Origin of the sequence: Rugamonas violacea (genome assembly GCF_016461825.1) — a bacterium.
Taxonomy (GTDB): domain Bacteria; phylum Pseudomonadota; class Gammaproteobacteria; order Burkholderiales; family Burkholderiaceae_D; genus Rugamonas.
Window position 1 is genome coordinate 1 of record NZ_JAEMNU010000036.1, and the last position, 41,371, is coordinate 41,371.

Here is a 41,371-nt window from a genome sequence, read left to right on the forward strand (position 1 = left end):
CGTTCGCGACCAATTCATGGAAATAAGTTGGCGAAATCCAGCTAGACGCGGCAGAGCAGCCCTCATCTAGCTTCAAGTCCGACAGACTGCTAGGCCCAGCGTCATCAGGGCCGTGCCGCCGTAGCTGATAAAGGGCAGCGGCACGCCGACCACCGGGACGATGCCGCTGACCATGCCGATGTTGACGAAGGCGTAGGTGAAGAAAATCATCGTGACCGCCCCGGCCAGCAGGCGCGAGAAGGCGGTGCCAGCGTTGGCGGTGATCTGCAGGCCGCGCAGGACCAGCAGGAAGTACATCACCAGCAAGACCAGGTTGCCGGCCAGGCCGAACTCTTCCGCGTAGACCGAGAAAATGAAATCGGTCGAGCGCTCCGGTAGAAAGCCTAGGCGGCCCTGGGTGCCCTCCATCCAACCCTTGCCACCCATGCCGCCCGAGCCGATGGCGATGCCGGCCTGCAGAACCTGGAAGCCCTTGCCCAGCGGGTCGGCCGTGGGATCGATCAAGGTCATCACGCGATGGCGCTGGTAGTCGTGCAGCAGCGGCCAGGCCAGCGGCAGGCTCAGCGCCGCTGTCGCCGCCAGCCCCGCCAGCGCCTTCCACGACAGGCCGGCCAGGATGATCACATAGCCGCCGGCCGCCAACACCAGCAAGGCGGTACCGAGATCGGGCTGCTTCATGATCAGCGCCACCGGCAGCAACAGCAGCAAGCTCGCCACCAGGAAAGCCTTCCAACGCCGCATGCCGGCGTATTGATGGAAGAACCAGGCCAGCATCAAGGGCATGGCGATCTTCATGATTTCGGACGGCTGGATATCAATGCCGATATGTAACCAGCGCTTCGCCCCCTTCTTGCTGACGCCGATCAGGAACACCGCCAGCAGCAAGGCCACGCCGACGCCGTAGATCGCTGCGGCATGGCGCATCAGCACCTGCGGCGGCACGTTCGCCACCACCCACATGACGCCCAGCGCCACCAGCATGTGGCGCAATTGCAAGGCGAAGCGGCCGGGGAAGTCGATGCTGGCCGAGTACAGCGTCAGCAATCCGGTCGACATCAACAACACGATGCACAGCGCCAGTGGCGCGTCCACCGCCAGATAGGGCCGCAGGCGGCCCCACAGCGCGGCCGGCCCGCCGGCGTCGGCGGCGCCGATGCTCATCATCGCCCGCCTCATTGCAGCGCCTGCAACCAGACCAGGCGCGCGCTCAGCGCGGCCAGTCCGAGCACCGCGATCACCGCCAGGACAAACAGACGGCGGCGGAAGCGTTGTGCCTCCTCGTCGGGGTGTGGGGTCTTGCTCATGCGGTCCTCGTTGCGTTGGATGGTGGCGTGGCGATCGCGCGCCTTGGCGGAGCGAAATTATCTCAGGCAACAGAGCTCTTGCGTTGGCCTTCGGATATCTTTTTTTATCAATAGTGCGCGCAAACCACAGTCGCCGCTCGGGCAATAAAAAAGCCGCTCGAAAGCGGCTTCTTCTCTGTTGGGCCCTCGAAAAACCGTCATTCCCGCGCAGGCGGGAATCTATACCCCGCATGTCCATTGGCTCAGCATGGGTTCCCGCCTACGCGGGAACGACAATTTGGTGGTTTTTCGAAGTGCCCTGTTGCGGCGGGGCTTACTTGGCGTCGCCCTCGGTCTTGGCTTCGCTGCTCGCCACGGCGATCGGCTTGACGATCTTGACCTTGGCCTTGTGCTTGAGCACTTCGACATAGTCGTGCATCTCTTGCTGGGCCAGGATGTTGGCGATCTGCTCCTGCTCCGACTTGCGGCGGGCCTCGTCCTGCTCGACCGGCTGCTGCACCTTGGCGATGCGGTAGATGCCATAACCCAGGCCAGGCACGTCGACACCGATGTAGGCCGGCAGCTTGCTGGTGTCCGCCTTCATCACTTGCAGCACGGCGGCGCCGTTGATGCCGTCGGCCTTGGCGCGCGACACGGTCTTGCTGGCGCCGAAGCCGGTGGCTTCGCCCGATTTACGCAACGCGGCCAACTTGTCCTCGCCGGCCTTCTTGGCCAGCTTGACCGCTTCTTCCATCGTCACGCGCTGACGGATCAGGGCGTCGACTTCGGCCAGCGGACGCTTGCTCGCCGCTTTGTACTCCAGCACGCGGCCGGCGATCAGGGTGCTCGGCGCGACTTCGACGGCTTCGGTGTTGCGCTTGTTCTTCAAGGTGTCGTCGGCGAACAGGGCGCTCAGGAACTTGGCGTGGTTGAACGGCGCGGCGCCCAGTTGCGGCGACGGCTGACGGCTCAGGCCGGCAACGGTTTCCACTTTCAGTTTCAGCTTGTCGGCCACCGGCTTCAGGCTGTCGGCCTGCTCGTAGACGGTGTTGGTGAAGGCTTCGGCCAGCTCGGAATACTTCTTGGCGGCCTTCTGCTTCTTCAGCTCGGCGGCGATTTCGCCCTTCACCTCATCCAGCGGCTTGACGGCCGAGGCTTTCAGCGAGGTCACGGTGATGATGTGGAAACCGAATTCCGAGGCCACCAGGTCGCTGATCTCGCCCTGCTTGAGCTTGAAAATGGCGTCCTCCACCGGCTTGACCAGCGAGCCCTTGGCGATGACGTCGAGGTCGCCGCCCAGTTCGGCCGAGCCCGGATCTTCCGATTTTGCCTTGGCGATCTTGGCGAAGTCGGCCGGCGCCTTGCGCACCTCGGCCAGGATGGCTTCGGCCTTGGCCTTGGCGGCGGCCTTGTCGGCGGCGCTGGCGTCCTTCTTCAGGGTAACCAGGATGTGGCTGGCGCGACGCGTTTCTTCGCTGGCGTAGCGCTTCTGGTTCTGCTCGTAGTAGGCGGCCACGTCGGCGTCGGTGACGGCGACCTGGTCCTGCACGGCGGCGCTGTTGAACAGCACGTATTCGATCTTGGCCTGCTCGGGCACCTCGAAGAACTTGCTGTTCTTGTCGTAGAAGGCCTTGACCATCTCGTCGGTGACTTTGACCTGGGGCAGGAATTCGGCCACCGGCAACACCAGCTCCTGCACCTCGCGCTCCTGCGCGCCGATGTCGGAGACGACCTTGGCCACGGTGCGCGGCACGAAGGCGGTGCCCTCGATGGCGGTGCTCAGCTGCTGCAACGCCAGGTCGCGGCGCATGCGGGCGTCGTTCTGCGCCGGCGTCATGCCTTGCGCGCTCAGGATCGCCTTGTAGCGTTCCAGGTCGAACTTGCCGTCGCCGCCGAACACTTCCAGAATGGTCTTCTGCAGTGTGGCGTCGCTGATGGTCAGATGGCTGCGCGCCACCTCGGCGCCGACGGCGCGCTCGGCGATCAGCGAATCAAGCACGGTTTGCTTGAACTCGGCGGTGTCGAACAGCTTCTGGTCGAACTGCGCGCCCATCCGCTGGCGGTAGCTCTCGAGCTGGTTGCGCAGCGCCGACTCGAACTCCTGCTGGGTCAGCGCATGGCCGTCGATCTTGGCGATGGTGCTGGCGTCGTCGCCGAAACCCTTGTAGCTGCTGATGCCGACCAGCGCGAAGGACGGAACGATGAGCAACATCAGGAAAAACTGCATCAAGCGTTGATGGGTGCGAATAAATTCAAACATGGTCAGCCAATTCGGATTGAGTGGAACTTGCACATACAAAAAAAGGCGAACTTTCGTTCGCCTCTTCTGGATCTGGCGGAATGGACGGGTCAGCTAAAACTTCGCCCACTTCCCCTTTAAATTCAACGACTTGCACGGCACATTGAACGAAGAACATGCCGGAAAAATCGGTATCACGCGATTTTACAGTGCGGCTACCGCTATAGCAAGCGCAAATCATTGGCAAAACGCCCATGTTGTGGCCAGCGAGTTAATCGCGGCGCCGCGGCGACATATTCCGCCACGGAGAATATCGACATAGCGGCGACTATAAATGAAAAAACCCTGCAAGCGATTAAGCTTGCAGGGTTTTCATGTTCTGGCGGAGCGGACGGGACTCGAACCCGCGACCCCCGGCGTGACAGGCCGGTATTCTAACCAACTGAACTACCGCTCCAGATACTGCTCGACTACATGCTCGGCTGGTGGGGGCTGAGAGGCTCGAACTCCCGACCTACGCCTTGTAAGGGCGCCGCTCTACCAACTGAGCTAAGCCCCCAATCGAACAACCCGGCAGCAGCTGGGAAAACCGCAGCTGCCCACCGAAGTCCGTTAGTTTACAGCATCCTTCAAAGCTTTGCCAGCTTTAAATTTAGGGACCTTAGCTGCATCGATCTGGATCGCTTCTTTCGTGCGCGGATTGCGGCCGGTACGGGCAGCGCGTTCGCTCACGGAGAAAGTGCCAAAGCCGACCAGGGTGACGCTGTCGTTCTTTTGCAAGGTTGTTGTTACACCGTCGATCACCGCATCCAGCGCGCGCGCCGCAGCCGCTTTCGAAATATCAGCGGATTGGGCAATATGGTCGATCAATTCAGTCTTATTCACTAGCTTCCCCGTCACAAAGGTTTATATCGTTTTACCGCCAGATTCTGTTTTAAACAAAACCGCCGGCAGAGAAAAATCTCAGGCCGTATTAAACAAGCCACACTCCCCTCGTGTCAAGCGCTTTACCCGTGGAAATGGGCTTTAAATAACAAACAAGCGCTACCAGAGCGCTTGTTTGGGTATTACCAGATGCTAAAAGTTAGTGTTTTACCACTTCCCCCTGGCCATCCACCTTGACGGCGGCAGCGGCCACGGCTTCCACCGCGGGCACTTCCACCAGCGCCTCGGGCATGCGCTCGAGGGCGATTTCCAGGACTTTGTCGATCCAACGCACCGGCACGATCTCCAGTTTGTTCTTCACATTGTCCGGAATTTCGGCCAGATCCTTGACGTTCTGCTCGGGGATCAGCACGGTCTTGATGCCGCCGCGATGCGCCGCCAACAGCTTCTCCTTCAGACCGCCGATCGGCAGCACCTCGCCACGCAGCGTGATCTCGCCGGTCATCGCCACATCGGCGCGCACCGGAATGCCGGTGAACACCGACACCAGCGCCACCGTCATCGCCGCGCCGGCCGAAGGACCGTCCTTCGGCGTGGCGCCTTCCGGCACGTGGATGTGGATGTCGCTCTTCTCGAACACGTCGGACTTGATGCCCAGACGCGCCGCACGACTGCGCACCACGGTGCGGGCCGCCTCGATCGACTCTTTCATCACATCGCCCAGCGTGCCGGTGCGGATGATGCCGCCCTTGCCCGGCATTTGCACCGCCTCGATGGTCAGCAGATCGCCGCCCACCTCGGTCCAGGCCAGGCCAACCACCTGGCCAACCTGGTTTTCCTTCTCGGCGACACCGAAATCGTAACGGCGCACACCGAGGAACTTGTCCAGGTTCTTGCTGGTGACGACGACCTTCTTCTCGGTCTTCTTCAGCAGCAGCATCTTGACCACCTTGCGGCAGATCTTCGACACTTCGCGCTCAAGCGAACGAACGCCGGCTTCGCGGGTGTAGTAGCGGATGATGTCGCGCAGCGCCGACTCGGCCACCGAGATCTCATCTTCCTTCAGGCCGTTGTTCTTGATCTGCTTCGGCAACAGGTAACGCTGGGCGATGCTGGTCTTTTCGTCCTCGGTGTAACCCGACAAGCGGATCACTTCCATCCGGTCGAGCAGCGCCGGCGGAATGTTGTACGAGTTCGAGGTGGCCACGAACATCACATCGGACAGGTCGAAGTCGACCTCGATGTAGTGATCGGAGAACGTATGGTTCTGTTCCGGATCGAGCACCTCGAGCAGGGCCGAAGAAGGGTCGCCACGGAAGTCCGCGCCCATCTTGTCGACCTCGTCCAGCAGGAACAGCGGATTGCGCACGCCGACCTTGGCCAGCGATTGCAGGATCTTGCCCGGCATGGAGCCGATGTAGGTGCGGCGGTGGCCACGGATCTCGGCCTCGTCACGCACGCCACCGAGCGCCATCCGCACGAACTTGCGGTTGGTGGCGCGGGCGATCGACTGGCCCAGCGAGGTCTTGCCGACGCCCGGAGGACCGACGAAGCACAGGATCGGCGCCTTCAGCTTGTCGACGCGTTGTTGCACCGCGAGGTATTCCAGGATGCGTTCCTTGACCTTGTCGAGACCGTAGTGATCGCCCTCCAACACCTTCTCGGCGTTGGTCAGGTCGTTGTTCACCTTGGACTTCTTCTTCCACGGCAGGCTGACCAGGGTGTCGATGTAGTTGCGCACCACGGTGGCCTCGGCCGACATCGGCGACATCAGCTTGAGCTTTTTCAGCTCGGCGGTGGCCTTGTCCAGCGCTTCCTTCGGCATCTTGGCGCTGACCACCTTCTTCTCCAGCTCGTCGAGGTCGGCGCCATCCTCGCCCTCGCCCAGTTCCTTCTGGATCGCCTTGACCTGCTCGTTCAGGTAGTACTCGCGCTGGGATTTCTCCATCTGGCGCTTGACGCGGCCACGGATGCGCTTTTCCACTTGCAGAATGTCGAGTTCGCCTTCCAGTTGGCCGAGCAGGTGCTCAAGGCGCTTGGCGACGCTGAAGATCTCCAGGATCACCTGCTTTTGCTCAAGCTTGAGCGGCAGGTGGGCGGCGACGGTGTCGGCCAGGCGGCCGGCGTCGTCGATGCCCGACAGCGAGGCGAGGATCTCCGGCGGGATTTTCTTGTTGAGTTTGACGTACTGGTCGAACTGCTGAACGATGGCGCGGCGCATCGCTTCGATTTCCGAATCGTCGCCCAGCTCGGATTCGAGCGGCGTCAGGTCGGCCACGAAGTGCGACGGCGTGTCGGTGATGCGCTTGATGCGGGCGCGCTGGGCGCCTTCGACCAGCACCTTGACGGTGCCGTCCGGCAGTTTCAGCATTTGCAGAATATTGGCCACGCAACCGATTTCGTAGATATCGGAGGCAGAAGGTTCGTCCTTGGCTGCAGCTTTTTGCGCGGCAAGCATGATGCTCTTGCCCTGCTCCATAGCCGCTTCCAGCGCCTTGATCGATTTTGGGCGCCCTACGAACAGCGGTATCACCATATGCGGGAAAACTACAACGTCCCGCAACGGCAATAACGGCAGTTGAGTTTGCTCAGTTAATTTGGAAGTTGTCATGGCGTACCTTATGAGAATGCGTGTTTATGATGTGGCACTCATCTGCCGAATCACAAGACGGCGGTCGGAAATAATTCTCAGGACAATTAAACATTGCCTGAAACCTTGGCTGCCGTGCTCTAAGCGAATGCAATTCAAATAAAAAAGCCACGCGCGGCAGATCTGTCGCGAGTGGCTTTCCGACTGAAGCCTGCATTCTTTTATTGATTTAAATTGTACCGCCTCGCCCCACGGATGCGAAATTTTTTTTCGCATCTGTGCGGACGATGTCGAATACTTATTTAATTCTCGCCCGATGCCTTGGCCGGTTCCTGATAAATCAATAACGGTTTGGCGCCGCTGGTGATGGTGTTCTCGTCGATCACCACCTTGGTGACGTTCTGCTCGTTGGGCAGTTCGTACATGACGTCCAGCAAGGCGTGCTCGAGGATCGAGCGCAGGCCGCGGGCGCCGGTCTTGCGCGCCAACGCCTTCTTGGCGATCGCGTGCAGGGCGGCCGGACGAATCTCCAACTCGGCGCCTTCCATGTCGAGCAGCTTCGAGTATTGCTTGACCAGGGCGTTCTTCGGCTCGATCAGGATCTGGATCAGCGCCTCCTCGGTCAGCTCGGACAGGGTGGCGACCACCGGCAGACGGCCGACCAGCTCGGGGATCAGGCCGAACTTGATCAGATCCTCCGGTTCGGCTTCCAGCAGCACGTCGCTGGCCGAACGCTCGGACTTGCTCTTCACGCTGGCCGAGAAGCCGATGCCGCTCTTCTCCGAACGGTTGGCGATCACCTTGGCCAGGCCGTCGAAGGCGCCGCCGCAGATGAACATGATGTTGGTGGTGTCGATCTGCACGAAGTCCTGGTTCGGATGCTTGCGGCCGCCCTGTGGCGGCACCGAGGCCATGGTGCCCTCGATCAGCTTCAGCAGCGCCTGCTGCACGCCCTCGCCCGAAACGTCGCGGGTGATCGACGGATTGTCCGACTTGCGCGAGATCTTGTCGATCTCATCGATGTAGACAATGCCGCGCTGGGCCTTCTCGACATCGTAGTTGCAACTTTGCAACAGTTTCTGGATGATATTCTCGACATCCTCACCGACATAACCGGCTTCGGTCAGCGTGGTGGCGTCGGCGATGACGAAGGGCACGTTGAGCATGCGCGCCAGGGTCTGCGCCAGCAGGGTCTTGCCGGAGCCGGTGGGGCCGACCAGCAGGATGTTGCTCTTGGCCAGCTCGATGTCGTCCTTCTTGCCCAAGTGCTTGAGGCGCTTGTAGTGGTTGTACACCGCCACCGACAGGATGCGCTTGGCCGTTTGCTGGCCGATCACGTACTGGTCGAGCAGATCCTTGATTTCGTGCGGGGTCGGCAGGTCCGACTTGGCGCCGGCGACCGACTCGATGGCCGAGGTTTCGTCGCGGATAATGTCATTGCACAGGTCAATGCATTCGTCGCAGATGAAGACCGACGGGCCGGCGATGAGTTTCTTTACCTCGTGCTGGCTCTTGCCGCAAAACGAGCAGTACAGTAATTTTTCGCCGCTGGAGGATTTTTTGTCTGACATGGGGCAGTTTTCTTTGGTTTAGCAGTAGGGGTGTTGCTGGTGCCGGAAAGCATGTTTGCCACGGAAAAACCGCGCGTAACCACCATGCTACCCGAAATGAAAACGAAACGCCCGAACGTTTGAGCGTCCGGGCGTTTTTTTAGCAAGACCGCTTGGGACGCATCAAGCGCGGCTGGTCAACACTTTGTCGATCAAACCGTACTCCGCGGCCTCGTCGGCGGACAGGAAGCGGTCGCGGTCCGTGTCCTTGGCGATCTGCTCGACCGTCTGACCGGTGCGCTCCGCCAGGATGCTGTTCAGGCGGTGGCGCAGGTAGAGGATTTCCTTGGCCTGGATCTCGATGTCCGAGGCCTGGCCCTGCGAGCCACCGGACGGCTGGTGGATCATGATGCGCGAGTTCGGCAGCGAGAAGCGCTTGCCCTTGGCGCCGGCGGCCAGCAGGAAGGCGCCCATCGAGGCGGCCATGCCGGTGCACAACGTCGAGACGTCGGGCTTGATGAACTGCATCGTGTCGAAGATGGCCATGCCGGCCGAGACCGAGCCGCCAGGCGAGTTGATGTAGAGCGAGATGTCCTTGTCGGGATTTTCGCTCTCCAGGAACAACAACTGGGCGACGATCAAGTTCGCCATCTGGTCGTTGACGGGGCCAACCATGAAGATCACGCGCTCTTTGAGCAGGCGCGAATAGATGTCGTAGGAGCGCTCGCCGCGGCCGCTCTGTTCGACCACCATCGGCACCAGGCCGAGCATTTGTGTGTCCAGCGCCGGATTTCGGTTCATACCAGTATTCCTTTTCCTTGTGAAGCAGCCAGGGTCGATTGCCAGACGGCCTCGCGGCGGCCGCCCCGCGCGAGGCGGAACGACTACCGGAGACCGTCCTTATTCTAGCCTAAGCTGGATTACGCTTGAGCGTTGCTTCCCATCAATTCATCGAACGCGACAACCTTGGACGACGACTTGGACAGGCCCAGTACGTAGTTGACGACGTTTTCTTCCAATACAAGGGCTTCGACTTCGGCCAGACGGCGACGGTCGCTGTAGTAGTACTTCAGCACTTCGCGCGGGTCTTCGTAGCTTTGGGCGAAGTCTTCGACTTGCGCTTTGACTTGCTCAGGCGTGGCTTGCAGCTTGTTGTCGCCAACCAGTTGCGACAGGATCAGGCCCAGGCGGACGCGACGTTCGGCTTTTTCAGCGAACAGTTCGGCCGGGAAAGGCACGTCCTTGATGTTCATGCCGCGCTGCGCCATGTCCTGGCGGGTCATGTCGGCCAGACGCTCGCTGTCCTGGGCGATCAGGGCTTGCGGCACGTCCAGGGTGGCGGTCTTGACCAGCGCATCCATCACGGCTTCCTTGTTGCGGGCCTTGACACGGCCGGCGACTTCGCGTTCCAGGTTGACTTTGATGTCTTCGCGCATTTTGGCGATGTCGCCATCGGCCACGCCCAGCGACTTGGCGAACTCGGTGTCGACTTCCGGCAGGTGCGCCCATTCCAGCTGTTTCAGCGTGATGGTGAACGAGGCGGTCTTGCCGGCCACGTCCTTACCATGGTAGTCCTCCGGGAAGGCCAATGGGAAGGTCTTCGCCTGGCCGACCTTCAGGCCGATGGTGGCGGCTTCGAACTCCGGCAGCATGCGGCCTTCGCCGAGCACGAAGGCGTAGTCGTCGGCCTTGCCGCCCGGGAATTCGACGTCGTCGATCGAGCCGACGAAGTCGACGGTCACGCGGTCGCCGTTGGCGGCAATCGCCGCGCCGCCGTCGCCGTGTTCGCCAGCCTCACCCTTGGTGTGGAAGTGCACGCGCTGCTTGCGCAGGATGTCGATGGTCTTGTCGATTTCCGCGGCCGACACTTCGGCTTTGACGGTCTCGATTTCCACGGTGGTCAGATCGCCGACCACGACTTCCGGATAGACTTCGAAGGTGGCGTCGAAGGTCAGCACGCCGTCGGCCGAATCTTCCTTCGGTTCGATGCGTGGGTAACCGGCAACGCGCAGGTTGTTTTCGTTGGCGGCGTCGTTGAAGGCGCGGCCAACTTTGTCATTCAGCACTTCGGTTTCGATCTGATAACCGTACTGTGCTGCGACCATTTTTAAAGGAACTTTGCCCGGACGGAAGCCTGGTGCCTTAGCCGACTTGGCTTGCACTTTCAGGCGTTTCTCAACTTCGGTGCGGACATCAGTCAGCGGGAAGGAGATCGTGATACGACGTTCGAGTTTGCCCAAGGTTTCGACTGCAGTTGCCATGTTTAAAAATCGTCCAAAAAATTAGAAATACAGTTGGTGCGAGGAGGGGGACTCGAACCCCCACACCATTGCTGGCGTCAGGACCTAAACCTGGTGCGTCTACCAATTTCGCCATCCTCGCGGCATGTTTGCACAAAAGCAAAGGGCGACCCGTAAGTGAAAACGGCCGCCCCATCCCGCCAAAGGCGAGAGCTTTCAACTTCAACGCGGTATTTTAACGGGTTTTTCGGCGCGATGTGATGATTTTTAACCTATCGCCAACATTCTGCTCTTCTTTGCCTAACTTCTTCGAAAACCCGCCCTTCCCCAATCTCAAACGCCACCCGCGCACGCCGCGTTCCGCGCCGCTAGAAGCCGTCCGGCAACCAGCCCGGATCGAAGCGGCCCTCGCTGAGCGGCTTTTGCGCCGCCGCCGCTTGCGCCACGGCCAGCAAAGCCTGGTACAACTCGTCGAATTCGGCATTGTGGTCGTGCTGCCAGCGGCTGACGTCGACGCTCCGCCCCGAGGCCAGGCGCACGGCGATGCGCGGCCTGGCCGCGTCCGGCAGGCCGGGCTTGCTGCTGGAGGCGATGGGCGCCGCCGCGTGGGCGGCGGCCAGGCGTAGCAGCCGGGCCATGGCCTCGGCCGGCACGGCCAGCTGGTAACGCTTTTCGGCCAGCGCCGTCACGCCGGACAGGCGCGACACCAGCTGGCAATAGCCCTTGCCGTCGGCGGCCAGGTAGATAAGCTGGCCGCCATGCAAGGGCTGCACGTCCCTCAAGATAATCGCCGCCACCTGGTCCACCTTGGCCCGCCCTTCTTCCTGTGCGCTGGCGGGCCGCGACGCGGCGACCCGCTCGGGCGCCGCGCAAGCGGCGACCAACAAAGTCAGCAAAATGACCGCCCTAGCCTTGACGTTTGCGCCCATACATCCCCATCAACATGAACAAGCCGGCACACAACAGCGCCACCTCGGACGGCTCCGGCACGGCCGTCAAGATGAACGGCGTGGTCGGATTCAACTGCTTCATGTAATCGTAATACTGTTGATAGTACCGCGCATACATGACCGGATTGGCATTTAATGCGCCCAAGCCCATCAAACCGTCGTTCGACAGTGTCGGATTCGGGTATTGGTTCACCGCGCCGCCGATGTACTCGTCGAACAGGCCCATCATGTGGCCGACCTCGTGGGCGTTGACGCTGGCGCTGTCGCCGGTGTACCAGTTCAGCATGTCCGAACGGCCCGGGCCGGCGTGCACCTGGACCTTCTGGTTGAACGGCCCGTCGGTCGTCAGCGCGACGAAAATAGGAATCACCTGGCCGGTGCTGGTGTCCTTGACCGCGTATTTGTTGTCCCACACCGAGGCGACCCCGGCCTTCGCGGCGTTGGCGTAGGCGGTCTTCTGGGCGGCGGTATAGTTGAGTCCGGCGTCGAAGGAGAAGTCGATCTGGATGTCCTTCAGCAGCTTCTTGCCGTCGAAGCTGCGCGTGTAGCTGTAGTCCCAGGTATAGGGACCGAAGGGGCCGGGGTTGCCGGCGTTATCCTTCAGGTCGGCGTCGCCGTAGGCCGGCGTGGTGCGCGTGCCGGTGATGTTTTGCGAACCGGTGGCCAAGTCGGCCAGCGCAGAGGTGGAAAGCGATGCCATCGCCATGGCGACAAGTAGTGACGATATGTTGATTTTATTTTTCATTTTCATTCTCGAATAATAGTTATTAGCAATACCGGATGGCTTACCTCCCTGATTACCCTCGACACGCACAACTCCATCCCCGCACCCGGTAGACCGACGTAAAAACCATCGTTGCAAATTGCGTGGAAGAAAAACTAAATGAGCAAATTAAACAATGGCTAGACCAACTTAGGATATGAAACCCACTGTGTCAAGGATGGCTCCGCCTGACCTCTGAGGGCCATCATCGGATATGCGCCAAATGTTTGATTTAAAACGAAAAACGGCGGATCCCCCCGGGGGAATCCGCCGTTGCGTTCCATCCTTGACTAAGCGGCGGAACGGGTTTGTGGTTTTTTGACCCGGAACCAGGCGGCGTACAACGCCGGCAGGAACAACAGCGTCAGCGCGGTCGCCAGGATCAGGCCGCCCATGATGGCCACCGCCATCGGCCCCCAGAACACCGAACGCGACAAGGGGATCATCGCCAGCGCGGCGGCGGCGGCCGTCAGGATGATCGGCCGGCAGCGGCGCACGGCCGATTCGACGATCGCGTCCCACGGCTCGGCGCCGCCGGCGATGTCCTGCTCGATCTGGTCGACCAGGATCACCGAGTTGCGGATGATCATGCCGAACAGCGCGATCACGCCAAGGTTGGCGACGAAACCGAGCGGACGGTGCAGCAACAGCAGGGCCATCGCCGCGCCAGCCACGCCCAGCGGACCGGTCAGGAACACCAGCAGCGAACGCGAGAAGCTATGCAGCTGCAACATCAGCAAGGTGAAGATCAAGAAGATCGCCAGCGGCAGGTTGGCCGCGATCGAGGCCTCGGCGGCGCCGCTGTCGGCCGCCGCGCCCTTGACCTGGATGCGGTAGCCGGCCGGCAGCTTGGCGCGCAGCGCGTCGAGTTTCGGATTGACCTGGCCCGACACGGTCGGCCCCTGGATGCCGTCGACCACGTCGGACTGCACGGTGATCGCCCATTCGCGCCCCTCGCGCCAGACCACGCCCGGCTCCCACACGAAGTGGGCGCGGGCCAGCTGGCCGATGGTGACCGACTTGCCGTTTTGCGTGGGAATATTCGTATCGTTCAGGATGGAAATAGTCTGCCGCTCCTCGATCGGCTGGCGGATCTGGATGTCGATCAGCTTGTTATCCTCGCGGAACTTGCCGATGGTCGTGCCGGACAGGATGGTGTTGGCGGCGCGCATCACCGTTTGCGAGGTCACGCCCAGCGCGCGCATCTTGTCCTGGTCCAGGTCCAGCCGCAGCACCTTGATCGACTCGTTCCAATTGTCGTTCACACCCAGGGTGCTGGGGTTGGCGCGCATGATGTCCTTGACCTGGTCGGCGATGGCGCGCACCTTGTCCACCTCGGTGCCGGTGACGCGGAACTGCACCGGATACGGCACCGGCGGCCCGTTCGGCAGCAGCTTGACGCGGCCGCGCACCTCGGGGAAGTCCTGCTTGAAGATGGCGACGATCTTGTCGCGCAGGATGCCGCGGGTGGCCAGGTCCTTCGGCAGCACGACGATCTGCGACACGTTCGACTGCGGGAAGATCTGGTCCAGCGGCAGGTAGAAACGCGGGCTGCCGGTGCCGACGTAGCTGGTGGTGCTGACCACCCCGTCCTGCTTGGCGATGAAGGCCTCGAATTTTTTCACCTGCGCCTCGTTGGCGGCGAAGGTGGTGCCCTCGGGCGACCACAACTCGACCATCAGCTCGGGCCGGCTCGAATCCGGGAAGAACTGCTTCTCGATGAAGTTGAAGCCGTAGACACCCAGCGCGAACACCAGCAGGGTGGTGAGGATGGTGGTCTTGCGGTACTCGACGCACCAGGTGACGACGGCGCGGAACTTGCGGAAGCCCGGCGTGTCGAACAGGTCGTGCTCGTCGCTGGCGTGCGGCTTGACCTTCAGCAACACGTAGCCGATGTAGGGCGTGAACACCACCGCCACCACCCAGGAGATGCACAGCGCCAGCGCATTGACCGAGAACAGCGAAAAGGTGTACTCGCCGGCGGCCGACTTGGCCAGGCCGATCGGCAGGAAGCCGGCCACCGTGATGAGCGTGCCGGTCAGCATCGGCATGGCGGTCGAGGTGTAGGCGAAGGTGGCGGCGTCGAAGCGCGACATGCCCTCCTCCATCTTGCGCACCATCATTTCGACGGCGATGATGGCGTCGTCGACCAGCAGGCCGAGGGCGATGATCAGCGCACCGAGCGAAATCTTGTGCAGGTCGATGTCGAGGATGCGCATGCACAGGAAGGTCACCGACAGCACCAGCGGAATGGTCAGCGCCACCACCAGGCCGGGCCGCACGTCCAGGCGGAAGGGCTTGGTGTGCAGGCCGAGCGCCAGGAAGCTGACGGCCAGCACGATCAGCACCGCCTCGATCAAGGTGTGGACGAACTCGCTCACCGAGGCGGTCACCGCCTCCGGCTGGTTCGACACGCGCTTCAGCTCTATCCCCACCGGCAGCTTGGCGCGCAGCTCGTCGACGGTTTTTTGCATGGCCTTGCCCATGACGATGATGTTGCCGCCCTTCTCCATCGAGACGCCCAGGCCGATCACGTCCTTGCCGTTGAAGCGCATTTTCTCGCGCGGCGGGTCCTGGTACTCACGCTTGATGGTGGCGAAGTCGCCCAGGCGGAAGGTGGTGCCGTTGGCGCGCAGCTCGAACTCCTCCAGGTCCTTGACCGTCTTCAGGGCGCCGGTGACGCGCACCTGCAGGTTGTCGGTCGGCGTGACCAGCACGCCGGTCGACTCGACCGTGTTCTGGCTGGCGATCTGGTTGACGATGGCCTCGAAGGAGATGCCCAACTGGGCGAACTTCTTGTGCGAGAACTCGATGTTGATCTTCTCGTCCTGCACGCCGAACAACTCGACCTTGGACACCAGCGGCACGCCGAGCAATTGCTGGCGCACGAAGTCGGCGTAGTCCTTCATCTCGGCGTAGTTGAAGCCGTTGCCCTCGAGCGCGAAGATGGAGCCGTAGGTGTCGCCGAACTCGTCGTTGAAGAACGGTCCCTGCACGCCGGACGGCAGGGTCGCGACGATGTCGCCGATCTTCTTGCGCACCTGGTACCAGGCGGCGGCGGTGTCCTTGGGCGGCGCCGACTCGCGCAGCTTGAGGATGATCAACGTCTCGCCCGGCTTGGAGTAGGAGCTGATCTCGTCGATGAAGGGGGTTTCCTGCAGCTTCTTTTCCAGCTTGTCGGTGACCTGGTCGGCCATCTGCAAGGCGGTGGCGCCCGGCCAGTTGGCGCGGATCACCATGGCGCGGAAGGTGAACGGCGGGTCCTCGTCCTGGCCCAGGCTGGAATAGCTGAGCATGCCGCCGATCAGCAGCACGGCGATCAGGTAGCGCGTCAGCGGGATATGTTCCAGCGCCCAGCGGGAAAGATTGAAGCCGCCCTTCATTTCGACGCCTCGGCGGTGGCGGCCGGCGCGGTGGCCGACGGGGTGGCCGACGTCGCGGCCGGTGTGGCGGCGGCGGGCTTGACGGCCAGGTCTTCGCCGAGGATCTTGACCTTCTGGCCCGGCTTGAGCAGATTGACGCCGGCGGTGACCACGGTCTGGCCCTCCTTGACGCCGCTGTTCAACACCAGGTCGTTGCCGGCGGCGCCGCCGATGGTCACCGGCACCAGCTTGACGACACCGTTCTCGACCACCCAGACGGAGCTGGCCGATTTCTCATAGAACAGCGCCGTCAGCGGCACCTTGATCTGCGGCGTCGCCGTCTTCGAGGCGAACTGCACCACCGCCGTCATGCCCAGCTTGGCGTCGGCCAGGCTGTCCGGAATCGCCACCTTGACCGTGTAGGTGCGGGTCGACGGGTCGGCCACCGGCGAGATCTCGCGGATCTTGCCGGCCACCGACTGCTGCGGATTGGCCCACAGGCGCACGCGCACGTCGGCGATGCGGCGCAGCACGTCGACCTTGTCCTCCGGCAGGCCGATGACGATCTCCTTCTCGCCCGCCTTGGCCACGCGCACCACCGGCGTGCCGGCGACGACCACCTGGCCGACCTCGGCGTCGACCGAGGTCACCACGCCGTCTATGTCGGCCAGCAAGGTGGCATAGCCGGCCTGGTTGGCCTGGCCGCGATAGGCCGCCATGGCCGAGTCGACGCTGGCCTGGGCCGATTTGAAGGCCGACTCCTTGGTGTCGAGCACGGCCTGGCTGACGAAATTTTTCTCGCGCAATTCCTGATAGCGCTTCAACTCGGCGCGCGCCAGGTCGCGGTTGGTCTCGGCGGCGCGCAACGCGGCCATGGCCTGCGCCTGCGACAGTTGCAGATCCTGCGGATCGAGCTGCATCAGCACCTGGCCTTTTTTCACCAGCGTGCCGACGTCGACCTTGCGCGCGACGATCTTGCCGCCGACCCGGAAGCCCAGGCGCGACTCGATGCGCGCCCTCACCTCGCCGGAAAACTCGGCGTTCACGTCGATGTCGCTGCCGTGCAGCACCATCGCGCGCACCGGACGGATGTCGACGGTCGCTTCGGGCGGTTTGCCGCAGCCGGCCAGCAGCAGCGCGGCGGCGGCGGCGGCCGTTGCCAGCGCCGGCAGACGGGGAATGGGGCGTGACGGAAAGCGGAGGTGGGGCAGGGTTTTCGGGGCGGGCACGGGATTTTCCTTTACTATGCGGGCGATTAGATTGGTCACGACGCGGTGAACTCGACGGCGGCTGCGCGCCGCGGAAGCGCCGTCCCGCCATGAATATGGTCCTAAAGCTTGCTGCTATTTCAAGATGGCACTACTATTACAGGCCGGAAAGTAAATGACTTTCCGTTAAGTAATTATAATCAGGTCAAATCCGTTTGCAAATGACTTTCGCGTCATTAATATAAATTATTCGCTTTTATGCCTGTCGACCACTACGAAAATTTCCCGGTTGCATCAATTTTGTTGCCCCGCCGTCTACGCCCCGCCGTCGAAGCGATCTACGCCTTCGCCCGCAGCGCCGACGATCTGGCCGACGAGGGCGACGCCACGCCGGAACAACGCCTCGCCGCCCTGGCCGCCTACGAGACGGCGCTGGACCGCATCGAACGGGGCGAAACCGGCCACGATCCGCTGTTCGAACGGCTGGCCGGCGTCGTCGCCCAGTACCAGCTGCCGCTGCGGCCGTTGCGCGACCTGCTGTCCGCCTTCAAGCAGGACGTCAGCGTCAGCCGCTACGCCAGCTACGACGCCCTGCTCGACTACTGCGCCCGCTCGGCCAACCCGGTCGGCCTGATGATGTTAACACTGTACCAACAAGCCGATGAAGAGAATGTACGCGATTCCGACGCCATCTGCACGGCCCTACAGCTCATCAATTTCCTGCAGGACGTGGCGATCGACCTGCACAAGGAACGCATCTACCTGCCGCTGGAGGACCTGAACCGCTACGCCATCTCGCCGGCCGCGCTGGGCCACGTCGACGCGCGGCCGCGCTGGCGCTCGATGATGAAGTTCGAAGTCGAGCGCACCCGCGCCCTGATGCTGAGCGGCGCGCCGCTGGCGCTGCGCCTGCGCGGCCGCATCGGCTTCGAGCTGCGCCTGGTGGTGCAAGGCGGCCTGGCCATCCTCGACGCCATCGAAGCGGTCGAATACGATGTCTTCCGCCGTCGGCCGCAGCTGGTCAGGCGCGACTGGCTGCGCATCTTCTGGCGCGCGTTGCGCATGAAAAGCCAGCTGAAGGCGCGCGCCAAGGTGCAGCAGGGGCGCGTGCGCATCAGCCAGGAAACCCAATAGAGCGCGGCGTTGGCGCGCAGTCGGCGCCACAATCAACGTAAAAATGCCGGATCGGGGGAGCAAAAGGCCCCTCGCCAAGCGCGCCGCCCTATAGAATAGCGGCTTCGATTGTCACCCCTTGCATTTTTGACCATGTCCCCCGACGAATACTGCCAGCAAAAAACCGCCCAGAGCGGTTCCAGTTTCTACTACAGCTTCCTGTTCCTGACGCCGGAGCGGCGCCGCGCCATCACCGCGCTGTACGCCTTCTGCCGCGAGGTGGACGACACCGTCGACGAATGCACCGATGAATCGATCGCCCGCGTCAAGCTGGCCTGGTGGCGCACGGAAATCGCCGGCATGTACGAGGGCAAGCAAAGCCATCCGGTGACCCAGGCGCTGCAACCGCATCTGCAAACCTACAATCTGCAGCAACAGCATCTGCAGGCCATCATCGACGGCATGGAGATGGATCTGAACCAGACCCGCTACCTCGACTATCCGGCGCTGCAACGCTATTGCTGGCACGTGGCCAGCGTGGTCGGCATCCTGTCGGCCAGCATCTTCGGCGCGACCAAGCCGGAAACCCTGGTGTATGCCGAAAAGCTGGGCCACGCCTTCCAGCTGACCAACATCATCCGCGACGTCGGCGAGGACGCCCGCAAGGGCCGCATCTATCTGCCGATCAACGAGTTGCAACAGTTCGGCGTCACGGCGGCCGACCTGCTCAACGCCCGCCACAGCGAGAACTTCGAGAACCTGATGAAGTTCCAGGTGGCCCGCGCCCAAGTGGCCTACGACGAAGCCTTCGCCCTGCTGCCCAAGGAAGACCGGCGCGCCCAGCGTCCCGGCCTGATCATGGCGGCCATCTACCGCACCCTGCTGACCGAGGTCGAGGCGGACGGCTACCACGTGCTCAAGCAGCGCATCTCGCTGACGCCGATCCGCAAACTGTGGCTGGCCTGGAAGACCTACGTTCGTGGCTGATGGCATGGGCGGCAAGAACGTCGCCGTGATCGGCGCCGGCTGGGCCGGCTGCGCGGCGGCGGTGGAACTGGCCCGCGCCGGCCACCAGGTCACCCTGTTCGAGGCCGCCCGCACGCTGGGCGGCCGGGCCCGCCGGGTCGCCACCGACCGCCGGCAGCTCGACAACGGCCAGCACATCCTGCTCGGCGCCTACCGTGAAACCCTGCGCCTGATGGCGCTGCTCGGCGTTTCGCGTGAGGCCGCCCTGCTCGATCTGCCGCTGCAAATGCGCTACGCGCCGCACGCCGGCGGCATGGACTTTGTCGCGCCGCGCCTGCCGGCGCCGCTGCACCTGCTGGTCGCCCTGCTGCGCGCCAAGGGCCTGGCGCGCGCCGACAAGATGTCCTTGGCGCGTTTTTCCAGCACGGCGCGCTGGATGGGTTGGCAGTTGCACAAGGATTGCAGCGTCAGCGAACTGCTGCAACGCTTCGACCAGACCGACCGGCTGATCCAGCTCATGTGGCGCCCGCTCTGCCTGGCGGCGCTGAACACGCCGCCCGAGCGCGCCTCGGCCCAGGTCTTCCTCAACGTGCTGCGCGACAGCCTGGGCGCCAAACGCGCCGCCTCCGACATGCTGCTGCCGCGCGTCGACCTGAGCGCGCTGCTGCCCGACGCCGCCGCCGCCTACATCAAGCAGCGCGGCGGCACCGTGCGTAGCGGCGCCAAGGTACGCCGTCTGCAACGCCAGGCCGACGACGCCAAGGCCGGCGCCGACGCCGCCGGCAGTTGGCGCCTGGAGGTCAGCGGCGAGGCCGTCGGCGGCACCTGGAGCGCCGCTTTCGACGGCGTGGTGCTGGCCTGCGCGCCGCCCCAGGCCGCCGTGCTGCTGCACGAGATCGCCGACACCGAGGCCGGCGTGGCCCAGCTGTGCGTCCAGCTGACCGCCTTCGAGGCCGAAAGCATCACCACCTGCTACCTGCAATACGACCCGGCGCTGCGCCTGGACCTGCCGATGTACGCGCTGGTTGACGCGCCCGAGCGCTACCACTGGGGCCAGTTCGTCTTCGACCGCGGCCAGCTCGACGCCGCCCAGGCCGGTCTGCTGGCGGTGGTGGTCAGCGCCTCGGCCGAGGCCGCCGCCATGGCCCAGCCGCTGCTGGCCGAAGCCATCGCCGTGCAGCTGGCCACCGTGTTCGAGCGGCCCGAGCTGGGCACGCCGCAGTGGTTCAAGGTCATCACCGAGAAGCGCGCCACCTTCGCCTGCACGCCGGGACTGCAACGTCCGGCCAACGCCACCGGCCTGGCCGGCCTGGCCATCGCCGGCGACTACACCGCCGGCGACTACCCGGCCACCCTGGAGTCGGCCGTGCGCAGCGGCGTGACGGCCGCCGCCGGCCTGTGGGACGCGCCGCGCCGACCCGGCTGATCCACGCTGTATGTCGTCTGCTCCGCCAAATATGCAGCCTGTCGCATACCGGTGTCCGTCCGCCGTCCGTTTCCGTACAGTGGCAACATCGACCCACGCAGCACGACTGGACACCATCATGAACCTCCGCCTCCGCCTCAAGACCATCGCCGTGCTCGCCTTCGTGGCGGCCAGCACCGTGGCCATCGTGCACGCCGAAGTTGGCGCGCCGGAGAGCACGGCGGACCATCCATCACACATGCACGCGGGCAACATGCCGGCGTTGCAATACTAAGCTAAGCGCACACCATGGGTAAGCTGGAATACCTCGACGCGCTCAAACGGGCCATGGCGGGATTGCCGCCGGAGACCGTGGCCAAGACCCTGGCCTACTACGAGCAGCGTTTCATCGACGGCCTGGCCGCCGGCCTGAGCGAGGCGGAGATCCATGCCCAGCTCGACGAGCCGCGCAAGATCGCCATGACCCTGCGCGCCAACCGCCACCTCAACAGTTTCACGCAGAGCAAGAACCCGGTCAGCCTGGCGCGCATGCTGGTGTCCTTCATCGGCCTGGCCATCTTCAACCTGTTCATGCTGATCCCGGCGATGGTGTACGGCTGCCTGCTGCTCACCGTCTACATTTCGGCGATGACGTTTTACGTCAGCGGCATCGCCGTGACGGCCAGCGCCCTGTCCGGCCAGAACGAACTGGTGCTGGAGGGACCGCTGCGCCACCTCATCATCGACAACGACGGCGACGACGACGACCTGGCCCAGGCCAAAATGGCCATCAACGAAATGGGCATCCAGATCTACCGCGATCCCAAGACGGCCTCGGCGCGGCCGGACGACGGCAGCAAGCCCAAGCTGCTGGAGCGGGCCGAAGCGGTGGCCGGCGGCGGCCTGCACATCACCACCGAACTCGACAGCGGAGCGCGCAGCACGCAAACCTTCGTCGGCCTCGGCCTGGTGCTGGCCGGCATCGTCTTGTCGATGGTCAGCGTGGTGGTGACGCGCTACACGGTGCTCGGCGCCAAACGCTATGCGGCGATGAATTTTTCGCTGCTGAGGGGGCGATGATGCGCCCGTCCGCCAGCAAACAGGAGGGCCGCCCATGCGCTCGCTAATCAAACTCGGCGTCGGCATGCTGCTGCTGGCCTTCGTGCTGATCGGCATTTCGTACAGCATGCTGCGCGCCTACGGCAGCGCCAACCCGTCCAGCGCGGCGGGCCGGGCGCCCGCCAGCGAAGTGCGCACTGTCGGCCGCAACGTCACCATCGTCGAGCTGAACGGCCCGATCGACCTGACCCTGCGCCAGGGCAGCACGCCCTTCCTCAAGGTGCGCGGCGAACAACGCCTGCTGGGCAATATCGAAACCGTGCAGGAAGGCGGCACCTTGCACATCGGCACCAAGGGCATGCTGCTGCACCACCGCCGGCCGCTGCAGGTCGAACTGGTGTTGCCGGCGCTCGAGCAACTCGACGTGCGCGGCAACGGCGACAGCACCATCAACGGCTTCAGTGGCGAGCGCGTCTCGCTGCAGCTCTACGGCAGCGGCAACATCACCTTCAACGGCCGCTACAAGCAGGTCTCCGCCGGCGTGCACGGCAGCGGAGACATCAACATGAACACCGGCAACAGCGACGCGGTCGAGCTGGAAATGGTCGGCTCGGGGCGGCTGGTCTCGGCCGGCGCCTGCAAGGATCTGAGCGCCGAGTTGACCGGTTCGGGCGACCTGGACGCCCGCCATTTGGCCTCGGACAAGGTGCGCGTGCACCTGAAGGGTTCGGGCACCACCCAGGTGTTCGCCCGCCGCGAGGCCGACCTGGAGCTGCGCGGCAGCGGCGACATCCGCGTCTACGGCAATCCCGACCAGCGCAACGTCAACCGCACCGGCTCGGGCGAGGTCAGCTGGAACCACTAGGCAAGTCGCCGGAGACTTAGCTTAAAAACGCGGCTTGCCGCGTTTTTTTGTGGGTGCTGAAATACGAAACTTCGGCATGAAAACACAAGTCGATTGCCGGGAGTCGGGCGCTTCCGCCCCGAAGCGGCGTTGTTGCATAAAGCGTCAGTAGTGACGTCTGATGTTTACGCGCAGCAGGCCGTGCAGCGGGGCTGTTAACGTTTACCGGACTTGCGTAGATTCTGATCTTTTGCCTAATTCGCTTGCCGCTGCGCGCGCTGCAGGGCTTCGCAACGAGCATGACGAAGCTCGCTTTTCCCGATTTGCCCCGTGCCCAACTACCCGACGCTGTCGCGCCGCGCGCACGATCTCGATCAAATCCCGCCAGACACGAGCATTGATATCGTCAGCGGCGATAGTGCTTACGACACCAGGCAATGCCACGCGGCCATCGCCCGGCGCAATGCCGAGCCGTCGATCCCGCCGCGCGATGGAGCGGCGCCCTGGCCACAACGCACACCGGGCACGGCATGGCGCAACGCGGCGATCGACGCCATCGCCGCCGACAGTCGGCGCCACTGGAAGGCAGTCAGCGGCTACCACCGGCGCTCGCTCGCCGAAACACGAGATGTTTGCTGAAAATCCTCTACGCTCGAACCTACATGACCTTTGCGGCCCGCATGCTTACGCTGCCGCATGGATCGCTTACAACTGACAGGCCCGCGCCGGGGGAGCCATTGAACGCCAGCGCGAGAGCGATGGCGGACCGTGTTGTAATGACAACGGCACCGCCACTGCGGCGAGCATGCGCGGAAACGCTCTCCCCCTACTGCCCAACACACTGCTGAAGCATGTTCGCAGCAGGATTGGCCGTACCGCCATTGAGTGTGAGGAAAGCGCCCGTCGGGATAGGAATCATCGTCGTGCCACCGGGGGTCGGAGTAAAGTTGCTTGGGTCTAACACTGCGATGCCCAGCATGAGGTCGGCCCCACCGGAGATGCCCGCGGTGCTCCAGATTTCAACCGCAGTGCCTGGCACTGCAAATTGTTCCAGCACACACGCTACATGAAAGGTAGGCGTCCCGTTATTGGTGAACGTTGCACCCAGGGCGACATAACCTGCCGGCGCAGTAGGAACAAACAGATAGCCATTTTCCCCGCCAGTCACACCTTCGGTACTCCACACCTGGGTCCATCCGGTGGAGGGGACGACATTGACGCCGTCAACGGCGGCCACCAGAAAAGAGGATGCAGGGATGCTATCGGTGATGGCCATGGAACCGAACTGCAGGAAACCATACGGCAAATTGCCGTCCGGATTTACAAACGATCCATTTTCACCGCCGTTCACCCCACCGGTGTTCCAGCCGTCCTGCGCGCCACTGTAATAGGCTAAATTGATCATGTTAACGGTTTGGGTTGCGTTGCTCATTTCAAACTCCTTCAAGGTTGGTTGATTGCAGATACACTGCAGAAGAGGTATTACATTGCTCGGCGTGCACCGGGCCATGGCGCGTCCAGCGATGGGCCCTTTCATCCTTCATACAAACGCCGTTTGCGCGCCACCGCAAGCGGAGCTGGCTATACACCATGGCGTGGCAGCGAGGGCGGACTTGCCCATACCACGACGAGTCTGGTTCATAGCGATCCTCGTTGGGTGGATTCAAACAAGCGCGACCAGCATGTTGGCGGCGCTTTGCAATTCGAATACCTTGGGGTCAGCTTAGGGCTACGTAGATGGCGCAGTAAGTATCTTCACGTAACACTAGGAGTGTTACCTTGAACCTGCCGGTTATGCCGGCCAGGCCCACACATCAGGCAGCCCAGTTCAACTGCATTGACGCCTGCGCCGGACGAAAAAAAAGCCCTTGAAAATCAGAGGCCTTCTTTTCTTGACTGCCGGGACCGGCAGCACATGCCGATTCCGGAATTATTCCCACTCCGAAATCCGGCCGGCGCCGGATTGTTCCGGTCTAACCTATGGCCGCAACAACATGCGCGAGCGTGCCAATGGCGGTTGAACCAGTCACACGATCGGCGCCCGTTCCGCTTGCCCCGCCCGCCCATAGACCCCTTCTCGGCAACGTGACGAAACGCCCACCGGCTACACTCCTTGCGCCGCCTCCGCCCATGAGCATCCATCGTCAACCTCCCGTCCCGACCAAAATAGTTATCAGTTAATGATGCTAACAAGGTAATATTTCAACCAGTCATCAATATCCATCCACTTAGATTGGAACAACCACGATGCGTCTCAAGAAGCTCCTTACCGCGACTGTGTTCGCCCTCCTCGCCGGCAGCGCGTTCGCCGGCCCCCTCAGCGTCAGCAACGGCCAGTTCATCAAGGACGGCAAGCCCTATTATGGCGTCGGCATCAATTATCACGATGCCTTCGCGCGCTACGCGGCCAATGGCAACGACATGACGTGGAAGACCGGATTGGCGACGCTGAAGAGCTATAACGTCCCCTTCATCCGCATCGGCACGACCGGTTTCTATCCCAACGACATCAATGCCAACTATCTGAACCGGAAAGCGGTGTTCTACGCGCGGCTCGACGCCTTCATGGACGAGGCCGCCGCCCAGGGCATCGGCGTGGTGCTCGACTTGTTCTTCAACTGGACGGCGTATGCCGACATCAAGGGCGAACATATGCCCGCCTGGGGCGACCACAATAGCGAGACCCGCAAGTTGATGCGCAGCATCACGACCGAAATCGTCACGCGCTACAAGGATCACCGCGCCTTGTGGGCCTGGGAATTTGCCAACGAAGCCAACGCCCTGATGGACTTGCCCAATGACAATAGCCAATGGATGCCGAGTTCCCCGGCGAACCAATCGCCACTGCGCACCACGGCCGACAATATCGTCCCGGCGACCATCATCAACGCATTGGCCGACTTCGCCACCACCGTGCGTTCGATCGACAGCCGCACACCCATCTTCAGCGGCAACGACCGTCCGCAGCAGAGCGCCTACCATCTCAGCCTGACACCGCTGAGCTGGGCGCAGGACACCCCGGCGCAATTCGGCGCCATGATGAGCCGCAACGACCCGGCGCCCCTCGACACCTTGTCCATCCATCTGTATCAGACGGCGGAGGGGAAATACTTCGGCAGTCTTTACAGCACCTATAACGACATCATCGCCGCCGCCATGGCCCAGTCGGCGATCGATGGCCGGCCCCTGTTCCTGGGCGAGTTCGGCGCGATCGAGGTGACGGCGACGGCGGGCAACCATGGCAAGTTCGACCAGGTCGCCGCCGCCATCCTCGCCAACCGGGTGCAAATGTCCTCGCTGTGGGTCTACGATCTGACACACCAGAACGCCACCTGGAACATCACCACCACCAACGCGCGGGCCTACCAGCTCGACGCGATCAAGACCATGAACGAGAAAATGGGCCACTGGTAGTCCGCAAGCCGTAGCGACAGGTCCGCGCTGTGGCGCGAGACGCGCCGCAGCGCGCGCATGCCGAAACGCGCAAACCATCCGCCGTCAAAGTGAGAATGGGTGAGAATTTTTTCCGGAAGTTGGGCGCACTATGGCAGCGCAACGCTGACAAAAACGAGTCGACCGAGAGGCCGTCGACTCAAGTGCCCGCTGAAAGGAAATCAAATTGAAAAAAATCCTCACCCTGCTGGGCATACTGCTACTGAGCGCCTGCACCACCCCCTTCCATCCCCCCGTCACGGTGCGCGACAGCAAACCCTTCGCCGGCATGGCGCAGTTGCTGGCGGAGAGTCCGAACAAGCAGCTCGACGTCATCCTGATCCACGGCATGTGCACCCACAACCGGCAATGGGCGGTCAACACCATCAACATCATGGCCAAGGCGGCCGACCAGGCCTACATCCCGCTGCCCGCGCCGACCGACAAGGCCGCCCCGTCGGGCCAGGAGATCGAGGTGGTGACCGCCACCACCAAGGTCGGCGGCGGCACGATCCGCTTCAACGCGCTGATCTGGTCCGGCCTGACGGCGCCGCTCAAGCAACTGCTCGCCTACGACGACACCGGCACGCCGACCAACTGCGCCGTCGACGCCGAATGCAAACCGCAGCGCGCCAGTGTCAACGGCAAATTGAAGGACACGCTGCTCAACGACTGCCTGTCCGACGCCATCATCTACCAGGGCGACAGCAAGGACGTCATCGGCAAGGCGCTGGTTGCCGCCATCACCAACGTCATGGAGGACAAGGCCAAGGCCGGCCGCGACGACGGCGCGGCCGTGCCGCTGGTCCTGGTGGCCGAAAGCCTCGGCAGCAAGATGACCTTCGACGCGCTCAACAGCATGCTCCAGAACGAGGAGACGCGCGGCAAGCGGGCCGCCAACACGCTGGCCGACCGCATCGCCACCCTGTACATGGCCGCCAACCAGCTGCCCCTGCTTAGCCTGGCCGAGCGCGCCACCCGCCTGGCGCTGGAGAACAAACAGATGCGCCGCACCGACTCGCTGAGCCAGTTCCTCGACCAGTTGCCGAAGCGGCGCAGCATCGTCAGGCCGCTGACGCTGGTGGCCTTCACCGATCCGAACGACCTGCTGTCCTACCTGCTGCTGCCGGCCCACTACGACAGCAGCAAGGTCGCCATCGCCAACGTCCTGGTCTCCAACGACAAGACCTACTTCGGCCTGCTGGAAAACCCCTACGCGGCGCACACCGGCTACCTGCAGAACGCCGATGTGGCGCAGGCGATCGTCTGCGGCCTGCCGGACGGCGGCCACTGCAAATAAGCCACAGTGCCGCGGCGTTGCGGCGGCCGTTGCGGCGCCCGGCGAGGCCGCCATGCGCGACGGCGACGGCGCGGGCGTTGGCGCCGGCGGCGGCGAGGCCGAAGAGCGCAAGGCGCGCGCCCTCCGGCCAAGCACCGGCTAGTGGTTCACTTTCCCCGGCAGCGACAAATTCCCGGACGCGACCTTGAACACGTCGGCCACGCACAGCAGCGGATTGTGCACGCTGGCGTTGACCCGCAGCGCGGCGGTCACGCCGTCGAAGCCGGCCTCCTGCACGACGCCGATGTCGTCGAACGGCACCCGCACTTCCACCGTTCCGCCCTTGAAGCTCGGGCTCCAGCCGGGACTGTCGATCAGGATGGGCAGGCCGGGCCAAGTCTTGGGCAGGTGCGGTTTGCTGCCGCTCGGAATATCGACCACCTTCAACGCGCCCTTGCCGCAAGCCTGGTCCGGCTTCAGCACCACCCAATGCGAATGCCAGGCGCCCAAGGGGGCGGGGAATAGCGGCGTGTCGTCGAAATCGGGGTGCGAGGTCACGGCGAAGGCCAGAATGCCGCTGCCGGCATCGAAGCCGACGACCGCCGGGTCCATCGTCGTCGGCCAGACGTAGGAAAACACCGTGCTGCCGCCAAGCTGTCCCGTCGCGCTCGGCTTGTTCGCGCCGGCGGCGCCGGAAACGTGCATGTGGAACACCGCCACATTGCCTTCGGTGACGATCTTCGCGTGCACAATATCGAAGGGCGCGGCCGTGCCGGCCTGCGGTTTGACCTGGATGCCACCGTTGTGCTCGCCATGGGCCTGGGCCGTCGCGGCCACGCCTAAGGCCACGCCGGCGCAGGAAATGAGGGAAATGCAGCGCTGTAATGTCATGACTATCTTTCGTGAGGTTAAGGAGACAACAGAGCCAGTGTGAGCCAGACCTCGACGTGATAGGATTCAATTTATCCATTTTTCATACCAATTCGTCCACACCATGGCCATCCCCGCCGCCGCCCCCCTAGACCGACTCGCCGCCCTGCTCGACCGTTTCCCCGTGCGTGCCCACCTCTTCCACTCCGGCCCCCTGTGCGGCGTCAGCCATTTTGCGGCGCAAGCGGGACGGGGATTTTTGCATGTGCTGCGCAAGGGCAGCATGGAACTGGCCGCGCCTGCGGGTCCGGGCGGCGCCAGGATCGTCGTCAACGAGCCCAGCCTGTTGCTCTACCCGCGCGCGCTGACGCACACCTTCCACAACGCGCCGGCCGACGGCCCCGACTTCACTTGCGCCACGCTCGACTTCGACGGCGCCCACCGCCATCCCCTGGTGCGCGCCCTGCCGCCGCAACTGATTGTGCCGCTGCAGCGGATCGACGGACTCGATGCCACGCTCGCCTTGCTGTTTCGCGAAACCGACCGGGTGCGCTGCGGCCACCGCTTGATGGCCGACCGCCTGTTCGACGTGGTGCTGTTACAGGTCTTGCGCTGGTTGCTGGACCATCCCGGCGAAGCGGGCGTCGACTTCGGCCTGATCGCCGGCTTGGCCGACCCCGCCCTCGCCCGCGTGCTGACCGCCTTGCACCAGCAACCGGGCGCGCCCTGGAGTCTGGAAGCGATGGCGGCCACGGCGGGCATGTCGCGCAGCGCCTTCGCGCTGCGCTTCAAGCACTGCATGGAACAGACCCCGGCCGACTATCTGGCCGACTGGCGGCTGGGCATCGCCCAGGCCCAACTGAGAAAGGGACGCGCGGTCAAGCTGATCGCCGACGAACTCGGCTATGCCAACGCCTCCGGGCTGTCCCGCGCGTTCACGCAGCGCCTGGGCATGTCGCCGCGCACCTGGTTGATGCAGGCGCGCGAGCCGGCAACTACCTCATAGCAAGGCCGCCATACGCGGCAGCGCGGCGCGGGCGTTGGCGCCGGTGGCGGCGGCCACCGCGTCGACGGACAGGCCGCGCAACTCGGCCAACACGGCGCCGATGCGGGGAATCTGGTCCGGACTGTTGCGGCCCGGGTGGACCCAGCTCGGCGCAATGTCCGGCGCGTCCGTCTCCAGCACGATGGCCGACATCGGCAGTTCGGCCGCCATGCGGCGGATCTGCAGCGCGCGGGTGAAGGTCATGGCGCCGCCGAAGCCGAGCTTGAAACCGAGGTCGATATAACCCTGCGCCTGCTGGAAGCTGCCGTTGAAGGCGTGGGCGATGCCGCCGGCCGGCCGGATCTGGCGCGCGTGTTTGAGCACCACATCCTGCGAGCGGCGCACGTGCATCAGCACCGGCAACTCGAAGTCGCGGGCGATGCGCAACTGCTCGCGGAAGAAGTGGATCTGCTTGTCGCGCATGGCCGGCTCGCTCAGCATCGGAATGAAGAAGTCCAGCCCGATCTCGCCGATCGCCACCATGCGACTGTCGGCCATGGCGGCGCCTACCCGTGCGCGCAGCGCCAGCAGGTCGTCCTCGCTGGCCTGCGGCACGTAGATCGGATGGATGCCCAGCGCGTAGCAGGCGTTGTCGATGCCGCCGGCCAGCCCGGCCACCACGTCGAAATTGGCCCGCTCCACCGCCGGCACCACGATCATCCCGACGCCCTCGGCGCGCGCCAGCGCCGCTTGCGCCGCCGATTCGCCGCCGAATTCATGCGCGTCCAGATGACAGTGGGTGTCGATCCACATGCTTACTCCTGATACGGCTGCAGGCCCTCGTCGGTCAGACGCAGGATGCGGTCGCAGCGGCGCGCCAGTTCGATGTCGTGGGTGACGATGACGAAGGCGGTGCCGAGGGTGCGCGACAGCTCCAGCATCAGATCGAAGATGGTCTGCGCGGTGGCGTGGTCGAGGTTGCCGGTCGGCTCGTCGGCCAGCACGCAGGCCGGCTGCGTCACCAGCGCGCGCGCCAGGGCGACGCGCTGGCGCTCGCCGCCGGACAATTCGCCCGGCACGTGGGTGACCCGCTTGGCCAGGTTGACCCGTGCCAGGATCTGCTGCGCCACGCTGCTCGCCTCGCTGCGTTTGACGCGGCGTATCATCAGCGGCATGGCGACGTTGTCGAGCGCGGTGAACTCCGGCAGCAGGTGGTGGAACTGGTAGACGAAGCCGAGCGAGGCGTTGCGCAGGTCGCCGCGCGCTTTCTCGTTCAGGCTGGCGAAGTCCTGGCCCAGCAGGGTGACGCTGCCGCGCGTCGGCGTGTCCAGCCCGCCGAGCAGATGCAGCAGGGTCGACTTGCCGGAGCCGGAGGCGCCGACGATGGCGACGCGCTCACCGCGCCGCACGTCGATGTCGATGCCGTTCAACACCTGCACCGAATAGCTGCCCTGGGTGAAGGTCTTGCCCAGGCCACGGCAGGACAGCACCGGGGTGCTTGTGTCGAAGGTGGGCGATTGGTTCAGATCACTCATAGCGCAGCGCCTCCGCAGGTTTGACGCGGGCGGCCCACCAGCTCGGGTAGATGGTGGCGAGGAAGGCCAGCACCACGGCCACGCCGCCGATCTTGCACACGTCCGGCCAGCGCAGGTCGGACGGCACCGAACTGATGTAGTAGATATCCTTCGACAAGAACTGCACTCCCAATAAATGTTCGATAAACGGCACGATCACGTCGACGTTGAGCGCCACCAGCACGCCGCCCGCCACACCGCAGAAGGTGCCCAAAATGCCCACCAGCGCGCCCTGGATCATGAAAATCTTCATGATCGAGCGGGGCGAGGCGCCCAGCGTGCGCAGGATGGCGATGTCGGCCTGCTTGTCGGTCACCGTCATCACCAGGGTCGAGACCAGGTTGAAGGCGGCCACCGCGATGATCAGGGTGAGGATGATGAACATCATGCGCTTCTCGGTTTGCACGGCGGCGAACCAGTTGGCGTTGAGCTTGGACCAGTCGCGCATGATCAGGTCACCCGACATGCTGCGTTTCAAATCCAGCGCCACCTGCGGCGCGCGGTGCATGTCGACCAGGCGCAGACGCAAGCCGGACGGCGCGTCCAGGCGCAGCAGTTTTTCCGCGTCGGTGATGTGGACGAAGGCCAGCGCCGAGTCGAACTCGTTGTGGCCCGCCTCGAAGATGCCGGTGACGGTGAACGAGCGCATGCGCGGCAGCACGCCGGCCGGCGTGGCCTGGCCCTGCGCCAGCGCCAGGGTGACCTTCTCGCCCAGGTTGACGCGCAGCGCGCGCGCCAGCTCGATGCCCAGCACGATGTTGTAGGCGCCCGGCTGCAGCGCGTTGAAGCTGCCGCGCTTGACCTGCGAGGCGACGTCGGAGACGTTCGGCTCCTGCTCCGGCAGCACGCCACGGATGATCGATGGGCGCAGCACGTCGTCGCGCACCAGCATGCCCTGGGTCTCGACGAAGGGCGCCGCGCCGGTCACCTCGGGATTGCGGCGCGCCTCGGCGGCGGCGGCGACCCAGTTCGGCATGGCGCCGCGGGCGTCGAAGATCTCGACGTGGGCCAGCACCGACAGCATGCGGTCGGTGACCTCCTTCTGAAAGCCGTTCATCACCGACAGCACGACGATCAGGGCCGCCACGCCCAGGCCGATGCCGGCCATCGAGATCAGCGAGATGAAGGAGATGAAGCTATTGCGGCCGCTGCGCCGGCCGGCGCGGGTGTAGCGCAGGCCGACCAGCCATTCGAACGGCAGATTCTGGATAATACTCATGGGCTCCAAAGACGGTGAAAACGTGTGAGCCCGCAGTGTGCCATATAAACAGCGTTCCATGCGTGAAACCCCGGGACTGCCCTATGCCAGTGCTGTAACAAGAAGCCCTGGATTTATTACAAACACAACAAAAATGAGCCAAGGGATGGCCGTCGGCAAGCGGGCGCGGCCGCCGTTCACCTTACGTCCGGGCACGCATTTCCACTACAATGCCGCATGAAGCAAATTACCCTCGCCCTGCCCTACGCCCTGCCGCCGGCCGAACTGGCCGCCGACCTCCAACGCGCACTGCACACGCCGGCCCTGGCCGCCCTGCTGTCGCGCACCAGCGCGCGCCGCGTGCAAGCCTGCGACAGCGGCGCCCGCGTGCTGCCGCACGAATCCTGGCTGGCCGCCCAACTGGGCCTGCGCGCCCAGCCGTCCGCATCCTCGGCGGCGGCCGAGACCGACGCCAGCGCGCCCTTGGCCGGCGCCGTGCTGCACGGCTACGGCCAGTTGGCGCAGGACGGCCACTGGTTCATCGTCCACCCGATCCACGTGCAAATGGCGCGCACCCACCTGAGCCTGGCCGACCCGCGCGCCCTGGCGCTGGAAGACGCCGATGGCCGCGTCCTGTTCGCGGCGGCCCAGCCCTACTTCGCCGAGCTGGGCAAGGAGCTGCGCTACGGCGACGCCGGCACTTGGTTCCTGCGCGCCGACGACTGGGCCGGCCTGGCCACCAGTTCGCCCGACAGCGCCAGCAGCATGAACCTGAGCGACCTGATGCCGGAAGGGCCGAACGCGATCGCCTTCCGCAAGCTGCAAAACGAAATCCAGATGCTGTGGTACGAGCACCCGGTCAACGAGGCGCGCCAGGCGCGCGGCCTGCCGCCGGTGAACTCCTTCTGGATCTGGGGCGGCGCCGGCGCCGCGCCACCTGCGGCCACCCACGCGCTGGCGGTCAACGCCGGCCCGGCCTGGATGATGGCGCTGGCCCGGCCGGCGCTGCGCGACGTGGCGCTGGCGCAGCTGCTGGACGGCGGCGACGACGCGCCGGCCACCGTGGTCTGCGCCGCGCTGATCGAGCCGGGCATCGCCGGCGACTGGTCGCAATGGCTGGCGCGCATGCAGCAGCTGGAGCAGGACTGGTTCGCGCCGCTGCTGGCGGCGCTGCAAACGGGCCGCCTCGGCAGCGCCACGCTGATCCTCAACCACCGTGGCGCCAGCGCCGAATTCAGCACCAGCAAACTCGCCCAGCGCAAGTTCTGGCACAAGCACACTTTGAAGAACCTCCAGCCATGACCCGCATCGCCACCCGCACCTACCCCTTCCGCGAATCCGAAATGCTGCGCCAGGGCGGCGTCCACCCCGTGCTGGCGCGCCTGTACGCGGCGCGCGGCCTGACCGACATGAAGGACCTGTCGAGCGAACTGGCGGCGATGATCCCGCCGGCCGGCCTGCTGCACATCGACGCCGCCGCCGTCTTCCTGGCCGACGCCATCGCCGCCAACAAGCGCATGTGCATCGTCGCCGACTACGACTGCGACGGCGCCACCGCCTGCGCCACCGCGCTGCGCGGCCTGCGCTCGATGGGCGCCGAGATCGACTTCATCGTGCCGAACCGCTTCGAATACGGCTACGGCCTGACGCCGGAGATCGTCGAACTGACCGCGCGCGAGAAGGCGCCCGACATCATCATCACCGTCGACAACGGCATCGCCAGCATCGACGGCGTGGCCGAGGCCAACCGGCGCGGCATCGAGGTGGTGGTGACCGACCACCACCTGCCGGCCGACACCTTGCCGGCCGCCCGCGTCATCGTCAACCCCAACCAGCCCGAGTGCGGCTTCCCCAGCAAGCACCTGGCCGGCGTCGGCGTGGTGTTCTACGTGCTGCTGGCCCTGCGCGCGGAGATGCGCCGGCGCGGCGTGTTCGACGCGCAGAGCCAGCCCAAGCTGGACCACCTGCTCGACCTGGTGGCGCTGGGCACGGTGGCCGACGTGGTGCGGCTCGACCCCAACAACCGCATCCTGGTGGCGCAGGGCCTCAAGCGCATGCGCGCCGGCCGCATGCACGCCGGCGTGGCCGCGCTGTTCCGCGTCGCCGGCCGCGAGCCGCGCAGCGCCAGCCCCTTCGACCTCGGCTTCGCGCTGGGGCCACGGCTGAACGCCGCCGGCCGGCTGCAGGACATGTCGCTGGGGATCGAATGCCTGATCACCGACGACGAGGGCCGCGCCTGGGCGCTGGCCCAGCAGCTCAACGAGATCAACCTGAAACGGCGCGAGATCGAGGCCGAGATGCAGGACACCGCCCTGCTCCACCTCGACGAGTTCGAGCCGGCCGCCAGCAGCACCATCTGCGTCTTCGACGACAGCTGGCACCAGGGCGTGATCGGCATCGTCGCCTCGCGCCTGAAGGAAAAATTCTTCCGCCCGACCATCACCTTCGCGCCCGGCGCCGACGGCTGGATCAAGGGTTCCGGCCGCTCCATCCCCGGCTTCCACCTGCGCGACGCGCTCGACCTGGTGTCGAAACGCGCGCCCAGCCTGATCGACAAGTTCGGCGGCCACGCCATGGCCGCCGGCCTGACCCTGCGCGCCGAGGCCTTCGACGCCTTCGCCGCAGCCTTCGAGGCGGTCGGCCGCGCCTGGCTCACCGAACAGCAGCTCGAACGCGTCATCGAGACCGACGGCCCGCTGGAAGAGGCCTACTACACCACCGACTTCATCGCGCTGATGGCCGGCCAAGTGTGGGGCCAAGGCTTCGCCCCGCCGGTGTTCTGCGACGAGTTCCGCGTGGTCAGCCAGCGTATTTTGAAGGAGCGCCACCTCAAATTGCTGCTGGAGAAGAACGGCAGCCGCTTCGACGCCATCTGGTTCGGCCACGTCGACTCGCTCGGCGAGCGCGCCCGCGTCGCCTTCCGCCTCGACGCCAACGAGTACAACGGCGTCACCAAGGTGCAGCTGCTGGTGGAGCACGCCGAGCCGGCCTGAGCGCGCGCCGGCCGGCGTTCAGCCCATGCGCTGGAACACGCCGTCCTTGTCGACCAGCAGGTGCTTCAAACCGGCCGCCACGTGCAGCACGATCAGCGCCACCAGGACCCAGGCGATGACGCCGTGGGCATCGAAATACTGCTCGGCCAGATCGTGGTCCGGCACGAACCAGCGCGGCAAGGTCAGGCCGAAGAACACCAGGCCGCGCTTGCTCAAGGCCGCTCCGATGATGCCGGTCAGCGGCATCAGCGCCATGCACAGGTACAGCAGGCCGTGGGTCAGCCCGGACAGGCGCACCTGCCACGGCGCCACGTTGCCCGGCAGCGGCGCCGGCCGATGGCCGAAGCGCCACAGCAGACGCGCCGCGACCAGCCCCGCCGCCACTAGGCCGAAGGATTTGTGCAGCATGAAGTAGACAGCGCTGCCGGGGTCGTCCTCGATCTCCATCATGTACCAGCCGACGCCGATCAGCACGACGATCAACAGGGCCAGCAGCCAGTGCAGCAAACGGGCCGGGGCGGCGTAGCGCCAGGCTGGCGCGGTGGGGTGTGACGACGGTTTATATTGGTTCATCTTGGTTCTCCTGGGTTGGTCCATTACAGTGGCGGCCCAATTCGCGCCTACATGGTTCTGCCTTGGTGCTGGTGTTTTCAAATTGCGGATTCGTTCAATCGATGGCCCAGATGACGTGCGCGTCCAGCTGCACGCGGGCGTAGGCGGCCAGCGCCTCGACCTGCGCCGTCTGCGCCGCCAACGCCGCGTCCAGGGCCTGGCGCCGGCTGCCCAGCGCTTCCATCAGCGTGCACTCGCCGGCCTGGTAGGCCTTCATCATCAGCTCCGATTGGCGCCGCGCCTGGGTTTCCACCTCACGCACAGTCTGCCACACCTGATGGCTGCGCACGCTATCAATCACCGCGCGTTGTGCCGCCGAGCGCACCCGCAGCCGCACCTGGTCGGCGCGTTCGCGCGCCATCGCCGCCTTCAGCGCGGCGCCGTCGCGGTCGGCGGCGCGGGCGGCGCCCGGCAGCGGTATCGACAAGGTCAGGCCGATCAGGCGCTCCTGCCCGGCCCGCTCGCGCGCCGCGCGCACGGCCAGCGTCGGATCGGGCATGCGGTCGCGGCTCTGGCGCCTGGCGCGCAGCGTGTACAACGCCACCTCGGCCTCGGCCAGTTCCAGTTCGTGGTTGTCGTGCAGGATGCGCTCGCGCCAGTAGTCTGCGCCGTCCACCGGCGCCGGCGGCAGCGGCAGGCGGCTGGCGTCGGGCGCCGGCAGGCCGACGTAGTTCTGCTCCAGCTGGGCCAGCGCCTGTTCCTGCCGTCGGCGCGCCAGCAGCGCCAGCGCGGCGACGCGCTGGTGCTCGGTGTCGGCCTGCAGCTGCTCCAGCCGGGCGCTGTCGCCGGCCCGCACCCGCTTCGCCGCGACGCGCCGCAACTGCTCCGTGACCGCCAACTGCTCCTCCAGCCGCGCTACCGCTGCCTGCTCGCGCAGCGCGTCGAACCAGTCCTTCATCAGCGCGCGGCCGGCCTCGTGCCAGGCGTCGGCGCGCATCGCCTCGGCCACCACCACGCCCTGCGCGCCGATGGCCTGGTCCTGCCCGGCCTTGCCGAACCAGCGCACGGTGCGCTCCAGCGCCAGCTCCTGCTCCTGGAAACGCTCGCCGCCCTCGACCCTGCGCTGGTTGACGCTGGCGCGCGCCGTCCATTCGTAGGAGCCGGCTTGCAGGCGGCTCTTGTCCACGCCGGCCAGCCGGGACTGGAGCGTGCCGAGGCGCAGCTGCGGCAGGCTTTCCAGGGCGCGCCGCACCAGTGGCTCCGGCGGCAGCACGGCCAGCGCGCCGGACGCGGCGTCCGCCGACGCGCTAGTCGCTGCGGGTGCGCCGGAGCCGGCGCCGGCGCCGGAGCCGGCGGTGGCGGTGGTGGCGTTGGCCGCTGCGGCCATCGCGTAGGGCGGCAGTGCCGCGCCCAGCGCCAACAGCATCGCCTGCAGCAGTTTGTTGGGCGCGCTCATGCCAGCCTCCCGAAGTCCAGCAATGGCGCCATCCAATAGGCCACGTCGGGGTTGCGGATCTCGCCGGCCAGCTCGTCGAGCAGGCTGCGCAAGTCGGCCTGCACGCCGGCGATCAGCACCAGCTTGCGCCGGCTGCGGCCCTGCACCTTCTCCATGGTCGACTGCAGCGAGGCGCCGCGCCCCATGCCTTGGGCGTCGACCACCGAAAAGCCGCCGGCCCAGGCCGGACGCAGCAGCAGGAAGTCGAGCACGTCCTCCTCCAGCGAGACGGGAATCGCCAGCGTCAGCATGGCGTCGTATATTTTATCGTTGCTCATGTGAGCCTCCGCTAAGGGATGGGGCGCTTGGCGCGACGCCAAAACGCCGGAACAAAATCGGCAGCAGCACCAGCGTCAGCAAGGTGGCGCTGAGCAGGCCGCCGATGACCACGATGGCGAGCGGCTTCTGGATCTCCGAACCGGGGCCGCTGGCCAGCAGCAGCGGCACCAGACCCAGGCCGGTGATACAGGCGGTCATCATCACCGGCCGCAGGCGGCGCAGCGCGCCCTGCGTCACCACCTCGTCGAGCGCCATGCCGCGCGCCACCAACTGGTTGAAGCAGGTGATCATCACCAGGCCGTTCAGCACGGCGATGCCCATCAACGCGATGAAGCCGACCGAGGCCGGCACCGACAGGTACTCGCCGCTGACGGCCAGCGCCACCACGCCGCCGATCAGCGCGAACGGGATGTTGACGAACACCAGCAGCGCCTGGCGGATGCTGTGCAGGGTGCTGAACAACAGCAGGAAGATCAAGGCCAGCGCCACCGGCACCACCAGCGCCAGGCGGGCGGCGGCGCGTTGCTGGTTCTCGAACTGGCCGCCCCAGCTGACGCGGTAGCCGGCCGGCAGCTTGAGCGCGCGCGCCACGGCGGCCTTGGCCTCGTCGACAAAGCCGACCAGGTCGCGGCCGCGCACATTGGCGCGCACCACCACCAGCCGCGAGCCGTTCTCGCGCTCGATCTTGACCGGGCCGTCGACATGGCGCAGGCCGGCCAGTTGCGACAGCGCGACGGCGCCGCCGTCGGCCAACGGCAGGCGCAACTGCTCGAACAGCTCGGCCGACAGCTGCAGCCGGTCGTCGCCGCGCAGCAGCAGCGGCAGGCGCCGCCCGCCCTCCACCACCACGCCGGCGACGCGGCCCTCGACCAGGGTGCGCAGGTCGGCCTGCACCTGCTCGACGCTCAGGCCCAGCCGGCCGGCGGCGACGCGGTCGACGTCGACCTGCAGATACTGCACGCCGGCGTTCTTCACCGTCAGCACGTCCTCGCTGCCGGGAATGGCCTGCAACAGCTTTTGCACCTGCCCGGCCAAGCCGCCCAGCACCTGGTTGTCCGGCCCGTAGATCTTCACGGCCAGGTCGCCGCGCACGCCCGACAGCATCTCCGAGGTGCGCATTTCGATCGGCTGGGTGAAGCTCAGGTTCACGCCGGGGAAGCCGGCGGTGGCCACGCGCAGCGCCTCGATCAGCGCCTCCTTGTCCTTGCTGCGCCATTCGGCGCGCGCCTTGAGCACCAAGAAGCTGTCGGTCTCGTTGAGGCCCATCGGGTCCAGCCCCAGCTCGTCCGAACCGAGCCGGGCGACGATGCGGCGCACGTCCGGCACCTGCTCGAGGATGCGGCGCTGGATCGCCTGGTCGAGCCGGGCCGACTCGGCCAGGTTCACCGAGGGCAGCTTCTCGACCTGCATGATGATGTCGCCCTCGTCGAGCGTCGGCATGAAGGACTTGCCGACATAGAGGAACAGGCCGACCGACAACAGCAGCGCCGCCACCGCCACCGCGCCGACGCCGCGCGCGCGCGGCAGCGCCCAGCCGAGCAGGCGGGCGTAGCCGGCGTCGAGGCGGCGCACCAGCCACGGCGCCGGGCCGTGCTGGTCCTTCAGCAGCAGCGAGGCCAGCACCGGGATCACCGTCAGCGACAGCAGCAACGACGCGGCGAGCGCGAAGATGATGGTCAGCGCCACCGGCGCGAACAGCTTGCCCTCCAGCCCCTGCAGCGACAGCAGCGGCAGGAACACGATCATAATCACCAGCATGCCGGCGGTGACCGGCACGGCCACCTCGCGCACCGCGCGGTAGACCACGTGCAGGCGCGCCATGCCCGGCTGCGCGCCGGTGCCGTGCGCCTCGATGTTCTCGACCACCACCACGGCGGCGTCGACCAGCATGCCGATGGCGATCGCCAGGCCGCCCAGCGACATCAGGTTGGCGCTCAGGCCGAAAACGTTCATCAACACGAAGGTGCCCAGCGCGGCCAGCGGCAGGATGCAGGCCACCACCAGCGCCGAGCGCAGGTTGCCGAGGAACAGATACAACAGCACCACCACCAGCAACGTCGCCTCGCCCAGCGCCTTGGTGACGGTGGACACGGCCCGCTCGACCAGGTTGCCGCGGTCGTAGAAGGGGCTGATGGTGGTCCCGGCCGGCAGCGTCGGCGCCATCTCTAGCAGGCGCGCGCGGATCTGCTCGACCACCTTCTGCGCGTTGGCGCCGCGCATGGCCAACACCAGCGCCTCGACCGCCTCGCCCTTGCCGTCCTGCGTCACCGCGCCGTAGCGGGTCAGCTGGCCGATGCGCACCGTCGCCACCTGGCCGACCGTGACCGCCACGCCGTCGCGGCTGGCCACGGCGATGGCGCGCACGTCGTCGAGCGTGTGGATGCTGCCGTCGCTGCGGATCAGCAGCGACTCCTCGCCGTCGCCCAGGCGGCCGGCGCCGTCGCTGCGGTTGTTGGCCTCCAGCGCCTGCTGCAACTGGGCCAGCGAGACGCGCCGCGCCGCCAGCGCCGCCAGGTCCGGCACCACCTCGAAGCTCTTCACCTGGCCGCCCAGCGAGTTGACGTCGGCCACGCCGGCGATGTTGCGCAGCTGCGGGCGGATGGTCCGTTCGAGCAGCGTGCGCTTCTCCATCAAGCTGAGCGGCCCTTCGATGGTGAACATGAAAATCTCGCCGAGCGGCGTGGTGATCGGCGCCAGGCCGCCGCTGACCGAGGCCGGCAGGTCCTTGAGCACGTTGGCCAGCCGCTCGCTGACCTGCTGACGCGCCCAGAACACGTCGCTGCCGTCCTGGAAATCGAGGGTGATGTCGGCGATCGCGTACTTCGACTGCGAACGCAGCACCACCTGGCGCGGAATGCCCAGTAGCTCCTGCTCGATCGGCGCGACGATGCGCGCCTCGACCTCCTCCGGCGTCATGCCGGGCGCCTTCATGATCAGCTTGACCTGGGTGCTCGAGACGTCGGGGAAGGCGTCGATCGGCAGCTCGTTGAAGGCCTGCACGCCGGCGCCTATCATCAACGCGGTCAGCACCAGCACCAGCAGGCGCTGCGACAGCGACAACGCGATCAGTCGGGCCAACATCACTTGCCTCCGGTCGGCGCAACAGGCTTGGCGGCGGGCCCGGCGCCGGCCTCGGCACCCAAGCCGGCCCAAATACCCTTCAGGGCGACGATGCCGCGCACCGCCACCGGCTCGCCCGCCGTTAGAGCTCCCTGCGCCCAAACCATGTCGGCGCCGGCCGCCGTGGCGCGCACCGGCACCACGGCGAAGCCCGCGCCGCGCTTGACGAAGACGAAGGTGTCCGCGCCGCGCCGCACCAGCGCCGCCGCCGGCAGCGCCACCGCGCCGCCCGACAGTGCCGTGCCCGATGCGCCGGATGCGCCGGATGCGCCCGATGCGCCGGATGCGCCGGATGCGCCGGATGCGCCCGATGCGCCGGACGTGCGGGATACGCCTGATGCGCCGACGCCAGCCGCCGCGCGCAGGCCGGCGGGCGCCACGCCGGGCGCTGGCGCTGGCGCCGCCGCGTCACGCAGCAAACGCGCTTCGACATACGCGTTGATTTTCAGGCAGGCATCGCGCTCGGTCTGCTCGGCGCGCACCAGGGCGCTTTGGTTGGCGCCGTTGACCACCGGCGAAATGGCGATCACCCGCAGCTTGCCGCAGCCCTTGGCCCGCAACAGGTCGCCGACACGGATCAGCGCCAGTTGTTGGCGCGAGGCCTGCAACTCGACCCACAGCGGGCCGTCGCGGCCGATCCGCGCCAGCTCGGCGCCCGCCTCGATCCGCTGGCCGGGGCTGACCGGCAGCTCCAGCACCGTGCCGGCGTATTGCGCCCGCACCGTCAACATTGGCGACAGCGGCCGGCCGGCGCGCAGCGCGCCGATCGCCGCCGCGTCCAAACCGGCGGCGCGCAGCGCCTGGCGCCGCTCGTCCGCCGCCAGGCCGGCCAGTTGCGCGGCGCTGCGGCTCTCTTCCAAGCGCGCGGCGGCGATGATGCCGTCGCCGAACAGCGTCTCGTCGCGCGCCAGCTTGGCGCCGGCCAGGCGCGCCTGGGACGCCAGTTGTAGATACTCGCGCTGCAGCTCCAGCCACGGTTGGCTGAACAGGGTCAACAGCGGCGCGCCGGCGGCCACCCGCTGCAGACTGGCCGCGTGCACCTGCCGCACCACGCCGCCCAGCGCGCTGCTGGCCAGCGCCAGCGCGGTGCCCGGCGCCACCACGGTGCCGGCCAGGTACTGGTCGTGGGGGGGGGGG

At 65.4% G+C, this 41,371-nt stretch carries 34 protein-coding genes, 3 tRNA genes and 1 pseudogene; 12 read left to right on the forward strand and 26 right to left on the reverse strand.

From position 1 onward, the window contains the following. Positions 1–72: 72 nt before the first annotated feature. From rodA to H7U20_RS07415, 16 genes are all read right to left on the reverse strand, one after another. Positions 73–1,176 (reverse strand): rod shape-determining protein RodA, encoded by a 1,104-nt coding sequence (gene rodA / locus H7U20_RS07345; protein ID WP_233410565.1) that lies wholly within the window; start codon positions 1,174–1,176, stop codon positions 73–75. Continuing rightward, positions 1,173–1,304, reverse strand: coding sequence for a hypothetical protein (locus H7U20_RS30640; RefSeq protein ID WP_255522487.1), 132 nt, complete (start codon positions 1,302–1,304; stop codon positions 1,173–1,175). Before H7U20_RS30640 ends, rodA begins: the two co-directional genes overlap by 4 nt. 313 nt (positions 1,305–1,617) lie before the next feature. Continuing rightward, entirely contained in the window at positions 1,618–3,543 is a 1,926-nt protein-coding gene (locus tag H7U20_RS07350; protein WP_199518953.1) for a SurA N-terminal domain-containing protein, read from the reverse strand. Next, positions 3,536–3,778 carry a hypothetical protein gene (locus tag H7U20_RS07355; protein WP_199518954.1) on the reverse strand — a complete coding sequence of 81 codons (243 nt, stop codon included), beginning with the start codon at positions 3,776–3,778 and terminating at the stop codon, positions 3,536–3,538. The genes H7U20_RS07350 and H7U20_RS07355 overlap by 8 nt, the downstream gene beginning before the upstream one ends. A 124-nt stretch (positions 3,779–3,902) precedes the next feature. After that, positions 3,903–3,979: transfer RNA gene (locus H7U20_RS07360), tRNA-Asp, on the reverse strand. Between the two features lie 26 nt (positions 3,980–4,005). Next, a tRNA-Val gene (locus H7U20_RS07365) sits at positions 4,006–4,081 on the reverse strand. Between the two features lie 53 nt (positions 4,082–4,134). Next, entirely contained in the window at positions 4,135–4,422 is a 288-nt protein-coding gene (locus H7U20_RS07370; protein WP_370593101.1) for an HU family DNA-binding protein, read from the reverse strand. Positions 4,423–4,606: 184 nt separating this feature from the next. Then, entirely contained in the window at positions 4,607–7,018 is a 2,412-nt protein-coding gene (gene lon, locus H7U20_RS07375; protein WP_199518955.1) for an endopeptidase La, read from the reverse strand. Positions 7,019–7,299: 281 nt separating this feature from the next. Further along, entirely contained in the window at positions 7,300–8,568 is a 1,269-nt protein-coding gene (gene clpX, locus H7U20_RS07380) for an ATP-dependent Clp protease ATP-binding subunit ClpX (protein ID WP_199518956.1), read from the reverse strand. 162 nt (positions 8,569–8,730) lie between these two features. Further along, on the reverse strand, positions 8,731–9,348 hold the full coding sequence (clpP, locus tag H7U20_RS07385; protein ID WP_174900670.1) for an ATP-dependent Clp endopeptidase proteolytic subunit ClpP: 618 nt from the start codon (positions 9,346–9,348) through the stop codon (positions 8,731–8,733). A gap of 119 nt (positions 9,349–9,467) precedes the next feature. Then, positions 9,468–10,808 (reverse strand): trigger factor, encoded by a 1,341-nt coding sequence (tig, locus tag H7U20_RS07390; protein ID WP_199518957.1) that lies wholly within the window; start codon positions 10,806–10,808, stop codon positions 9,468–9,470. Positions 10,809–10,842: 34 nt separating this feature from the next. Beyond that, positions 10,843–10,929: transfer RNA gene (locus tag H7U20_RS07395), tRNA-Leu, on the reverse strand. 226 nt (positions 10,930–11,155) lie between these two features. Further along, positions 11,156–11,683 (reverse strand): hypothetical protein, encoded by a 528-nt coding sequence (locus H7U20_RS07400; RefSeq protein ID WP_199518958.1) that lies wholly within the window; start codon positions 11,681–11,683, stop codon positions 11,156–11,158. A 10-nt stretch (positions 11,684–11,693) separates the two neighbouring features. Further along, a complete protein-coding gene (locus tag H7U20_RS07405; protein WP_199518959.1) occupies positions 11,694–12,482 on the reverse strand; it encodes a PEP-CTERM sorting domain-containing protein in 789 nt (262 codons plus the stop codon). Positions 12,483–12,790: 308 nt separating this feature from the next. Continuing rightward, on the reverse strand, positions 12,791–15,883 hold the full coding sequence (locus tag H7U20_RS07410; RefSeq protein ID WP_199518960.1) for an efflux RND transporter permease subunit: 3,093 nt from the start codon (positions 15,881–15,883) through the stop codon (positions 12,791–12,793). Further along, positions 15,880–17,091 (reverse strand): efflux RND transporter periplasmic adaptor subunit, encoded by a 1,212-nt coding sequence (locus H7U20_RS07415; RefSeq protein ID WP_370593102.1) that lies wholly within the window; start codon positions 17,089–17,091, stop codon positions 15,880–15,882. The genes H7U20_RS07410 and H7U20_RS07415 overlap by 4 nt, the downstream gene beginning before the upstream one ends. 237 nt (positions 17,092–17,328) lie before the next feature. On the opposite strand from H7U20_RS07415, the gene hpnC reads away from it, so the two are divergent. From hpnC to H7U20_RS07450, 7 genes and pseudogenes are all read left to right on the forward strand, one after another. After that, on the forward strand, positions 17,329–18,204 hold the full coding sequence (gene hpnC, locus H7U20_RS07420) for a squalene synthase HpnC (RefSeq protein ID WP_199518961.1): 876 nt from the start codon (positions 17,329–17,331) through the stop codon (positions 18,202–18,204). Positions 18,205–18,336: 132 nt separating this feature from the next. Next, positions 18,337–19,170, forward strand: coding sequence for a presqualene diphosphate synthase HpnD (hpnD, locus tag H7U20_RS07425; protein WP_199518962.1), 834 nt, complete (start codon positions 18,337–18,339; stop codon positions 19,168–19,170). Positions 19,171–19,174: 4 nt separating this feature from the next. After that, entirely contained in the window at positions 19,175–20,575 is a 1,401-nt protein-coding gene (gene hpnE, locus H7U20_RS07430) for a hydroxysqualene dehydroxylase HpnE (RefSeq protein WP_199518998.1), read from the forward strand. A gap of 118 nt (positions 20,576–20,693) precedes the next feature. Further along, positions 20,694–20,849: a hypothetical protein gene (locus H7U20_RS07435; protein WP_199518963.1), complete on the forward strand. Its 156-nt coding sequence runs from the start codon at positions 20,694–20,696 to the stop codon at positions 20,847–20,849. A 14-nt stretch (positions 20,850–20,863) separates the two neighbouring features. After that, the gene (locus tag H7U20_RS07440; protein ID WP_199518964.1) at positions 20,864–21,634 is read left to right on the forward strand and encodes a DUF1700 domain-containing protein; all 771 of its coding nucleotides are present in this window, start codon (positions 20,864–20,866) and stop codon (positions 21,632–21,634) included. A 34-nt stretch (positions 21,635–21,668) separates the two neighbouring features. Beyond that, on the forward strand, positions 21,669–22,478 hold the full coding sequence (locus H7U20_RS07445; RefSeq protein WP_199518965.1) for a head GIN domain-containing protein: 810 nt from the start codon (positions 21,669–21,671) through the stop codon (positions 22,476–22,478). Between the two features lie 233 nt (positions 22,479–22,711). Beyond that, positions 22,712–23,078: pseudogene (locus H7U20_RS07450) on the forward strand (transposase); the annotation flags it as partial. Between the two features lie 205 nt (positions 23,079–23,283). On the opposite strand, the gene H7U20_RS07455 reads toward H7U20_RS07450, so the two are convergent. Beyond that, positions 23,284–23,889 (reverse strand): Vps62-related protein, encoded by a 606-nt coding sequence (locus H7U20_RS07455; RefSeq protein ID WP_199518966.1) that lies wholly within the window; start codon positions 23,887–23,889, stop codon positions 23,284–23,286. Between the two features lie 815 nt (positions 23,890–24,704). On the opposite strand from H7U20_RS07455, the gene H7U20_RS07460 reads away from it, so the two are divergent. Together H7U20_RS07460 and H7U20_RS07465 are read left to right on the forward strand one after the other, a co-directional pair. Beyond that, positions 24,705–25,871, forward strand: a complete 1,167-nt coding sequence (locus tag H7U20_RS07460; protein WP_199518967.1) for a cellulase family glycosylhydrolase — start codon at positions 24,705–24,707, stop codon at positions 25,869–25,871. A gap of 205 nt (positions 25,872–26,076) precedes the next feature. After that, positions 26,077–27,189, forward strand: a complete 1,113-nt coding sequence (locus H7U20_RS07465) for a hypothetical protein (protein WP_199518968.1) — start codon at positions 26,077–26,079, stop codon at positions 27,187–27,189. Positions 27,190–27,327: 138 nt separating this feature from the next. Here H7U20_RS07465 and H7U20_RS07470 read toward each other — a convergent pair whose 3' ends face one another. Beyond that, on the reverse strand, positions 27,328–28,059 hold the full coding sequence (locus H7U20_RS07470) for a hypothetical protein (protein WP_233410566.1): 732 nt from the start codon (positions 28,057–28,059) through the stop codon (positions 27,328–27,330). Positions 28,060–28,162: 103 nt separating this feature from the next. Here H7U20_RS07470 and H7U20_RS07475 point away from each other — a divergent pair, with 103 nt between their 5' ends. Further along, positions 28,163–29,044, forward strand: coding sequence for an AraC family transcriptional regulator (locus H7U20_RS07475; RefSeq protein ID WP_199518969.1), 882 nt, complete (start codon positions 28,163–28,165; stop codon positions 29,042–29,044). Here the strand turns inward: H7U20_RS07475 and H7U20_RS07480 are convergent. The 3 genes from H7U20_RS07480 to H7U20_RS07490 are packed head-to-tail and all read right to left on the reverse strand — an operon-like array spanning position 29,039 to position 31,816. Beyond that, positions 29,039–29,836: a TatD family hydrolase gene (locus H7U20_RS07480; protein ID WP_199518970.1), complete on the reverse strand. Its 798-nt coding sequence runs from the start codon at positions 29,834–29,836 to the stop codon at positions 29,039–29,041. The genes H7U20_RS07475 and H7U20_RS07480 overlap by 6 nt on opposite strands. Before the next feature lie 2 nt (positions 29,837–29,838). Beyond that, positions 29,839–30,558: a lipoprotein-releasing ABC transporter ATP-binding protein LolD gene (lolD, locus tag H7U20_RS07485; protein WP_199518971.1), complete on the reverse strand. Its 720-nt coding sequence runs from the start codon at positions 30,556–30,558 to the stop codon at positions 29,839–29,841. Further along, positions 30,551–31,816 carry a lipoprotein-releasing ABC transporter permease subunit gene (locus H7U20_RS07490; RefSeq protein WP_199518972.1) on the reverse strand — a complete coding sequence of 422 codons (1,266 nt, stop codon included), beginning with the start codon at positions 31,814–31,816 and terminating at the stop codon, positions 30,551–30,553. The genes lolD and H7U20_RS07490 overlap by 8 nt, the downstream gene beginning before the upstream one ends. A 216-nt stretch (positions 31,817–32,032) precedes the next feature. Here H7U20_RS07490 and H7U20_RS07495 point away from each other — a divergent pair, with 216 nt between their 5' ends. Further along, a complete protein-coding gene (locus tag H7U20_RS07495; RefSeq protein WP_199518973.1) occupies positions 32,033–33,097 on the forward strand; it encodes a hypothetical protein in 1,065 nt (354 codons plus the stop codon). Next, on the forward strand, positions 33,094–34,788 hold the full coding sequence (gene recJ, locus H7U20_RS07500; RefSeq protein ID WP_199518974.1) for a single-stranded-DNA-specific exonuclease RecJ: 1,695 nt from the start codon (positions 33,094–33,096) through the stop codon (positions 34,786–34,788). The genes H7U20_RS07495 and recJ overlap by 4 nt, the downstream gene beginning before the upstream one ends. An 18-nt stretch (positions 34,789–34,806) precedes the next feature. On the opposite strand, the gene H7U20_RS07505 is transcribed toward recJ, so the two are convergent. The 5 genes from H7U20_RS07505 to H7U20_RS07525 all read right to left on the reverse strand — a co-directional run. Next, positions 34,807–35,361: a cytochrome b gene (locus tag H7U20_RS07505; RefSeq protein ID WP_199518975.1), complete on the reverse strand. Its 555-nt coding sequence runs from the start codon at positions 35,359–35,361 to the stop codon at positions 34,807–34,809. Positions 35,362–35,455: 94 nt separating this feature from the next. Then, a complete protein-coding gene (locus H7U20_RS07510) occupies positions 35,456–36,796 on the reverse strand; it encodes a TolC family protein (RefSeq protein WP_199518976.1) in 1,341 nt (446 codons plus the stop codon). Next, positions 36,793–37,113, reverse strand: a complete 321-nt coding sequence (locus H7U20_RS07515) for a DUF3240 family protein (RefSeq protein WP_199518977.1) — start codon at positions 37,111–37,113, stop codon at positions 36,793–36,795. Before H7U20_RS07515 ends, H7U20_RS07510 begins: the two co-directional genes overlap by 4 nt. Beyond that, a complete protein-coding gene (locus H7U20_RS07520) occupies positions 37,100–40,195 on the reverse strand; it encodes an efflux RND transporter permease subunit (RefSeq protein ID WP_199518978.1) in 3,096 nt (1,031 codons plus the stop codon). Before H7U20_RS07520 ends, H7U20_RS07515 begins: the two co-directional genes overlap by 14 nt. Next, positions 40,195–41,371 (reverse strand): efflux RND transporter periplasmic adaptor subunit (locus tag H7U20_RS07525; RefSeq protein WP_199518979.1); only part of this gene is annotated, 1,177 nt, incomplete at its 5' end. The genes H7U20_RS07520 and H7U20_RS07525, both read right to left, overlap by 1 nt.

Coding starts and splice junctions, on each gene's coding strand:
- rodA (WP_233410565.1), bottom strand. CDS start 1,176: ATGAGGCGGGCGATGATGAGCATCGGCGCCGCCGACGCCGGCGGGCCG.
- H7U20_RS30640 (WP_255522487.1), bottom strand. CDS start 1,304: ATGAGCAAGACCCCACACCCCGACGAGGAGGCACAACGCTTCCGCCGC.
- H7U20_RS07350 (WP_199518953.1), bottom strand. CDS start 3,543: ATGTTTGAATTTATTCGCACCCATCAACGCTTGATGCAGTTTTTCCTG.
- H7U20_RS07355 (WP_199518954.1), bottom strand. CDS start 3,778: ATGGGCGTTTTGCCAATGATTTGCGCTTGCTATAGCGGTAGCCGCACT.
- lon (WP_199518955.1), bottom strand. CDS start 7,018: ATGACAACTTCCAAATTAACTGAGCAAACTCAACTGCCGTTATTGCCG.
- clpX (WP_199518956.1), bottom strand. CDS start 8,568: ATGTCAGACAAAAAATCCTCCAGCGGCGAAAAATTACTGTACTGCTCG.
- clpP (WP_174900670.1), bottom strand. CDS start 9,348: ATGAACCGAAATCCGGCGCTGGACACACAAATGCTCGGCCTGGTGCCG.
- tig (WP_199518957.1), bottom strand. CDS start 10,808: ATGGCAACTGCAGTCGAAACCTTGGGCAAACTCGAACGTCGTATCACG.
- H7U20_RS07405 (WP_199518959.1), bottom strand. CDS start 12,482: ATGAAAAATAAAATCAACATATCGTCACTACTTGTCGCCATGGCGATG.
- H7U20_RS07410 (WP_199518960.1), bottom strand. CDS start 15,883: ATGAAGGGCGGCTTCAATCTTTCCCGCTGGGCGCTGGAACATATCCCG.
- hpnC (WP_199518961.1), top strand. CDS start 17,329: ATGCCTGTCGACCACTACGAAAATTTCCCGGTTGCATCAATTTTGTTG.
- hpnD (WP_199518962.1), top strand. CDS start 18,337: ATGTCCCCCGACGAATACTGCCAGCAAAAAACCGCCCAGAGCGGTTCC.
- hpnE (WP_199518998.1), top strand. CDS start 19,175: ATGGGCGGCAAGAACGTCGCCGTGATCGGCGCCGGCTGGGCCGGCTGC.
- H7U20_RS07435 (WP_199518963.1), top strand. CDS start 20,694: ATGAACCTCCGCCTCCGCCTCAAGACCATCGCCGTGCTCGCCTTCGTG.
- H7U20_RS07440 (WP_199518964.1), top strand. CDS start 20,864: ATGGGTAAGCTGGAATACCTCGACGCGCTCAAACGGGCCATGGCGGGA.
- H7U20_RS07445 (WP_199518965.1), top strand. CDS start 21,669: ATGCGCTCGCTAATCAAACTCGGCGTCGGCATGCTGCTGCTGGCCTTC.
- H7U20_RS07455 (WP_199518966.1), bottom strand. CDS start 23,889: ATGAGCAACGCAACCCAAACCGTTAACATGATCAATTTAGCCTATTAC.
- H7U20_RS07460 (WP_199518967.1), top strand. CDS start 24,705: ATGCGTCTCAAGAAGCTCCTTACCGCGACTGTGTTCGCCCTCCTCGCC.
- H7U20_RS07470 (WP_233410566.1), bottom strand. CDS start 28,059: ATGACATTACAGCGCTGCATTTCCCTCATTTCCTGCGCCGGCGTGGCC.
- H7U20_RS07475 (WP_199518969.1), top strand. CDS start 28,163: ATGGCCATCCCCGCCGCCGCCCCCCTAGACCGACTCGCCGCCCTGCTC.
- H7U20_RS07480 (WP_199518970.1), bottom strand. CDS start 29,836: ATGTGGATCGACACCCACTGTCATCTGGACGCGCATGAATTCGGCGGC.
- lolD (WP_199518971.1), bottom strand. CDS start 30,558: ATGAGTGATCTGAACCAATCGCCCACCTTCGACACAAGCACCCCGGTG.
- H7U20_RS07490 (WP_199518972.1), bottom strand. CDS start 31,816: ATGAGTATTATCCAGAATCTGCCGTTCGAATGGCTGGTCGGCCTGCGC.
- H7U20_RS07495 (WP_199518973.1), top strand. CDS start 32,033: ATGAAGCAAATTACCCTCGCCCTGCCCTACGCCCTGCCGCCGGCCGAA.
- recJ (WP_199518974.1), top strand. CDS start 33,094: ATGACCCGCATCGCCACCCGCACCTACCCCTTCCGCGAATCCGAAATG.
- H7U20_RS07505 (WP_199518975.1), bottom strand. CDS start 35,361: ATGAACCAATATAAACCGTCGTCACACCCCACCGCGCCAGCCTGGCGC.
- H7U20_RS07510 (WP_199518976.1), bottom strand. CDS start 36,796: ATGAGCGCGCCCAACAAACTGCTGCAGGCGATGCTGTTGGCGCTGGGC.
- H7U20_RS07515 (WP_199518977.1), bottom strand. CDS start 37,113: ATGAGCAACGATAAAATATACGACGCCATGCTGACGCTGGCGATTCCC.
- H7U20_RS07520 (WP_199518978.1), bottom strand. CDS start 40,195: ATGTTGGCCCGACTGATCGCGTTGTCGCTGTCGCAGCGCCTGCTGGTG.